52 protein-coding genes (2 of these 52 cut by a window edge) are annotated in these 57,521 nt (G+C 70.2%); 43 read left to right on the top strand and 9 right to left on the bottom strand.

Translation table 11 applies throughout. The features are described 5' to 3' along the window. On the top strand, window positions 1-442 hold the 3' portion of the coding sequence (locus tag ACQPYK_RS31895) for an HIT family protein (protein ID WP_433239032.1). The gene continues 110 nt to the left of window position 1, outside the view; 442 of the gene's 552 nt are visible here — the last part of the coding sequence; the start codon falls outside the window, past its left edge; its stop codon occupies window positions 440-442. Here ACQPYK_RS31895 and ACQPYK_RS31890 read toward each other — a convergent pair. The 3 genes from ACQPYK_RS31890 to ACQPYK_RS31880 form a co-directional block, all read right to left on the bottom strand. Continuing rightward, on the bottom strand, window positions 385-2,547 hold the full coding sequence (locus tag ACQPYK_RS31890) for a hypothetical protein (RefSeq protein ID WP_433239029.1): 2,163 nt from the start codon (window positions 2,545-2,547) through the stop codon (window positions 385-387). The genes ACQPYK_RS31895 and ACQPYK_RS31890 overlap by 58 nt on opposite strands. 190 nt (window positions 2,548-2,737) lie before the next feature. Continuing rightward, on the bottom strand, window positions 2,738-4,342 hold the full coding sequence (locus ACQPYK_RS31885) for a glycoside hydrolase family 10 protein (RefSeq protein ID WP_433239026.1): 1,605 nt from the start codon (window positions 4,340-4,342) through the stop codon (window positions 2,738-2,740). Between the two features lie 128 nt (window positions 4,343-4,470). Next, the gene (locus ACQPYK_RS31880) at window positions 4,471-6,603 is read right to left on the bottom strand and encodes an elongation factor G-like protein EF-G2 (protein WP_433239023.1); all 2,133 of its coding nucleotides are present in this window, start codon (window positions 6,601-6,603) and stop codon (window positions 4,471-4,473) included. Between the two features lie 196 nt (window positions 6,604-6,799). On the opposite strand from ACQPYK_RS31880, the gene pgsA reads away from it, so the two are divergent. The 21 genes from pgsA (at window position 6,800) to ACQPYK_RS31775 (ending at window position 27,794) form a co-directional block, all read left to right on the top strand. After that, a complete protein-coding gene (gene pgsA, locus ACQPYK_RS31875) occupies window positions 6,800-7,417 on the top strand; it encodes a phosphatidylinositol phosphate synthase (RefSeq protein ID WP_433239020.1) in 618 nt (205 codons plus the stop codon). A gap of 11 nt (window positions 7,418-7,428) precedes the next feature. Further along, window positions 7,429-8,343 (top strand): phosphatidylinositol mannoside acyltransferase, encoded by a 915-nt coding sequence (locus ACQPYK_RS31870; RefSeq protein WP_433239017.1) that lies wholly within the window; start codon window positions 7,429-7,431, stop codon window positions 8,341-8,343. Further along, window positions 8,340-9,467, top strand: a complete 1,128-nt coding sequence (locus ACQPYK_RS31865) for a glycosyltransferase family 4 protein (protein ID WP_433239014.1) — start codon at window positions 8,340-8,342, stop codon at window positions 9,465-9,467. Before ACQPYK_RS31870 ends, ACQPYK_RS31865 begins: the two co-directional genes overlap by 4 nt. Beyond that, complete coding sequence (locus ACQPYK_RS31860; RefSeq protein WP_433239011.1) at window positions 9,464-10,003, top strand: hypothetical protein; 540 nt, start codon at window positions 9,464-9,466, stop codon at window positions 10,001-10,003. Before ACQPYK_RS31865 ends, ACQPYK_RS31860 begins: the two co-directional genes overlap by 4 nt. A 167-nt stretch (window positions 10,004-10,170) precedes the next feature. After that, complete coding sequence (locus tag ACQPYK_RS31855) at window positions 10,171-11,184, top strand: DUF3048 domain-containing protein (protein ID WP_433239008.1); 1,014 nt, start codon at window positions 10,171-10,173, stop codon at window positions 11,182-11,184. Window positions 11,185-11,363: 179 nt separating this feature from the next. Further along, entirely contained in the window at window positions 11,364-12,278 is a 915-nt protein-coding gene (gene pdxS, locus ACQPYK_RS31850) for a pyridoxal 5'-phosphate synthase lyase subunit PdxS (RefSeq protein WP_433239005.1), read from the top strand. A 128-nt stretch (window positions 12,279-12,406) separates the two neighbouring features. Continuing rightward, on the top strand, window positions 12,407-14,110 hold the full coding sequence (locus ACQPYK_RS31845; RefSeq protein ID WP_433239002.1) for an alkaline phosphatase D family protein: 1,704 nt from the start codon (window positions 12,407-12,409) through the stop codon (window positions 14,108-14,110). Between the two features lie 81 nt (window positions 14,111-14,191). After that, window positions 14,192-14,608, top strand: coding sequence for a MarR family winged helix-turn-helix transcriptional regulator (locus ACQPYK_RS31840; RefSeq protein WP_433238999.1), 417 nt, complete (start codon window positions 14,192-14,194; stop codon window positions 14,606-14,608). Between the two features lie 104 nt (window positions 14,609-14,712). Then, window positions 14,713-14,844, top strand: a complete 132-nt coding sequence (locus tag ACQPYK_RS31835) for a hypothetical protein (RefSeq protein WP_433238996.1) — start codon at window positions 14,713-14,715, stop codon at window positions 14,842-14,844. 75 nt (window positions 14,845-14,919) lie between these two features. Continuing rightward, the gene (pdxT, locus tag ACQPYK_RS31830) at window positions 14,920-15,510 is read left to right on the top strand and encodes a pyridoxal 5'-phosphate synthase glutaminase subunit PdxT (protein ID WP_433238993.1); all 591 of its coding nucleotides are present in this window, start codon (window positions 14,920-14,922) and stop codon (window positions 15,508-15,510) included. A 3-nt stretch (window positions 15,511-15,513) separates the two neighbouring features. Then, window positions 15,514-16,266: a YebC/PmpR family DNA-binding transcriptional regulator gene (locus tag ACQPYK_RS31825; protein ID WP_093886796.1), complete on the top strand. Its 753-nt coding sequence runs from the start codon at window positions 15,514-15,516 to the stop codon at window positions 16,264-16,266. Between the two features lie 112 nt (window positions 16,267-16,378). Next, entirely contained in the window at window positions 16,379-17,653 is a 1,275-nt protein-coding gene (locus ACQPYK_RS31820) for a cation:proton antiporter (RefSeq protein ID WP_433238989.1), read from the top strand. Window positions 17,654-17,699: 46 nt separating this feature from the next. Then, window positions 17,700-18,857 (top strand): GNAT family N-acetyltransferase, encoded by a 1,158-nt coding sequence (locus ACQPYK_RS31815; protein WP_433238986.1) that lies wholly within the window; start codon window positions 17,700-17,702, stop codon window positions 18,855-18,857. A 101-nt stretch (window positions 18,858-18,958) separates the two neighbouring features. Next, entirely contained in the window at window positions 18,959-19,546 is a 588-nt protein-coding gene (gene ruvC / locus ACQPYK_RS31810; protein ID WP_433258969.1) for a crossover junction endodeoxyribonuclease RuvC, read from the top strand. After that, entirely contained in the window at window positions 19,543-20,163 is a 621-nt protein-coding gene (gene ruvA / locus ACQPYK_RS31805; protein ID WP_433238983.1) for a Holliday junction branch migration protein RuvA, read from the top strand. Before ruvC ends, ruvA begins: the two co-directional genes overlap by 4 nt. Before the next feature lie 91 nt (window positions 20,164-20,254). Further along, on the top strand, window positions 20,255-21,313 hold the full coding sequence (ruvB, locus tag ACQPYK_RS31800; RefSeq protein ID WP_433238980.1) for a Holliday junction branch migration DNA helicase RuvB: 1,059 nt from the start codon (window positions 20,255-20,257) through the stop codon (window positions 21,311-21,313). 226 nt (window positions 21,314-21,539) lie between these two features. After that, window positions 21,540-21,908, top strand: coding sequence for a preprotein translocase subunit YajC (yajC, locus tag ACQPYK_RS31795; RefSeq protein ID WP_433238977.1), 369 nt, complete (start codon window positions 21,540-21,542; stop codon window positions 21,906-21,908). 87 nt (window positions 21,909-21,995) lie between these two features. After that, on the top strand, window positions 21,996-23,732 hold the full coding sequence (gene secD / locus ACQPYK_RS31790) for a protein translocase subunit SecD (RefSeq protein WP_433238974.1): 1,737 nt from the start codon (window positions 21,996-21,998) through the stop codon (window positions 23,730-23,732). Continuing rightward, complete coding sequence (gene secF / locus ACQPYK_RS31785; RefSeq protein WP_433238971.1) at window positions 23,732-24,775, top strand: protein translocase subunit SecF; 1,044 nt, start codon at window positions 23,732-23,734, stop codon at window positions 24,773-24,775. The genes secD and secF overlap by 1 nt, the downstream gene beginning before the upstream one ends. Window positions 24,776-24,840: 65 nt before the next feature. Beyond that, window positions 24,841-25,359: an adenine phosphoribosyltransferase gene (locus ACQPYK_RS31780; protein ID WP_433238968.1), complete on the top strand. Its 519-nt coding sequence runs from the start codon at window positions 24,841-24,843 to the stop codon at window positions 25,357-25,359. 239 nt (window positions 25,360-25,598) lie between these two features. Next, window positions 25,599-27,794 carry a RelA/SpoT family protein gene (locus ACQPYK_RS31775; protein ID WP_433238965.1) on the top strand — a complete coding sequence of 732 codons (2,196 nt, stop codon included), beginning with the start codon at window positions 25,599-25,601 and terminating at the stop codon, window positions 27,792-27,794. 167 nt (window positions 27,795-27,961) lie between these two features. On the opposite strand, the gene ACQPYK_RS31770 is transcribed toward ACQPYK_RS31775, so the two are convergent. After that, window positions 27,962-29,191, bottom strand: coding sequence for a DUF349 domain-containing protein (locus ACQPYK_RS31770; protein ID WP_433238962.1), 1,230 nt, complete (start codon window positions 29,189-29,191; stop codon window positions 27,962-27,964). Between the two features lie 59 nt (window positions 29,192-29,250). Next, complete coding sequence (locus tag ACQPYK_RS31765) at window positions 29,251-30,111, bottom strand: peptidylprolyl isomerase (RefSeq protein WP_433238959.1); 861 nt, start codon at window positions 30,109-30,111, stop codon at window positions 29,251-29,253. 148 nt (window positions 30,112-30,259) lie between these two features. Here ACQPYK_RS31765 and ACQPYK_RS31760 point away from each other — a divergent pair, with 148 nt between their 5' ends. The 3 genes from ACQPYK_RS31760 to aspS are packed head-to-tail and all read left to right on the top strand — an operon-like array spanning window position 30,260 to window position 33,956. Further along, window positions 30,260-30,955 carry an MBL fold metallo-hydrolase gene (locus ACQPYK_RS31760; RefSeq protein WP_433238956.1) on the top strand — a complete coding sequence of 232 codons (696 nt, stop codon included), beginning with the start codon at window positions 30,260-30,262 and terminating at the stop codon, window positions 30,953-30,955. Between the two features lie 2 nt (window positions 30,956-30,957). Beyond that, a complete protein-coding gene (hisS, locus tag ACQPYK_RS31755) occupies window positions 30,958-32,223 on the top strand; it encodes a histidine--tRNA ligase (protein ID WP_433238953.1) in 1,266 nt (421 codons plus the stop codon). Beyond that, the gene (gene aspS, locus ACQPYK_RS31750) at window positions 32,220-33,956 is read left to right on the top strand and encodes an aspartate--tRNA ligase (protein WP_433238950.1); all 1,737 of its coding nucleotides are present in this window, start codon (window positions 32,220-32,222) and stop codon (window positions 33,954-33,956) included. Before hisS ends, aspS begins: the two co-directional genes overlap by 4 nt. A gap of 110 nt (window positions 33,957-34,066) precedes the next feature. Here the strand turns inward: aspS and ACQPYK_RS31745 are convergent, their stop codons facing one another. Both ACQPYK_RS31745 and ACQPYK_RS31740 read right to left on the bottom strand, forming a co-directional pair. Further along, the gene (locus tag ACQPYK_RS31745) at window positions 34,067-35,275 is read right to left on the bottom strand and encodes a cytochrome P450 family protein (RefSeq protein ID WP_433238947.1); all 1,209 of its coding nucleotides are present in this window, start codon (window positions 35,273-35,275) and stop codon (window positions 34,067-34,069) included. Window positions 35,276-35,449: 174 nt separating this feature from the next. After that, window positions 35,450-36,349 carry a peptidylprolyl isomerase gene (locus ACQPYK_RS31740; RefSeq protein ID WP_433238944.1) on the bottom strand — a complete coding sequence of 300 codons (900 nt, stop codon included), beginning with the start codon at window positions 36,347-36,349 and terminating at the stop codon, window positions 35,450-35,452. A gap of 197 nt (window positions 36,350-36,546) precedes the next feature. Between ACQPYK_RS31740 and ACQPYK_RS31735 the strand changes: the two genes are divergently transcribed. The 17 genes from ACQPYK_RS31735 (at window position 36,547) to ACQPYK_RS31655 (ending at window position 53,442) form a co-directional block, all read left to right on the top strand. Beyond that, window positions 36,547-37,008 (top strand): DUF2231 domain-containing protein, encoded by a 462-nt coding sequence (locus tag ACQPYK_RS31735; RefSeq protein WP_433238941.1) that lies wholly within the window; start codon window positions 36,547-36,549, stop codon window positions 37,006-37,008. 103 nt (window positions 37,009-37,111) lie between these two features. Next, window positions 37,112-38,422 carry a replication-associated recombination protein A gene (locus tag ACQPYK_RS31730; RefSeq protein ID WP_433238939.1) on the top strand — a complete coding sequence of 437 codons (1,311 nt, stop codon included), beginning with the start codon at window positions 37,112-37,114 and terminating at the stop codon, window positions 38,420-38,422. Window positions 38,423-38,524: 102 nt separating this feature from the next. Then, window positions 38,525-38,911: a DUF948 domain-containing protein gene (locus tag ACQPYK_RS31725; RefSeq protein WP_433238936.1), complete on the top strand. Its 387-nt coding sequence runs from the start codon at window positions 38,525-38,527 to the stop codon at window positions 38,909-38,911. After that, entirely contained in the window at window positions 38,908-39,162 is a 255-nt protein-coding gene (locus ACQPYK_RS31720; protein ID WP_433238933.1) for a hypothetical protein, read from the top strand. The genes ACQPYK_RS31725 and ACQPYK_RS31720 overlap by 4 nt, the downstream gene beginning before the upstream one ends. Before the next feature lies 1 nt (window position 39,163). Next, on the top strand, window positions 39,164-41,836 hold the full coding sequence (gene alaS, locus ACQPYK_RS31715) for an alanine--tRNA ligase (RefSeq protein WP_433258967.1): 2,673 nt from the start codon (window positions 39,164-39,166) through the stop codon (window positions 41,834-41,836). Window positions 41,837-41,882: 46 nt separating this feature from the next. Then, window positions 41,883-42,380 (top strand): Holliday junction resolvase RuvX, encoded by a 498-nt coding sequence (gene ruvX, locus ACQPYK_RS31710; protein WP_433238931.1) that lies wholly within the window; start codon window positions 41,883-41,885, stop codon window positions 42,378-42,380. Then, window positions 42,377-43,414, top strand: a complete 1,038-nt coding sequence (mltG, locus tag ACQPYK_RS31705) for an endolytic transglycosylase MltG (RefSeq protein WP_433238928.1) — start codon at window positions 42,377-42,379, stop codon at window positions 43,412-43,414. Before ruvX ends, mltG (ACQPYK_RS31705) begins: the two co-directional genes overlap by 4 nt. Window positions 43,415-43,577: 163 nt before the next feature. After that, entirely contained in the window at window positions 43,578-44,738 is a 1,161-nt protein-coding gene (gene mltG / locus ACQPYK_RS31700; RefSeq protein ID WP_433238925.1) for an endolytic transglycosylase MltG, read from the top strand. Then, entirely contained in the window at window positions 44,738-45,562 is an 825-nt protein-coding gene (locus ACQPYK_RS31695) for a shikimate dehydrogenase (protein WP_433238922.1), read from the top strand. Before mltG (ACQPYK_RS31700) ends, ACQPYK_RS31695 begins: the two co-directional genes overlap by 1 nt. 434 nt (window positions 45,563-45,996) lie before the next feature. Next, window positions 45,997-46,665: a translation initiation factor IF-3 gene (infC, locus tag ACQPYK_RS31690; RefSeq protein WP_433238919.1), complete on the top strand. Its 669-nt coding sequence runs from the start codon at window positions 45,997-45,999 to the stop codon at window positions 46,663-46,665. 130 nt (window positions 46,666-46,795) lie between these two features. Continuing rightward, the gene (gene rpmI, locus ACQPYK_RS31685) at window positions 46,796-46,990 is read left to right on the top strand and encodes a 50S ribosomal protein L35 (protein WP_012892553.1); all 195 of its coding nucleotides are present in this window, start codon (window positions 46,796-46,798) and stop codon (window positions 46,988-46,990) included. A gap of 24 nt (window positions 46,991-47,014) precedes the next feature. Further along, window positions 47,015-47,398, top strand: coding sequence for a 50S ribosomal protein L20 (gene rplT / locus ACQPYK_RS31680; protein WP_012892552.1), 384 nt, complete (start codon window positions 47,015-47,017; stop codon window positions 47,396-47,398). Window positions 47,399-47,471: 73 nt separating this feature from the next. After that, window positions 47,472-48,302, top strand: coding sequence for a TrmH family RNA methyltransferase (locus ACQPYK_RS31675; protein ID WP_433238914.1), 831 nt, complete (start codon window positions 47,472-47,474; stop codon window positions 48,300-48,302). A 51-nt stretch (window positions 48,303-48,353) separates the two neighbouring features. After that, a complete protein-coding gene (locus tag ACQPYK_RS31670; RefSeq protein WP_433238911.1) occupies window positions 48,354-49,436 on the top strand; it encodes an ATP-binding protein in 1,083 nt (360 codons plus the stop codon). 119 nt (window positions 49,437-49,555) lie between these two features. Then, on the top strand, window positions 49,556-50,605 hold the full coding sequence (pheS, locus tag ACQPYK_RS31665; RefSeq protein WP_433258966.1) for a phenylalanine--tRNA ligase subunit alpha: 1,050 nt from the start codon (window positions 49,556-49,558) through the stop codon (window positions 50,603-50,605). Next, window positions 50,605-53,121, top strand: coding sequence for a phenylalanine--tRNA ligase subunit beta (gene pheT, locus ACQPYK_RS31660; RefSeq protein ID WP_433238908.1), 2,517 nt, complete (start codon window positions 50,605-50,607; stop codon window positions 53,119-53,121). The genes pheS and pheT overlap by 1 nt, the downstream gene beginning before the upstream one ends. A gap of 75 nt (window positions 53,122-53,196) precedes the next feature. Then, complete coding sequence (locus ACQPYK_RS31655; RefSeq protein ID WP_433238905.1) at window positions 53,197-53,442, top strand: hypothetical protein; 246 nt, start codon at window positions 53,197-53,199, stop codon at window positions 53,440-53,442. A 31-nt stretch (window positions 53,443-53,473) separates the two neighbouring features. Here ACQPYK_RS31655 and ACQPYK_RS31650 read toward each other — a convergent pair whose 3' ends face one another. Together ACQPYK_RS31650 and ACQPYK_RS31645 are read right to left on the bottom strand one after the other, a co-directional pair. Continuing rightward, window positions 53,474-54,787 carry an MFS transporter gene (locus ACQPYK_RS31650; protein WP_433238902.1) on the bottom strand — a complete coding sequence of 438 codons (1,314 nt, stop codon included), beginning with the start codon at window positions 54,785-54,787 and terminating at the stop codon, window positions 53,474-53,476. Window positions 54,788-54,857: 70 nt separating this feature from the next. After that, window positions 54,858-56,519, bottom strand: coding sequence for a class I adenylate-forming enzyme family protein (locus tag ACQPYK_RS31645; protein ID WP_433238900.1), 1,662 nt, complete (start codon window positions 56,517-56,519; stop codon window positions 54,858-54,860). Between the two features lie 268 nt (window positions 56,520-56,787). Here ACQPYK_RS31645 and argC point away from each other — a divergent pair, with 268 nt between their 5' ends. Then, window positions 56,788-57,521, top strand: partial view of an N-acetyl-gamma-glutamyl-phosphate reductase gene (argC, locus tag ACQPYK_RS31640; protein WP_433238897.1) — the 5' portion only. The gene runs 289 nt beyond the window's last position; 734 of the gene's 1,023 nt are visible here — the first part of the coding sequence; it begins with the start codon at window positions 56,788-56,790; its stop codon lies off the right edge, out of view.

The following is a 57,521-nucleotide window of genomic DNA, read 5'->3' as shown; positions in this document are numbered from 1 at the left end:
CCCGGGCCCCGGTGACGGCTGCCCGTTCTGCGAGATTCCCAAGCTGAGCGACGAGGACGGGCTGATCGTCGCACGAGGCTCCTCGGTCTTCGCCGTGCTCAACCTCTACCCGTACAACTCGGGTCACCTGATGGTCTGTCCCTACCGGCACGTGGCCGACTACGCCGACCTGGACGACGGCGAGACCACCGAACTCGCCGACTTCACCAAGCGGGCGCTGGTCGCCCTGCGCAAGGCCAGCGGCGCGCAGGGCTTCAACGTGGGGATGAACCTCGGCGGCGTGGCGGGCGCGGGCATCGCCGCGCACCTGCACCAGCACGTGGTGCCCCGCTGGGGCGGGGACACCAACTTCATGCCGGTGGTCGGTCACACCAGGGTGTTGCCTCAACTGCTCCGCGACACCAGGGAACTGCTCGCCGACTCCTGGCCTGCCTCTCCGTAGCGCGCCGTTCCGTCCTGCAGGGCCCTGATGCCCACCGACAGCACGAGCGGCACGCCGAGGGCGAGCGCCATGGACAGCACCGCCGCGCCCGAGTCGTTGACCAGCATCCCGACCACCCCGCTGACCAGCGTGCCGATCAGACCGGCCCGCAGAGCGGGAGAGTGACCGAACGCGGCGGGCAGCACCCCGGCGCTCGCGGCTCCGGGCCGCAGCAGCGCGTAGACCAGGAACGCGACCGCGGTGATCACGATCGGCATGAGGTTGGGGCTGAGCAGCGTGCCCAGCATCGCACCGAGCTTGCGGCCTATCACCTCCGTCGCCTCGCCGGTGAACACCTGGCCGACGAAGCGGCCCAGATGCGTCTGGGCGTCGGGCGGGCGCCGGTAGTCGAGGTAGGCGATGGCCATCACGGTGACGCCACCCGCCACGCAGAACGCGCCCAGCTTGACGATCGAGACGCGCCTGCCCGCGATCAGCATGGCGGTCACCGCGATGCCCGGCACGAAGGCGATCACGCCGCCGAAGTCGCTTCCCACCCCCGGCCAGCCGCCCAGGATCATCGCCGAGCACCCCAGCACCGCCACCGCGGCGACCGCCGCGATCCGGCGCCCCCCGCCGGACAGCCGGTGCGCGATCGAGGTGGCCAGCAGCAGCACCGACGTGGCGAAGAGCGCGAACGGGATGTTGCCCAGGCCGTAGTAGCGGGCGCCGACCACGGCGGTGTATCCCATCACGCTGTTGAGCTGCAGGGTCGTCCCGGTCAGCAGGTCACCGGCGAGCACCGCCGCGGTGACCCCGGCCACGACGGTCAGCGGGCCGAGCGGGTCGCGCCGCCAGGGACCGGCCAGCGCCACTGCGGCCAGCAGGAGCGCGAACCCGGCTATCCCGCCTGCCAGGACCGGCAACGGCGCCCCGCTGTGATGCCAGGGGGTGAGGTTGACCAGATAGGTCGACACCGGCAGCGACGCCAGCGCCAGCGCGGCCACCCGGACACCGCCGAGCCCGCGCCTGCGGCGCATCAGCAGGAACGCGGTGACGTAGAAGACGACCTGGAGCACGGCGACGGAGGTGAAGAAGACCCCGCCCATGCTTCTGATCGTCTGACCGGCCACATCGGCGTTGGCCAGCTCGGCCCGCGTCGCCTCGGTGCCGCCGATACGGTCCCCGCCCGCCTGCCAGGGCACCCCGATCACCGTCGCCGGCGCGGGGACGCCCGCCAGCGAGAGCATCGTGGAGGTGATGTCCGGCAGGATCGTGATGTCCTCGCGGTGGGTGGAGGCCGCTCCCAGGAGCCGGCCCGAGGCCCCCGGAGCGCGCATCATGGCCACCCGCAGGTGCGGCACGCTTCCGTGGTCGGACAGACCCGCCAGCAGCACGGTGGCGTCTTCGGGCAGCGCGCCCAGCACCGTCCCGGCCTTGGCGTCGGCCAGCCGCAGTGCCGCCGCGCGCTGCTGTCCGGTGAGTCTCTCCTCCGCCTCGGGGAGGCGTCCCCCGGCCACGTAGGGTCTGACCAGGTCGTCCACGTCCGCGGCGATCACCCGGCATTCGGTGAGCGCGCCGGCGCCGATCTGCGCGGGGGAGGGGGCGTAGCGGTCCACCCTCCCGGCCCGGTCGGCCAGAGCCAGCGCCGCGCCCGGGCCGACCGCGGACGTGCACTGTCCTGCGGCGTGCAGGGCCTCGCCGAGCGTCCCCGCCCCCTTCTGCCGGGCGACCTCGTGCAGGTAGGCATAGTCGGGGATGACCGCACCGCCTGTGCCGCCCGGGCTCGGGACGGGCACGGGCGGAAGCCCGCAGCCGTAGCCGACCGCGGACCGGGCCCCCGCCGACACCGTCAGCCATCCGTCGTAGGGGCAGGTCACCCGGCCGACGGCACGGACGGACAGCGAGCCCGCCGCGCTCTGGCCGGCCAGCCGCCACAGGTTCGGGGTGTCTTCGGGGCTGAGATCACTCCACTGCAGTCCGGGAACGCCGATCAGTGCCACTCGCCCGCCCGCCGGGGCGGCGGCCTGCGCCGCCGCCGACTGGCGGCCCGGTGGCGCGGCGTGCGCCGCCGCCGGCCAGAGAACGCTCAGGACCAGCGCGAGCGCGGCAAGCGTTCGCCTCACCAGTGACCTCCCAGACCTCGCCCAAATGCTGGCACCGTAGGGGAACATTGTGCCGCCGTCCAGCGAATCCGGTGATCGGCGGGGGTGTCGGGGCGGACCGGCGGCCGGCGGACCCGGCGGCCGGGGCGGACGGCCTGATCAAGCGGCCTGATCAGACGGTCGTGCCGGATGCCCGGGGCCGGCGGGTGGGTCAGGCGGGCGCGGCCTTGGCGGGCGGGCTCTCGTTGTGCAGGCGGTCCAGGGCGGTGACGAGGTAGGCGCCGGCGCCCGCGGTGGCGAAGGTCTGCCGGTCGCCGCCCGCGGCGGGCACCACCGCGACCAGGTTGCGGGCGTCGGCGGTGGCGCACTCGCCGACCTTGCCCGAGGGGATGTGGTAGATCGCGTAGGAACGGGCGCCGGCGGAGGACTTCCAGCTGAGCGTGGTCCCCTGGGTCCGCACGTCGGCGGGCTGGGCCGGGGCCTGGCCGCCGAGGTCCCTCATCAGGGGGAGCAGCGCCGGATGGGAGTAGTGGCCCTTGACGATCCGGTCCAGCACGCCCAGCGGGTTGGTCAGCAGCTGCTTGCCGCTGAAGTAGACGTCGCCGCCGACCTGCTCGTGCTTGCGGTTCTGGGTGAGATGCGAGGGCAGTTCGCCGGGCCTGGTCCAGGCGGGGGTGTCGGTGGCGCCGACCCGGTAGAGGCCCTGACCGATGTAGAGGTGCACGCCGGTGTCCTTGACCTCCTTCGCCCACCATGGCATCAGCACGTCGTAGTCGGCGGCCTTGAAACCGCGCGGCCAGTACAGCTGCGGCATGACGTAGTCGACCGTGCCCTTGCGGATCCAGTGGCGCGCGTCGGCGTAGATGGCGTCGTAGGCGGACATCCCGCCGGTGGCCGAGCCGGTGGGGTCCTCGGACTTGTTGCGCCAGATCCCGAACGGGCTGACGCCGAACTTCACGTGCTGCTTCGTCTCGTGCACGGTCTTGTCCACCTGCGCGATCAGCTTGTCGACGTTGGCGCGGCGCCAGTCGGCCAGCTTCCGGCCCTTGCCGTACTTCTTGAAGGCGGCGTCGTCGGCGAACTTCGCGCCCCCGCCCGGATAGGGGTAGAAGTAGTCGTCGAAGTGGACCCCGTCGACGTCGTAGCGCGTCACCACGTCCTTGACGATCGAGGCGACGTGGTCGCGGACCTGGGGCAGGCCCGGGTTGTAGTAGATCAGGCCCTCGTGCTTGACGATCCAGTCGGGGTGGCGCCTGGCCGGGTGGCCGGCCGGAAGCTTGTTCACGTCGCCGTCGGAGGCGGCGCGGTAGGGGTTGAACCAGGCGTGGAACTCCAGCCCGCGCCTGTGGGCCTCGGCGACCAGGAAGGGCAGCGGATCCCAGCCGGGGTCCTTGCCGGCCGTGCCGGTCAGATACTGCGACCAGGGCTCCAGCGCCGACTTGTAGAAGGCGTCGGAGGCCGGACGGACCTGGAGGAAAACCGCGTTGAACCGGCGCTTGACCGCGTTGTCGAGGATCCTGACGTACTCGGCCTGCTGCCTGGCGACGGGCAGTCCGGTCCGCGAGGGCCAGTCGATGTTCTTGACCGTGGCGATCCAGACGCCGCGCAGCTGCCTCTTGGGATACCTGGCGTCGGTCGTGCACGACATGGCCTGGGTGGACTCGGTGGTCGAGGCCGTCTCGGCGGTCGTCGTGGCGGCCGTGCGCTTGTGGGTCGCGGGCTTGGCCGCCGGGGCGTCCGGGCCGAAGGCGTAGGCGGCGCCGGTGGTGGCGACGGCGAGGACGGCGGCGGCGAGCAAAGGGCGTCCGGTTCGCATGGTTCCTCAGTCTGGCACCGGGACCGGGATGCTTCGGCCGAAAAAAGAAACCTTTTCGTTATACCGCTGTTACGCGGGTAAATTTTTGGGAGGCGTGCGGCCGACCGGCCGCACGCCTCCCGGCGAGGTCAACCGGCGACCTTGTCCACCAGGTGGGCCGGAAGGGGCTCGTAGCGCAGGAAGGTGCGCTGGAACGTCCCCGTGCCGTGTGACATCGATCTCAGGTCGATGGCATAGCGGGTGATCTCCAGCTCGGGCACCTCGGCACGGACCAGGGTGCGCCCGACGCCGACCGGTTCGGTGCCCAGGACCCGGCCTCTGCGTGAGGACAGGTCGGACATCACCGAGCCCACGTGGTCGTCGGCGACCAGCACGGCCACCTCGTCGACCGGTTCGAGCAGCAGCGTCGGCACCTTGGCCGCGGCCTCCTTCAGCGCGAGCGCCCCGGCGATCTGGAAGGCCATGTCGGAGGAGTCGACGGAGTGGGCCTTGCCGTCGTAGAGCGTCACCCGGACGTCCACCATGGGATAGCCGGCGACCACGCCGCGCTGCATCTGGGTGCGCACCCCCTTCTCCACCGAGGGGATGAACTGACGGGGCACGACGCCACCGACGATCTTGTCCACGAACTCGAAGCCCCCGCCGGAGGGCAGCGGCTCGACCTCCAGGTGGCAGATGGCGAACTGCCCGTGACCGCCGGTCTGCTTGACGTTACGGCCCAGCGCCTGGCACTTGCCGCCGAAGGTCTCCCGGAGCGGCACTCGCAGCTCGACCTTCTCCACCTCCACGCCGTGCCGCTTGCTCAGCCGGTCCAGCAGGACGTCGGCATGCGCCTCGCCCATGCACCACAGTACGAGTTGCCGGGTCTCGGCGTTGTTCTCCAGGCGGAGCGTGGGGTCTTCGGCGACCAGCCGTTGCAACGCCTGGCTCAGTTTGTCGTCGTCCGCCTTGGACCTGGGCTGGATGGCCACCGGCAGCAGCGGCTCGGGCATCGTCCAGGGGGTCATCAGCAGCGGCTGTTCCTTGTCGGAGAGGGTGTCGCCCGTCTCCGCGCGTGACAGCTTGGCCACCGCGACGATGTCGCCGGCCACGCATTTGGCCGCCGCGCGCTGGAGCTTGCCCAGGGGCGACGACAGCGCGCCGATGCGCTCGTCGACGTCGTGGTCCTCATGTCCCCGGTCGGTCAGGCCGTGTCCCGAGACGTGCACGGTCATGTCCGGGCGCAGCGTCCCGGAGAACACCCGGACCAGGCTGATCCGGCCCACGTAGGGGTCACTGGTGGTCTTGACGACCTCGGCCACGAGCGGCCCGTCGGGGTCGCAGACGATGCCGGAGACCGGCCTGCCGTCGATCGAGGTGATCTCCGGCATCGGGTGCTCTATCGGAGAGGGGAACCCCTGCGTGATGAGTTCGAGGACCTCCTGCGCGCCCACGCCGGTTCCGGTGACGAGCACGGGGTAGAAGCCGCCGCGTGCGACCGCCTTCTCCAGGTCGTCGATGAGGACCTTGGTGTCGATCTCCTCCCCGGAGAGGTAACGGTCCATCAGGGACTCGTCCTCGCTCTCCTGGATGATCCCCTCGATCAGGGCGCCGCGGTATGCCTCGATCTGATCCTGGTAGGAGGGGCCGGGGTCGTTCTCGGTCCGGGTGCCGGTCGCGTAGTTGTAGAACTTCTGGCTCAGCAGGCCGATCAGGCCGTTCAGCCGGCCGTTGGTCACCACCGGCAGGTACAGCGGGGCCACACCTTCGCCGAAGACGTCCTGGCAGGCGGTGAGCACCTCTTCGAAGTCGGCCCGCTGGTGGTCGTTCTTGGTGATCACGACCGCCCGGGGCATCCCGACCGTCGCGCACTCCTCCCACAGCATGCGGGTCAGGCCGTCCACGCCCTCGGAGGCCGAGACCACGAACAGCGCCGCGTCGGCCGCGCGCAACCCGGCGCGCAGGTCGCCGACGAAGTCGGCGTAGCCCGGGGTGTCCAGCAGATTGATCTTGATTTCGTTGTGGAGCATCGGCGCCACGGCGAGGTTCACCGAGCGCTGCTGGCGCATCTCGACCTCGTCGAAGTCGCTGACCGTGGTGCCGTCCTCGACTCGGCCGGGCCGCTGGATGGTCCGCGTGGCGGCCAGCAGGGCCTCCACGAGGGTCGTCTTTCCCGCACCGGAATGGCCGACCAGCACGACATTCCTCACCATGTCCGGCCGGTCGGCCGTGGGAGCCCTCCCCGCGGCTCCCACTGCCCCGCCGGTTGCTTTCTCTGCCACGTCGCCTCCCGCGTCGTTGCCGGAGCGCGGCCAGGTGCGGCCACACCCACGGGTCCGCTGCCGCGTCCATACACCGCAAGGACGCGGTCTGTTCACCAAATACCCATGTGGCGAATATCACAAGAGGTCCCGGCCGATCCGGTTGCGGAGCGTTGGATGCGCGCCCACAGACCGTTTGGCCTACGATCGGAGCGCGATGCTGAAACTTCTGCGCCCCGCCGTCACCCGAGTCTTGACCCCCCTGGGCAGGGCGCTTGCCCGCCGGGGGATCAGCCCCAACGTGGTCACCACGGTCGGCACGCTCGGCACCGTCGCCGCGGCCCTCTTCTTCTACCCCCGAGGAGACTTGTTCCCCGGCACGCTGGTGATCACGTTTTTCGTGCTGGCCGATCTCCTGGACGGCGTCATGGCCAGGATGACGGGGCCCGGAAGCGTCTGGGGCGCCTTTCTCGACTCCACCCTCGACCGGGTGGGCGACGCCGGGATCTTCTCGGGGCTGGCGATCTGGCTCACGCTGAGCGGCCAGCCGGTGCTGGCCGGGGTCGCGCTGTTCTGCCTCGTGGCCGGGGCGCTGGTGTCATACATCAAGGCCAGGGCCGAAGGCCTGGGCATGACATGTGACGTGGGCCTCGCCGAGCGGCCCGAGCGCCTGGTGGTCGGTCTGGTCGCGGCCGGCCTCGGCGGCCTCGGCGTGCCCTACATCCTGGCCGCCGGGCTCTGGCTGCTCGCCGCGGCCAGCGCGGTCACCGTGGGACAGCGCCTGCTGCACGTCCGCCGGCAGGCCGTCTCCGTCCCGCCCAGACCCCTCCGCTGATCGGGAGAGCGATGACCGACAAGCCGTCCCTGCAGGACCGTCTCGTCGCCGCCGGTTTCGGCGCCGGCTGGACGGTCGTGCCCCGCCTTCCCGAACGCCTCACCGCGTGGGCCTTTCGCACGGCCGCCGACCGGCTGTGGAAGCGTCACGGCACGTCGGTGCGCCGGCTGGAGGCCAACCTCGCCCGCGTCAGGGGGACCTCGCCGGACGACCCGGCGATCCGGGAGCTGAGCCGTGACGGCATGCGCTCCTACTTCCGCTACTTCCACGAGGTGTTCCGGCTGCCCTCCATGCCCGCCGAGGAGATCCTCTCCCGCGTGCGGACCGTCGGCGCCGAGCAGGTCTACGACACCCTCGCCGGGGGCCGCGGAGTGATCCTCGCCCTGCCGCACATGGGCAACTGGGATCTGGCGGGCGCCTGGTTCGTGGCCAAGGGGCACCCGTTCACCACGGTCGCCGAGCGGCTCAAGCCCGAGTCGCTCTTCCACCGCTACACCGCCTTCCGCGAGGGGCTGGGCATGGAGGTGCTGCCGCTCACCGGCGGGGAGGGGCACACCTTCGGCGTCCTGTCGCAGCGGCTGCGGGCCGGTCGCCCCATCGCCCTGCCCGCCGAGCGCGACCTGACGGCCAAGGGCGTCGAGGTGCAGTTCTTCGGCTCGGCCACGCGCATGCCCGCCGGGCCCGGCCTGCTGGCGGTGCACACCGGAGCCGCCCTTATCCCGGCGATCCTCTCCTTCGAGGGGCGCGACTGGGGAATCCACTTCCACGAGGAGATCGTGGTCCCCGCCGAGGGCGCCCGGAAGGAGAAGGTGGCCGTCGTCATGCAGAGCCTGGCCACCGTCTTCGAGAAGGGCATCACCGAACACCCGCAGGACTGGCACATGCTCCAGCGGCTCTGGCTCGAGGATCTGGAGCCACGCCGATGAGGATCGGCATCGTCTGCCCCTACATGTGGGACGTGCCCGGTGGTGTCCAGGTGCACATCCGCGACCTGGCCGAGGCCCTCATGGAGGACGGCCACCAGGTTCAGGTGATCGCGCCGGCGGGCGACGACGCGACGCTGCCCGCCTACGTGACCTCGGTCGGCCGCGCCGTTCCGGTCCCCTTCAACGGGTCGGTGGCCAGGATGTCGTTCGGTTTCCTGTCGGCCAACCGGGTGCGCCGCTGGGTGCGTGAGGGCCGGTTCGACGTGCTGCACGTGCACGAGCCGTTCATCCCCTCGGTAGGCCTGCTGGCCTGCTGGGTGGCCAGGGGGCCGATCGTGGCCACCTTCCACGCCTCCTACGCGCGTTCCCGCGCGTTCTCGGTCGCCTCCCCGGTGATCACCAGCGCACTGGAGAAGATCACCGCCCGGATCGCGGTGTCGGACGCGGCCAGGAAGACCCTGGTCGAGTTCATCGGCGGGGACGCCGTGCTCATCCCCAACGGGGTGACGGTCGGCCGCTACAGCGAGGCCGAGCCGCTGCCCGGCTGGGACGAGGGGGAGGTGATCGGCTTCCTCGGGCGGATGGACGAGCCCCGCAAGGGGCTGCCGGTGCTGCTGGAGGCGTTCACCCTGCTGGCCGCCGAGCGGCCCGGCCTGCGCCTGCTCATCGCCGGGCCCGGCGACGCCGCGGAGGTGCTGGGGAAGGTCCCGGCCCGCTTCCACGACCGGGTCGGCCTGCTCGGCATGGTCAGCGAGGAGGACAAGATCCGCGCCTACCATTCGGTGGACGTGTTCTGCGCGCCCAACCTGGGCGGGGAGAGCTTCGGCATCGTGCTCACCGAGGCGATGTCGGCCGGTGCCGCGATCCTGGCCAGTGACATCCCGGCCTTCCGCAAGGTCCTCGACGACGGTCAGGCCGGGGCGCTGTTCGAGACCGGCGACCCCGGGTCGCTCGCCCGCGAGGCCGCCGCGCTGCTCGACGACCCCGACCGCCGGGCCAAGCTGTCGCAGGAGGCTCGCCAGGCCGTCCGCAAGTACGACTGGTCCACGGTCGCCCGCGACGTCGTGCGCGTGTACGAAACGGTGGCCGGCGCCGCCGGGGTCGAGGAGGACGACGCGCAGTGACCACCACGCTGATCCTGGTGGTGGGGGCCGTCGTGCTGCTCACCGCCGTCTACGTCTCCTGGCGGGCGGGGCGGCTGGACCGGCTGCACATCCGGCTGGAGCTGGCCCGCGAGTCCCTGGACGCCGCCCTGGTACGGCGGACCGCCGTCTGCCTCGAACTGGCCGCCTCCCGGGTCCTGGATCCCGCGACCAGCCTGGTGCTGGCCGCGGCCGCCCACGAGGCCCGTACGGCGGGTCCCGAGGAGCGCGAGCACGCCGAGAGCGATCTGTCGCGCACCCTGCGGGCGGTGGCCGACCAGGAGCGCTTCCGCGACCGGCTGGTGGCCACTCCGGCGGGTCCGGACCTGCTGGAGGAGCTCGGCGCCGCGGTGGCCAAGGTGCTCTACTCGCGCCGCTTCTACAACAACGCGGTCGGGGTGACCCGCGCCGCCCAGCGTCGCTGGCTGGCCCGCACGTTGCGATTGGCCGGGCACACCGAATACCCGGACTTCTTCGAGATCGACGACACGCCTCCGCACGCCCTCGCCGCCGAGTAGGGAGGGCGCGCTGAGCCGAGGTGCCCGCGGGTGAGGAGCCGAAGTGCCCGTCGGGTGAACGGGGCGCGTCCAAAGCGGTGAATGGGGCGTGCACAAAGCGGGGTATCCGGCAAGTCGGACAGAGGTAAGCTCTTGGGCGTTTCGTGGCCGATTTGAGGAGATGAGCCGTGCGGGTGCCCCGGATGATCGCCGTCACGCTGGCGGGAGTGGCCGTTCTCGCGCCGGCCGCCGCCTGTTCTTCGGACGAGCCCGCCGCCGGTAAGGCCCCTGAGTCGGCCGCCGATCCGTCCTCGGCCCCGTCCCCGACCCAGGAGCCGACCCACCCCTTCACCGGCCTTCCCGGCTCGGCCCGCAGGGCCGTGCTCGCGGCGAAGATCGAGAACACCTCGGCGGGCAAGCCGCAGCTCGGCCTCAAGAGCGCCGACATCGTCTACATCGAGCAGGTCGAGGCGGGTCTGACCCGGCTCATGGCGATCTTCTCCTCGAAGATCCCGCCCAAGATCGGCCCGGTCCGCAGCGCCCGGATCTCCGACATGCACATCGTTCCGCAGTTCGGAAAGCCCGCCTTCGCCTATTCGGGCGCGCAGACCAAGATGCTGCCCATCATCGCGCAGTCGTCGCTGTTCGACGTCTCCGACAGCAGGGCCCCGGGGGCCTACTTCCGCCAGCCCGGCCGCTACGCGCCCTACAACCTGTTCGCCAACACCCGGCAGTTGCTGGCCCAGGCGCCCAAAGCGAGCAGGGCCAAGGACATCGGCCTGACCTTCGGCGAGGCCCCCGAGGGCGGTGCGCCCAAGAAGACGTTCACGCTGAGATACCCGGGCGCCCGCTTCACCTTCGCCTGGTCGCAGGCCGCCGGCAAGTGGCTGATCTGGCAGGACGGCAAGAAGGACATGGCGGCCGAGGGGGGCCAGCTCGGCGCGCCCACGATCGTCGTGCAGTACACCAAGACCGAGCGCTCGGAGTTCCACGACAAGAACCAGAGTTACACGCCCCTGGTGCACAGCACCGGCAAGGGCAGCGCGATCGTGCTCCGCGACGGCCAGGCGTTCAAGGCCAGATGGTCACGCGAGAGCGAGCAGGACGGCACCGTCTTCACCACCGAGGACGGGGAGCCGATGAACTTCACCCCGGGCCAGGTGTGGATCGCCCTGGCCGCCCGCAAGCCCGTCATCCCCTGATCGGGCGCCCCGGCCCGCGTTCGGGCGGTCCCGGTCTTCCATGATGTCCAAGAAGATCGCCCAGGACCGACAAGATGGTGTGTAAGGGGACAGCTGGATCAGCACCTACCATGGAGGTGTGATGGCCGTCCCCGCGGACGGCCCACGATCCGCAACCAGCCGTCGTGAGGTAGAAGACCGTGTCCAGCAGCACGCCCGAAGTCACCGAGACCGCCGTCACCGGAACCGCCCGGGTGAAGCGCGGCATGGCAGAGATGCTCAAGGGCGGCGTCATCATGGACGTCGTCAACGCCGAGCAGGCGAAGATCGCCGAGGACGCCGGCGCGGTCGCCGTCATGGCCCTCGAGCGGGTCCCCGCCGACATCCGCGCCCAGGGCGGCGTCTCCCGGATGAGCGACCCCGACATGATCGACGGCATCATCGGCGCCGTCTCGATCCCCGTCATGGCCAAGGCCCGCATCGGCCACTTCGTCGAGGCCCAGGTGCTCCAGTCGCTCGGCGTCGACTACGTCGACGAGTCCGAGGTGCTGACCCCCGCCGACTTCGCCAACCACATCGACAAGTGGCAGTTCACGGTGCCCTTCGTCTGTGGCGCGACCAACCTGGGCGAGGCGCTGCGCCGCATCACCGAGGGTGCGGCGATGATCCGCTCCAAGGGCGAGGCCGGCACCGGTGACGTCTCCAACGCCACCACCCACATGCGCAAGATCCGGGGCGAGCTCAAGCGCCTGTCCTCGCTGCCCGAGGACGAGCTGTTCGTCGCGGCCAAGGAGCTGCAGGCGCCGTACGAACTGGTCGCCGAGGTCGCCAAGACCGGCAAGCTGCCCGTCGTGCTCTTCACCGCCGGCGGCATCGCCACTCCGGCCGACGCCGCGATGATGATGCAGCTCGGCGCCGAGGGCGTGTTCGTCGGCTCGGGCATCTTCAAGTCCGGCAACCCGGCCCAGCGTGCCGCCGCGATCGTCAAGGCCACCACGTTCTACGACGACCCGGACGTCATCGCCAAGGTCTCCCGCGGCCTGGGCGAGGCCATGGTCGGCATCAACGTCGACGACATCCCGGCCCCGCACCGCCTGGCGGAGCGCGGCTGGTAGAAAATTTCGGGGAAGGCGGCATCCGTGAAGGATGCCGCCTTTTTCATGACCGGAGAAGTTCACTCCGTTGTCATGATCCTCCGCGAGGCTGACGGGCGTTCGTGCCCGATCCTCCTGGGAGGCCCCCCATGTCCCGGCTCACCCGACGTTCCTTTCTCGTCACCGGTATCGCGGCGGGGGCGGTGGCGGGCGTTCCCGCCGTCGCGAACGCCGACCCCGATCCCGATCCCGAGCCCGTCCCGGAGAGCGCCGCGTCCCTGACCTCCCGAGGCCTGAGTGCCGATCCCTTCACGCTCGGCGTCGCCTCCGGGGATCCCGACTCCGACGGCTTCGTGATCTGGACCCGGCTGGCGCCCCAGCCTCTCGCCGAGGACGGCCTGGGCGGCATGCCCGGCCGCCCCTTCCCGGTCCAGTGGCAGGTCTACGGCGACCCGGCCGGCCGGCGGGTCCTGCGACGGGGCGTCGCCCTGGCCACCCCGGAGTGGGGCCACAGCGTCCACGTCGAGCTGGACGGGCTCTCCTCCGACCGGGAGTACTGGTACCGCTTCAAAGTCGGCCCCTACGTCTCGGCGATGGGCCGCGCCAGGACCGCCCCGCACCTGCTCTCCTACGGCTCCGGCCTGGCGATGGCCTTCGTCTCCTGCGCCCAGTACGAGCACGGCTACTTCACCGCCTACCGGCGCCTGGCCGAGGAGCACCCCGACCTGATCCTGCATCTGGGCGACTACCAGTACGAGTACCGGCGCGACACCTACACCATCCCCGGCGGCAACGTCCGCCACCACGAGGGCCCGGAGACCGAGACCCTGGCGAACTATCGCCAGCGGCACGCCCAGTACAAGGCCGACCCGGATCTGCAGGCGGCGCACGCCGCCGCGCCGTGGCTGGTCGTCTGGGACGACCACGAGCTGGACAACAACTGGGCCGACGAGGTGCCGGAGAAGCCGGAGATCCCCCAGCCGAACTTCCTCGCCCGGCGCGAGGCGGCCTTCCGCGCCTACTACGAGAACATGCCCCTGCGCCGCGGATCGATCCCGCGGGGCATCGACATGCAGCTCTACCGGCGCGTCCGGTGGGGCAGGCTGGCCACCTTCCACATGCTCGACACCCGGCAGTACCGCAGCGACCAGGGCTGCGGCGACGGCTACAGCGACTGCCCCGCCGCGGTCGACCCCGCGCGCTCGATCACCGGCGACGCGCAGGAACGCTGGCTGCTGGACGGCTTCCGTCACTCGCGGGCGCAGTGGGACATCCTGGGCCAGCAGGTCTTCTTCGCCCAGCGCGACAACAACGCCGGACCGGCCAAGATCACCAGCCAGGACGCCTGGGACGGCTACGTCGCCTCGCGGCAGCGGATCACCCGGGGTTGGGTGGACGCGGAGGTGCGCAACCCCGTCGTGCTCACCGGTGACGTGCACGCCCACTGGGCCGGCGACCTCAAGCTCGACTACGACGACCCCACCACGCGCACGGTCGGCTCGGAGCTGGTCGCCTCCTCCATCACCACGGGCGGCGACGGCCGCGACTCCGATCCGAAGACCCAGCCGTTCCTGACGATCAACCCGCACCTGAAGTTCTACAACAACCAGCGCGGTTACGTGCTCACCCGGGTCGAGCGCGAGCGGCTCACCGCGGACTTCAAGGTGCTGCCGCAGGTCACCCAGGCGGGCGCGGCGGCGTACACCAAGGCGACCTTCGTGATCGAGGACAGGGTCCCGGGCGTCCAGCAGACCTACCTGCGCCCGCTGGACCCGTCGGTCAGCAGGGCGCCGGAGCCATCGGCGGACCAGCGGATCCAGGAGACCGTGGACTGGGAGACCAGGCGTCCCTGACCGCCTGCGGGGCGGCGTCCCACGGGGCGCCGCCCTTCCTTCGGGCTAATACTTAGCCAGACTAAATTAGGCTGGCTAAGTGTGACGACGGACGATCTGGCGCAGAGCCTTTCGAGAGAGCTGCGGCACCTGGTGCTGCTGCTTCGTCGCGTGGCGGCCGGACAGCCGCTCACCGGTCAGCAGTACGCCGTGCTGGGCTCGCTGGAGAGCGGGCCCCGCCGGATGACCGAGCTGGCCGAGGAGCACGGCGTCCAGCTGCCCACCATGACCGTGCAGATCAACCGGCTGGAGGAGCCCGGCCTGGTGAGGCGCGGCGGCGACCCGGCCGACGCCCGGGTCCGTGCGGTCGAGCTCACCGAAGAGGGCCGCACCCGCCTGGCCGCCGTCCGCCGTGCCCGCGTCGCCTACCTGACCGAGCAGCTCCAGGCGCTGACGGCCGAGGAACGCGCCGCCGTCGGCGCCGCGCTCCCGGCTCTCGCCAAGCTCGGCGACGCCTGACCCGCGGCCGGTCGCCTCCGCCGGGTACGACTTCGTCCGCTGGATGGGCGGGGCGCTCGCGCCGTACGTCGTCACCAAGCCGGGGGGAGGAGGTCGCCCCCGCCGTGCCGTACTTCCTCGGCGCGTTCTGCTGCCTGGCGGGCATGGCCGCCCTGTACGGCAGCCGCCACCACATGAGGAGCCTGGAGCGGGTCGACGCCGACCACGCGTTCCCGGACGCCCCCGTCGCCGCCTGAACCGCCCGGTTTGGGACGTCGCGCGTAGTGGCCATACGCTGAGAGTGCATTCCGAGCCCCTCGAAAGGACCACTGGTGACCATCGCCCCGACGATCGGTGTGTTCGCCCTGCAGGGAGACGTGCGCGAGCACGCGCGTTCCCTGGAGGCGGCGGGCGCGAAGGCGGTAGCCGTACGGCGACCCGGCGAGCTGGAGGCGGTCGACGCCCTGGTCATCCCCGGCGGGGAGTCCACCACGATGTGGAAGCTCGCCGAGACCTTCGACCTGCTCGAACCGCTCCGGCTGAGGATCAAGAACGGCATGCCGGCCTATGGCTCCTGCGCCGGAATGATCATGCTGGCCGACCGGATCGAGGGCGGCGTCGACGGCCAGCAGACGATCGGCGGCATCGACATGGTGGTCCGCCGCAACGCCTTCGGCCGGCAGGTCGACTCCTTCGAGGACGACATCGACTTCGCCGGCCGCGGCGTGCTGCGCGCGGTTTTCATCCGTGCGCCGTGGGTGGAATCCATCGGTTCCGACGTCGAAGTGCTGGCTCGGGCCGATGCTGGGGATAGGATCGTCGCGGTCCGCCAAGGACCGCTGCTCGCCACGTCCTTCCACCCGGAACTTACCGGGGATGTCGGCGTGCATTCATACTTTGTTGAGATGCTGAGGGAGCTCTAGGCGATGTCCGGCCACTCCAAATGGGCGACGACGAAGCACAAGAAGGCCGCGCTCGACTCCAAGCGCGGCAAGCTGTTCGCCAAGCTCATCAAGAACATCGAGGTCGCGGCCCGGACCGGCGGCCCCGACCCGGACGGCAACCCGACGCTGTACGACGCCATCACCAAGGCGCGCAAGAGCTCGGTCCCGATCGACAACATCGAGCGCGCCCGCAAGCGCGGCGGCGGCCTGGAGGCCGGTGGCGCCGACTGGCAGACCATCATGTACGAGGGCTACGCCCCCGGCGGCGTGGCGGTGCTGATCGAATGTCTGACCGACAACCGCAACCGCGCGGCCTCCGAGGTGCGAGTCGCCCTGACCCGCAACGGCGGCTCCCTGGCCGACCCCGGCTCGGTGTCCTACATGTTCAACCGCAAGGGCGTCGTGCTCGTCCCCAAGGGTGAGCTGTCGGAGGACGACGTGCTGACCGCCGTCCTCGACGCGGGTGCCGAGGAGGTCAACGACCTGGGCGACCAGTTCGAGGTCGTCTCCGAGGCCACCGACCTCGTCCCGGTCCGCAAGGCCCTGCAGGACGCCGGGATCGACTACGACTCCGCCGAGTCCGGCTTCCTGCCGACGATGAACGTCCCGCTCGACGAGGACGGCGCCCGCAAGGTCTTCCGGCTGATCGACGCCCTGGAGGACAGCGACGACGTGCAGAACGTCTGGGCCAACTTCGACGTGTCCGACGAGGTCCTGGAGAAGCTCGACGCCTGACCGGCTCCGGAACGCCCGCCTCTTACCGGAGGCGGGCGTTTCGTCGTCTTATGAGGACTTCGCCCTGCCTGAAGGGGTTTCTTCCCTAGAAACGGGGCAGATCAGGCGGACGATGGGGAATCCTGATCTGATCTTCGCGGTGGCGGGCGCCGGCGCCCTCCTGGCCGCGGTCCTGCCCCGGCTGCTCAACCGCCGGCCCTTCTCGCTGCCGCTGGCCTGCCTGATCGGCGGGGCCCTGCTCTACCTCCTGCCGCTGGACCTGCCCAGGCCCGACCCCGTGGCCCACCGGGCGCTGGTCGAGCACATCACCGAGGTCTGCGTGCTGATCTCGCTCATGGGCGCCGGGCTCGCGATCAACCGTCCCTTCGGGGCGCGCGGCTGGGCCTCCACCTGGCGCCTGCTGGGGTGGACGCTTCCGTTGACCGTCGTGGCGGTGGCCGGCGTCGCCGGCGTCCTGCTGGGCTGGCCGCCGGCCGCGGCGCTGCTCCTGGGCGCGGTGCTCGCCCCGACCGATCCGGTGCTCGCCTCCGACGTGCAGGTCGGCGAGCCCGTCGACTCGGAGAAGGACGACGACGAGGTCCGTTTCACCCTCACCTCCGAGGCCGGGCTCAACGACGGCCTGGCCTTCCCCCTGGTATTCGCCGCCATCGCGATGGCGACCGCCGGAGGGTTCGGATGGGCCGGTGAGTGGGCGCTGGTGGATCTGCTCTACCGATGCGGAGCCGGCGTGCTCTGCGGCCTACTGGCCGGAAAGCTGCTGGGCCGGCTGTTCTTCCGCGCCCGGGTGTCCGACCTCCGGCTCGCCGAGCACCGGGACGGCTTCGTGGCGCTGGCCGCGACGCTCCTGGCGTACGGCCTCACCGAGCTGGCGCACGGATACGGCTTCATCGCGGTGTTCGTGACCGCGTGCACCATCAGGGCCGCCGAGCGCACCCACGGCTACAACGGCGTGCTGCACGGCTTCATCGAGCAGATCGAGCGTTTGTTCACCGCCTGGCTGATCCTGCTGCTGGGCGGCTTCGTGGCGACCGGCGGCCTGGCCGCGCTCACCTGGCGGGGCGCGGCCGTCGGCCTCGCGCTGTTGCTGGTGATCCGGCCGCTGACCGGGTGGATCGCCCAGCTCGGCGGCCCGGCGGGGCCGCGCGAGCGTGGTGTGACGGCCTTCTTCGGCATCCGCGGCATCGGCTCGCTGTTCTATCTCGCCTACGCCCTCGGCCAGGCCGACTTTGGCGTGCCCCCCGAGGAGCTTTGGGCGGTGGTCGCCTTCACCGTGCTGGTCTCCCTCATCCTGCACGGCGTCACGGCGACACCGATGATGGCGCGTCTCGACCACCTGCGCGCCAAGGTGGGGGACACCGGCATCGAGCCCGCCGCCCGGCATCTGTAGGGGCCGGTTCGCCCCTGCCCGAAGCCTCTGCCTAAGTTGGGACGTTGTGGAGCTACGCGAACTGACCGTCGACGACCTCGACGCGGTACTGGACAACCGCAGGCGCGCCTTCGGGCCCGTCCCCGCCCCGGAGGAGGAGAGGTGGCGGGCGATGACGGCCTCGGTGATGGCCGGGGGGAGATACCTCGGGGTCGTCGACGGCCCCCGGCTGGTCGCGACCAGCCGGATCCACGACTTCACGCAGTGGTGGCACGGCAGGCCGATCTCCATGGGCGGCGTCGCCTCGGTGACGGTCGCCCCCGAGGACCGCGGGCGCGGCGTCGGCCGGATCCTGATGCAGGCCACCATCGACCGCTGCGCGGCCCTGGGCCATCCGATCTCGGCGCTCTACCCGGCCACCACCCACATCTACCGGTCGCTGGGCTGGGAGCACGCCGGAGCCATGCACCGGGCCACCCTGTCCGCCGAGGCCCTGCGCACGATCAGGCCCACCGAACAGGTCAAGGTCCGCCGGATGGGGCCCGGCGACGCCTCCGAGGTGATCGCGATCCTCGGCCGCGTCCACGCCGCCACCCGCGCCTGCGGCCCCCTGGTCAGGGACGAGAGCGCCTGGCGCCTGTGCCTGGAGGAGAAGGACGACTTCCTCTACCTGGCCGACGACGGTTTCGTGGTCTACCACTGGGACGACGACGGCATCAGGGTCTCCAACCTCGTCGCGGGATCGGAGGCGACCGCCCGGGCGCTGTGGTCGCTGGTGGGCTCCTCCGCGTCGGTCGTCAAGTCGGTCCACGCGGTCGTCGCTCCCGACGACCCGGTCTTCTGGCTGATCGGCGACCGTCCCAGGGACGAGGTCGGGCAGACGCGCTGGATGTCGCGCATCGTCGACCTCGCCCCGGCCGTCGCCGCGCGCGGCTTCCCGGCGGGTGTCACCCTCGACACCGTGATCCGGATCGACGACCCCCAGCGTCCCGCCAACTCCGGCCCCTGGCGCCTGTCCGTCTCCGGTGGATCCGGTACGGCCGAGCCCGCCGGGACCCCTCCGGACGCCGGCCCCGTCTTCACAGCCGGTGCCTTCTCCGCCCTGTTCGCCGGTGTCCCGGCCGCCACTTTGCGCCGCTCGGGAATCCTCACCGGCCCGGCGGACGACGACGACGCCCTCGACACCGCCTTCCACGCCAAGCCGTACATGCTGGACTACTTCTGACGGCGATGCCGGGTGACCGTGCGAGAGGTGCTCCCACGCGGTAGAGTCGGGCACCGAACAGGTGTTCGGCGAGCGGAGGCGTGTCGGTGCGGTTGCCCGAGCTGCGGGTGATGGGGGTCGATCCGGGGCTGACCAGGTGCGGGCTCGGCGCGGTCGAGGGGCGGCCCGGAGCGCCGCTGAGACTCGTCAAGGTCGGGGTCGTCCGGACCCCGGCCGACGACGAGATCGGGGTCAGGCTGGTGGCGATCGAGGCGGGCATCGAGCGGTGGCTCGACGAGGTCCGGCCCGACGCGGTGGCCGTGGAGCGGGTCTTCGCCCAGCACAACCTGAGGACCGTGATGGGCACCGCGCAGGCGTCCGCCGTGGCGATCCTGTGCGCCTCCCGCCGGGGGTTGCCGGTGGCGTTGCACACGCCCTCCGAGGTCAAGGCCGCCATCACCGGCAGCGGCACGGCCGACAAGCGGCAGGTGGGCACGATGGTGACCAGGTTGCTGCGGCTGGAGGAGATGCCCAAGCCCGCCGACGCCGCCGACGCGCTCGCGCTCGCGATCTGCCACGTGTGGCGAGGCGGGGCGCAGAACCGGCTGGCCGAGGCCGTGGCCAAGACCAGGACCGAGCCGACGACGACCGCCGCCGCCTACTTCCGGGGGCGGGGCCGGGCCGGATATTCGAGAGGAACCACACAGTGATCGCCTCGGTGCGGGGACGGGTGGCCGCGGTCGCGCCCGACGGCGCGGTGGTCGAGGTCGGCGGGGTGGGCATGCTGGTGCACTGCACGCCGGGCACGCTGGCGACGCTCCGGGTGGGCGAGGAGGCCCGCCTGGCGACCTCGCTCGTGGTCCGGGAAGACTCGCTGACGCTGTTCGGCTTCGGTAGCGACGACGAGCGCGGCGTCTTCGAGATGCTGCAGACGGCCAACGGCGTCGGCCCCAAGGTCGCGCTGGCGATGCTGGCCGTCCACACCCCCAACGCGCTCCGGATGGCCGTGGCGAGCGCGGATGTGAAGGCGCTGACCCGGGTGCCCGGGGTGGGGCCCAAGGGGGCCCAGCGGATCATCGTCGATCTCAAGGACAAGCTCGGCACGCCCGAACAGGCCGTCAACGCCGCACTCAACGGCGGCGCGCCGGTGCCCGCCTGGCGAGACCAGGTGCATTCCGGCCTGGTCGGCCTCGGCTATTCGGCCAGGGACGCCGACGAGGCCGTCGCCGCGGTGGCCCCCCAGGCCGACGTCGAGGTGGCGGAGGGTCGTTCTCCGCAGGTCGCGGTGTTGCTCAAGGCCGCGCTTCGCGCGCTGAGCGTCCGATGAGAACAGGCGCCAGGATGCGGATCCCGCACGGAGAGAGTCGAGGCGGCCCCGGCGAGGCCGGTTCCGCCCGCGTGAGCGAAGGTGAACCGGCGTGAGCTTCGAGCGGGATCTGGTGTCGCCGGACGCCGAGGGCGACGAGCGGCTGATCGAGGCGGCCCTGCGGCCCAAACGGCTGGAGGAGTTCATCGGCCAGGCGCGGGTGCGCGAGCAGTTGTCGCTGGTGCTGCAGAGCGCGCTGCGCCGCAACCGGCCGCCCGACCACGTCCTGATGAGCGGCGGGCCCGGACTGGGTAAGACGACCCTCTCCATGATCATCGCGACAGAGCTGTCCGTGCCTCTTCGGATCACCTCCGGACCCGCGCTGGAGCGGGCCGGCGATCTCGCGGCGATCCTGTCGACCCTCTCGGAGGGGGAGGTCCTGTTCATCGACGAGATCCACCGGATGGCCCGTCCGGCGGAGGAGATGCTCTATCTGGCGATGGAGGACTTCCGCGTCGACATCGTGGTGGGCAAGGGGCCGGGGGCGACCGCGATCCCGCTGGAGGTCGCGCCATTCACCCTCGTCGGGGCCACCACCAGGGCCGGGCTGCTGCCCGCGCCGCTGCGTGACCGGTTCGGCTTCGTCGCGCACATGGACTTCTACGAGGTCGCCGAGCTGGAGCAGGTGCTGCACCGCTCCGCGCGCCTGCTCGGCCTGGAGCTTCCCGGCGACGCGGCCCGCGAGATCGCCGGACGGTCGAGGGGCACGCCCCGCATCGCCAACCGGCTGCTGCGCCGGGTCCGCGACTTCGCCGAGGTGCGGGCCGACGGTGTGATCACCAGGGACGTCGCCTCGGCGGCGCTGAACCTCTACGAGGTCGACGCCGAGGGGCTGGACCGGCTGGACCGGGCCGTGCTCGAAGCGCTGCTGCGCAAGTTCGGGGGCGGTCCGGTGGGGCTGTCCACGCTGGCGGTCGCGGTGGGGGAGGAACCGGAGACGGTCGAGGTGGTGGCCGAGCCGTTCCTGGTCCGTCAGGGCCTGCTGGCGCGCACTCCGCGGGGCCGGGTCGCGACCGCCGCGGCGTGGATCCACCTGGGGCTGACACCGCCGCCGGACGCGTTCGGAGCCTCGATGATCGTCGATCTTGAGGATGATCCGGGCCCCGTCTGACGTTGGGGTTTGATGGGGAAATCGTACAAAGTTGATCACAGATCGGTGACAACGGTATCGAAATGGGAACTTCCCTGCGTGCCTGTTCGTGACCTCGTTGCCGCGCTCCTAACAGCTCGCCTAAACTCCGTGGCTTGGCTGGCTGTGTAGGCTGACGTGCTGAGCGGCGTGGCCGTATACGACGTCCGGCGCAGGCCGGTCATTCTTAAGCGTAAGGAGCGGCCCCATGGGCGGCAACTACTCGAGCCTCATCATGATCGCTCTAATGGTCGTGGTGTTCTACTTCCTGCTCATCCGGCCGCAGCGCAAGCGGCAGCAGGAGCAGGCCCAGATGCAGAACTCCCTGTCGGCGGGGACCCGCATCATGACCACGACCGGGCTCTTCGCGACCGTGGTGGCGATCGACGCCGACGACGTGATCCTGGAGATCGCCCCCGGCGTCGAGACCCGTTGGATCAAGGCCGCGATCGGCCGTGTGCTGACCCCGGTCGACGACGTCGAGGATGGAGATGTCGAAAACGTCGATGTCGTGGACGACAATGTGGCGGAGACCGTGAAGCCGCACGCCGACGACCAGGACTCGCCGAAGAAGTGATGATCAGGCTTACCGACCATCCCCTATAGCCGAAAGAACTGACGACCAGTGGCCCGACCGACCAGCGGCCAGAACAGGCCGGGGCGCATGCTCCTGCTGCTTCTGGCGCTCATTCTCGCCATGGGCGGGGTGATGTTCCTGAACAAGGCATACACCCCGGAATATGGCCTCGACCTCGCCGGCGGCACGACAGTGACGCTGCAGCCCGTCACGCCGAACGGCACCCCTCCCACCGAGGAGAGCCTCAACCTCGCCGTGGGCATCATCCGCAACCGGGTGAACGGCAGCGGAATCTCCGACGCCGAGGTCGCCAAGTCCGGCGACAACATCGTCATCTCCGTTCCCGGAGCCGGACAGGAGGAAGTCGTCAAGCTGGTCGGCACCACCGCGGAGCTGAGATTCCGCCAGGTGATGGCGGTCACCGCCGGATCGCCGCCGCCTCCCGGTCAGATGTCCACCCCGGCGCCGACGCCGTCCGCCTCCCCGACGGCCACCGGTAAGCAGACCTCCAAGGCTCCCAAGCCGGCGCAGACGGCCACGCCGAGCCCGACCGGCTCGCCCGCCGGCCGCGCTCTGTCCTCGGCGCTCACCAACCCGAGCCCGGGCGCCACGCCCGCGCCTTCGGACAAGCCGGTCAGGAAGGGCAAGAGCCCCTCCCCGTCCGCCAAACCGAGCCAGAGCGCCGCCCCGTCGGCGCAGCCGACGGCACCGGCCGAAGACCCGATGGCGGGCGTCGACACGACCGGGATCGACCCGGCGGTGCTCAAGCAGTTCCAGGCGCTCGACTGCGCCAAGGACAAGGGCCAGGGCGCCCAGGACGACCCCGCCAAGCAGTTCGCCGCCTGCAGCCAGGACGGCAGCGCCAAATACGTGCTCGACAAGGCCGCCGTGACCGGCACCTCGATCGACACCGCGACCGCGGGCGTGGACTCCACCACCGGAGAGTGGCTCGTCCAGCTCTCCTTCAAGGGCGAGGGCCCGAACCAGTGGTCGAAGGTCACCACCACCGCCTTCAACTCGCAGCCGCCGCGCAACCAGGTCGCCATGGTCCTGGACGGCGTGGTGATCTCCGCGCCTGTCATCCAGGAGCCCATCACCGGTGGCCGGGCGCAGATCTCCGGCAGCTTCACCCAGGTGACGGCCGAGGAGCTGGCCGGCCAGCTCAAGTTCGGCGCGCTGCCGCTGAAGTTCAAGAAGGGCTCGATCGAGGAGGTCTCCTCCACCCTGGGCGCCGACCAGCTCCGCGGCGGCCTGATCGCCGGCGCGATCGGTCTCGGCCTGGTGCTCATCTACTCGATGCTCTACTACCGAGGACTGGGCATCGTCTCGGTGCTGAGCCTCGTGGTCGCCTCGGTCCTGACCTACCAGGCGGTGGTGCTGCTGGGTACGTTCGCGCACTTCCGCCTGTCGCTCTCGCACATCATCGGCCTCATCGTCTCGATCGGTATCACCGCGGACTCGTTCATCGTCTACTTCGAACGCATCCGTGACGAGATGAAGGAGGGGCGCCGCTCGCTGCGGACGGCCGTCGAGGTGGCCTGGACCCGCGCCCGGCGGACGATCCTGATCGCGGACGCCGTCATGTTCATCGCCGCCGTGGTCCTCTACTTCCTGGCCGTCGGCGGTGTGGCCGGATTCGCGTTCGCGATGGGCCTGACCACCCTGATCGACATCGTCGTGGTGTTCATGTTCACCAAGCCGTTCGTCGCCTTGCTCGCCAAGAGGAAGTTCTTCGCCAAGGGCCACAAGCTTTCCGGTCTCGACGCCGAGCGTATGAGCATCCAGACGGCCACCGGTTCCAAGCCCACCCCGCAGGAGGCCTGATGTCCGGCATCGCGCGCCGGCTGTACCGAGGCGAGGTCGACGTTGACTTCGTCGGGCGCAAGAAGCTCTGGTACGGCCTCTCCGCCGTTCTTTTGGTGATCTCCATCGCGGGTCTGATCTTCCACGGCCTGAACCTGGGCGTGGAGTTCAAGGGCGGGTCGGTCTTCTCCTTCAAGGCCCCGGCGGCCAACATCGAGCAGGTGCGGACGACCTTCGGTGACGCCGGCGCGCACCAGGTCATCGTGCAGACGACCAACAACGGCTGGCGGGTCACCACCGAGAGCCTTCCCGAGGAGGAGGTGACCACGGTCCAGAAGGCGGTCGCCGGCAAGTTCGGCCTCAAGCAGGACCAGGTCAACCTCCAGGTGATCGGCGCCTCGTGGGGTGGCCAGGTGGCCGACAAGGCGGTCGTCGGCCTCATCGTCTTCATGCTGGCGATCATCCTGTATCTGACGGTCGCCTTCGAATGGAAGATGGCGCTGGCCGCGGTCGTGGCGCTGCTCCACGACCTGGTGATCACCGCCGGCGTCTACGCCTGGTCCGGTTTCGAGGTCACCCCGGCCACGCTGCTGGGCTTCCTGACGATCCTGGGATACTCGCTGTACGACGCGGTCGTCGTGTTCGACATGATCAAGGAGGTCACCGCCAAGCTCGGCACGACCTCCAAGATGACCTACACGCAGGCCGCCAACAACGCGCTCAACCACACGCTGATCCGGTCGCTGAACACCACCCTGGTGGCGATCCTGCCGGTGGCGGCGATCCTGTTCATCGGCACCACGCTGTTCGGCGCCGGCACGCTCAAGGACCTGTCGCTGGCCCTGTTCGTCGGCATGATCGTCGGCACGTACTCCTCTCTGTGCGTGGCGACGCCGCTGCTGGTCACGCTCAAGGAGCGCGAGTCTCGCTACCAGGCCATCGCCCGCAGGCTCGCCGCCCACGGCAGCGGAAGCGCGGCCGCGGCCAAGAGCACCCGCCAGCCGGTCACGGCGGGAGCCGCCAACGGCTCCGCGCCCGACGCCGACAAGCGCAAGAAGAAGTAGTCGGTAACCAGTGCGCCTCCGCTCCCTCCGAGGGGGCGGAGGCGTTTTCCTTAAGGAACGCGACCATGAGTGACCTGCGTCAACTGATCCTGGACCGGATCCGCGACATCCCCGACTACCCCCAGCCGGGAGTGCTGTTCAAGGACATCACCCCGCTGCTCGCCGACCCGCAGGCGTTCGCCGCGGTGATCACCGAGCTCGCCGGGCTCCACCCGGCCGACAAGATCGTCGGAATCGAGGCCCGCGGCTTCATCCTGGCCGCCCCGGCCGCCTACGAAGCCGGCGCCGGCTTCGTCCCGGTACGAAAGAAAGGCAAACTGCCCTCCGAGACGCTGGAGGAGTCCTACGATCTGGAGTACGGCTCCGCCACCATCGAGGTCCACCGGGACGCCCTCGCCCCAGGAGATCGCGTCCTGATCGTCGACGACGTGCTCGCCACCGGAGGTACGGCGCGCGCGGCGGTGGAGCTGGTCCGCAGGGCGGGCGCCGAAGTCGTCGCCATCGCCGTGCTCATGGAATTGGCCTCCCTCAAGGGGAGAGAGCGGCTGGACGGGATCGAGCTGCACTCCCTCGTGATCGTCTGATTCCACCCCGCTGTGGGACGCATCTAAGCCGGTCTGGATACACTTGGGGGATCTGGACTCGAATGTGAGGAGTCTGTGTGCCCCGTGATGTGGTCGTCCCCGACGTGACCGCCGATGGTGGCGGCCCTGTGGCGGCCGTTCCGGCCGGCGATGCCGGTTCCGCCATGTCCGGAGCCACCGAAGAGAAGCCTGCGGTAAGGCGCAGACTCGCACGCTTTGGGGGGCAATGGGGTGGCGCCATGAACCCGGTGCTGGAGCCGCTGTTTCGGACGGTCCGCGCGACCCATCCGAAGGCAGACCTGCGCCTGATCGAGCGTGCCTACGACGTGGCCGCCTACCACCACCGCGATCAGAAGCGCAAAAGCGGCGACCCCTACATCACCCACCCCCTGGCGGTGGCGACGATTCTCGCCGAGCTCGGCACCGACGACGAGACGCTGTGCGCCGCGCTGCTGCACGACACCGTCGAGGACACCGCCTACGGCCTGGACGAGCTGCGCTCGGACTTCGGCGACAACATCGCGCTGCTGGTCGACGGCGTCACCAAGCTGGACAAGGTCAAGTTCGGTGACGCCGCGCAGGCCGAGACGGTGCGCAAGATGGTCGTGGCGATGTCCCGCGACATCCGGGTGCTGGTGATCAAGCTCGCCGACCGGCTGCACAACATGCGCACCATGCGCTACCTCCCCGAGCACAAGCGGCAGCAGAAGTCCCGCGAGACGCTGGAGATCTTCGCTCCGCTCGCCCACCGGCTGGGCATGAACACCATCAAGTGGGAGCTGGAGGACCTCGCGTTCGCCATGCTCTACCCCAAGCGCTACGACGAGATCGCCAGGATGGTCTCGGAGCGGGCCCCGCGCAGGGACCTGTTCCTTCAGGAGGTCATCGAGAAGGTCTCCGTCGACCTGCGTGAGGCCAAGATCCGCGCGGTGGTCAAGGGACGCCCCAAGCACTACTACTCGGTCTACCAGAAGATGATCGCCAGAGATGTCGCGTTCGACGACATCTACGACCTGGTCGGCATCCGGGTGCTGGTGGACACGGTCCGCGACTGCTACGCCGCCCTCGGGACGATCCACGCGCGATGGAATCCGGTGCCCGGCCGGTTCAAGGACTACATCGCGATGCCCAAGTTCAACATGTACCAGTCGCTGCACACGACGGTCATCGGCCCCGAGGGCAAGCCGGTGGAGCTGCAGATCCGCACCCACGGCATGCACCACAGGGCCGAGTACGGCGTGGCCTCGCACTGGAAGTACAAGGAGGAGATGACCACCTCCGGCTCTCCCGGGACGAAGCTGAAGCCGGCCAGCGACATGGCATGGCTGCGCCAGCTCCTGGACTGGCAGAAGGAGACCGCCGACCCCGGGGAGTTCCTGGAGTCGCTCAGGTTCGACCTGTCGGTCTCGGAGGTGTACGTCTTCACCCCGCGCGGCCAGGTGATAGCCCTTCCCGAGGGGGCGACCCCCGTCGACTTCGCCTACGCCGTGCACACCGAGGTCGGCCATCGCTGCATCGGCGCCCGGGTCAATGGCCGTCTGGTGCCGCTGGAGTCGCGGCTCGGCAACGGTGACACCGTCGAGATCTTCACCTCCAAGTCGCCCGACGCGGGCCCGTCGCGCGACTGGCTGAAGTTCGTCAAGTCCGGCCGGGCCCGTAACAAGATCCGTCAGTGGTTCTCCAAGGAGCGCCGCGAGACCGCGATCGAGGCGGGCAAGGAGGCCATCGGCCGGGCCATGCGCAAGCAGGGCCTGCCGCTGCAGCGCATGATGTCCGGAGAGACCCTCCTGGCCCTCGCCAGGGACCTGCGCTACCCCGACGTGTCGTCGCTGTACGCGGCCGTCGGCGAGGGGCACATCGCCGCCCAGGCGGTCGTGCAGAAGCTGGTGCACTCTCTCGGGGGAGTGGACGGCGCGGAGGAGGACATCGCCGAGGCCGCGGTGCCGACGAAGGTGCGCGGCCGTCCGCGGGGCAGCGGCGGCGCGGGCGTGGTGGTGGCCGGCGACTCGGATGTGTGGGTACGGCTGTCGCGCTGCTGCACCCCCGTGCCCGGCGACGAGATCATCGGGTTCGTCACCCGGGGGCACGGCGTATCGGTGCATCGCACCAACTGTCCCAACGTGGAGCAGCTGAGGTCGGAGCCGGACCGTCTGGTCGAGGTGGCCTGGTCGGCCGGAGACGACTCGGTGTTCCTGGTCGCCCTGCAGGTCGAGGCGCTCGACCGGCCGCGCCTGCTGTCGGATGTGACCCGGACCCTGTCGGACCAGCACGTCAACATCCTGTCGGCGTCGGTGACGACCTCCAGGGACCGGGTGGCGATCAGCAAGTTCACCTTCGAGATGGGCGACCCCAAGCATCTGGGACACGTCCTGAAGGCCGTCCGTAACATCCCGGGCGTGTACGACGTCTACCGGGTCAGCGGCGCCGGAGCCTGACCACCCGGCCCCGCCGATGGCGCCGTACGGACGGTTGCGCGGACGCCGGGGCCGTCCCGCGGGTTCGGCGGTGCCGTGGCGGGTGTGGAGAAACAGTGTGGAGAAACGGCGGAGGGCGCGCCCCCGTACAACGGGGACGCGCCCTCCGCGGGCCTACCGTGGACGCCTCAGGAGAACTCGGCGAGCGTCCGCTCGGCCTCCTCCAGCCAGGAACGGCGGGCGGTCAGAGCCTCCTGGGTGTCCTTCACGTCCTTGTCCTTGCCGGCCGCCTGGGCCTTGGCCAGACGGGCCTCCAACTGCTCGATCGACTTGTGAAGCTGGTCGACCGTGTTCTGGGCACGGGCCCGCGCCTCGGGGTTGGAGCGCTTCCACTCCGTCTCCTCCGCCTTGCGGACCGCCTCGTCGATCTTGCGCAGCCCGCCTTCGAGCCGGTCACGCTGCTCGCGCGGGACCGGGCCGGCCGCCTCCCACCGCTCCAGGATGCCGCGCAGGGCGGCTCTGGCGGAGCGGGCGTCGGAGACCGGGACGATCTTCTCGGCCTCGGTCAGCAGCTGTTCCTTGATCTCGGCGTTGGCCGCGAGCGAGGCGTCGCGCTCGGCGAAGACCGCCGAACGGGCCTGGAAGAACTGGTCCTGAGCGCCCTTGAAACGGGCCCAGAGCTCGTCCTCGACCTCCCGGGAGGCCCGGCCCGCCACCTTCCACTGCTGCATCAGCTCGCGGTAGGCGGAGGCCGTGGCGCCCCAGTCGGTGGAGGAGGCCAGGGCCTCGGCCTCGGCGACGATGCGCTCCTTGGAGGAGCGCACCCCCTCCCGCTGCTCGTCCAGCCCGGCGAAGTAGGCCTTACGGCGCTTCGCGAAGGCCGTGCGGGCGGCGGACAGCCGCTTCCAGAGCGCGGCCTCGGTGACGCGGTCGATGCGCTCGGCCGCCTTCCACTCCTCGACGAGCTGGCGAAGCCGCTCGCCGCCGGTCTTCCAGTGAGTGGTGTCGTCGGCGATGCGCTCGGCCTCGGCGACGATTCGCTCCTTGACGCCCTTGGCCTCCGCGCGGGCCACGTCACGAGCGGCCTTGACCTCCTCACGGCGCTGGGCGACCAGCTCCGTGAGAGCGGCCAGCCGGTTCAGCAGCGCGTCGAGATCGCCGACCGCGTGCGCGTCGGTGATCGCCTCGCGAAGCTTGACGATGGTCGCCTCGGCCTGGGCGGGTGGCAGGTCCGTCCCGCGGACCCGCTGCTCCAGCAGCGTCACCTGCCCGGCCAGCTCGTCGAATTTGCGATGGAAGTAGGCAAGTGCCTCCTCCGGTTCGCCTGCCTGCCAGGACCCGACGGCACGCTCTCCCTCAGCCGTACGTACGTAGACGGTGCCGTCGTCGTCTACCCGGCCCCACGGGTCGGTGCTCACCGTGTCCTCCCGCACTTTCATCAGCCTTTCGGGACTATCCGTCCCTTGCTTGTATTACGTCAGCTCTTGCTGGACATTGTCACGTCTTTGATTTCGACGGTTTCCTTCGGGGCTCCGGTCCCGTCGGGTCCCGGGGTGATGACACCGCCCTTGTTCACCTTGTCGATGATCTCCATCCCCTTGGTGACCGTACCGAACGGGGTGTAGTCCGGGCTCAGCGGGGCGTTGCCGTACACGATGAAGAACTGGCTGCCGTTGGTGTCGGGGCCGCTGTTGGCCATGGCCACGACGCCCCGGGTGTACTTCGCGCCCTTCAGATTCTCGTTGACGAAACGGTAGCCGGGGCCGCCCTGCCCGTCGGTCTGGCTCTTGCCGTCCGCCTTGGCCAGCGGGTCTCCGCACTGCAGCACCGGGAACTGGTCGGAGCCGAGGCGGTGACACTTGGAGCCGTTGAAGAACTTCTTCTGCGCCAGGAAGGCGAAGGAGTTGACCGTGCACGGCGTCTTGTCGGCGGACACCGCGATCACGATGTCGCCCTGGCTGGTCTTCAGGGTCATCGTCTTGGGCTTGGTGTCCACCTTGGCCGGCGGGAGACCCACGTTCTTGGCCGGGCTGCCGTCGGCGTCGGCGACGTAGCCGCAGGTGCCGCCTGCGGGGTCGAAGGCCGTCGGCTTGGCGGCGGTGCTCGTCTCCGATGGGCTCGCCGACGGCGCCGACGTCGCCGGGGTGGCCGTGGCGGGTGAGTCGTTGCCTCCGAGCAGGGTCGTCGCGGCGATCACACCACCTATGATCACCACGGCGGTCACGCTGGTGCCGATGATCGCATTGCGCTTGGCCCGGGCCTCGCGCTCGATGCGCCGCTGATTCTGCCGCTCGTAGTGCTCGCGCGCCAGCTGCTTCTGGCGGTCCTTGCCGCTCACCGCTTCGCCCTCCCGAGTGCCGGAGTATTACTTATTGAGGTGGGCGAATCGTATCGGCCAAAGGGTAATGGTTCGCAGCCCGCCGACCCGCACCGGTACCCTTCGGTTACATTCCCATCCGTATTCTTGACGAGATCAGCTGAGGCAGATGCTCATCGCCGGCTTTCCCGCAGGGTCGTTCCAGACCAACTGCTACGTCGTCGCGCCCGCCGCGGGCGAGGAGTGCGTCATCGTCGATCCGGGGCAGAACGCCGTCGGCGGCCTGGACGACGTGCTGCGCGAGCATCGGCTGAAGCCGGTCGCGGTGCTGGTCACCCACGGGCACCTCGACCACATGTGGTCGGTCGCACCGGTCTGCGGCGCGCGTGACGTTCCCGCGTGGATCCACCCGGAGGACCGTGCGATGCTCTCCGATCCGGGCAAGGGGATGTCGTCGGCGGCCGGGCGGCAGCTGTTCGGCGGGCTGACCTTCACCGAGCCCGACGACGTGCGCGAGCTCGCCGACGGTGAGGTGCTGCGGCTGGCGGGCATGGAGCTCACCGTCGACCACACCCCGGGCCATACCAGGGGGTCGGTGACGTTCAGGCTGCCCGGCACCGAGGAGATCCCCGACGTGCTGTTCTCGGGTGACCTGTTGTTCGCCGGCTCCATCGGCCGCACCGATCTCCCGGGCGGCGACTACCCGACCATCCTGCGCAGCCTGGCGACCAAGTGTCTGCCGCTGCCGGAGGACACGGTGGTCCTGCCCGGTCACGGACCACAGACCACGATCGGCCACGAGCGCGCGACCAATCCGTATCTCGCGGAAGCCGCCCCGTACGCCGGTCCCACCAGGGGACTATAAAGATGACTTTGCAGGCGCCCAAGGGCACCTTCGACTGGCTCCCGCCGCGTTCGGAGCAGGCGCTCGCCGTGCGGGAGGCGCTGACCGCCCCGGCCCGCCGCGCGGGCTACGGCTACATCGAGACGCCGGTCTTCGAGGACACCGCGTTGTTCGTCCGCGGCGTCGGCGAATCGACCGACATCGTCTCCAAGGAGATGTACACCTTCGAGGACAAGGGCGGGCGTTCCATCACGCTGCGCCCCGAGGGCACCGCGTCGGTCGTGCGGGCGGTCCTCCAGCACGGTCTGCACAACGGCCAGCTGCCCGTGAAGCTGTGGTACTCGGGCAGCCAGTTCCGCTACGAGCGCGCGCAGAAGGGCCGCTACCGCCACTTCTGGCAGGTGGGCGCCGAGGCCCTGGGGTCGGAGGACCCCGCGCTGGACGCCGAGCTCATCGTGCTGGCCGCCGACGGCTACGCCGGGCTGGGGCTCACCGGCGTCCGGCTGTTGCTCAACACGCTGGGCGACAGGGAGTGCCGCCCCGCCTACCGCGCCGCGCTGCAGGACTTCCTGCGCGGCCTCGATCTCGACGAGCCCACCCGGGCCCGAATCGAGATCAATCCGTTGCGCGTGCTCGACGACAAGCGCCCCGAGGTGCAGGCGCAGCTCGTCGGTGCCCCGCTGGTCGTCGACCACCTGTGCGAGGCGTGTAAGACCTACCACGAGGAGGTCCGCTCGCTGCTGACCGCCTCCGGCGTGGCCTACACCGACGACCCCAGGCTGGTGCGCGGCCTCGACTACTACACGCGCACCACCTTCGAGTTCGTCCACGACGGGCTGGGATCGCAGTCGGCGGTCGGCGGCGGCGGTCGCTACGACGGTCTGAGCGAGATGATCGGCGGCCCGGCCCTGCCCGGCGTCGGCTGGGCGCTCGGCGTCGACCGGACGGTCCTGGCCATGGAGGCCGAGGGCCTGTCCGGTGCCGAGACCACCGACGCTCGCGTCCAGGTGTACGGTGTGCCGCTGGGTGAGGAGGCGCGCCGCCGGATGTTCCTGCTCATCACCGAGCTGCGCCGGGCCGGCCTCGACGCCGACCTGTCCTTCGGCGGCAAGGGCGTCAAGGGTGCCATGAAGGGTGCCGACCGGTCGGGGGCGAGCTACGCCGTGATCCTCGGCGAGCGAGATATCGCCGCCGGGTCCGCGCAGGTCAAGGACCTGGTCAGCGGGGACCAGGCCGCCGTACCGCTCGCTGAGATCGTCACGACCTTGAAGGAGAGACTGAAGAAATGATCCGCACGCACGAAGCGGGATCACTGCGCAAGGAGCACGCCGGGCAGCAGGTGACGCTGGCCGGTTGGGTGGCGCGCCGCCGTGACCACGGCGGTGTGGTCTTCATCGACCTGCGTGACGCCTCCGGCTCCTCCCAGGTGGTCTTCCGCGAGGAGGACGACGCGCACGGCCTGCGCGCGGAATACTGCGTCAAGGTCGTCGGAGAGGTGCGGGTCCGTCCCGAGGGCAACGAGAACCCCGAGCTGCCGACCGGCGCGATCGAGGTCGTCGCCACCGAGGTCGAGGTGCTCAGCGAGTCCGCACCGCTGCCGTTCCCGATCGAGGGCAGCACCGGTGTGTCGGAGGAGGCCCGGCTCAAGTACCGCTACCTCGACATCCGGCGCCAGCAGGTCGCGCAGGCCATGCGAATCCGCTCCAGGGCGACCTACCTGGCCCACGAGGTGATGAACGAGCACGGGTTCAACTACATCGAGACCCCGACGCTGACCCGTTCCACCCCCGAGGGCGCCCGCGACTTCCTGGTCCCGGTCCGTCTCCAGCCCGGCAGCTGGTACGCGCTGCCGCAGTCGCCGCAGCTGTTCAAGCAGCTGCTCATGGTCGCCGGGATGGAGCGCTACTACCAGCTCGCCCGCTGCTTCCGCGACGAGGACCTGCGCGCCGACCGGCAGCCGGAGTTCACCCAGATCGACGTCGAGATGTCCTTCGTGGACCAGGACGACGTCATCGCCCTGGGCGAGGCCCTGATCGGCCGCATCTGGAAGGAGACGATCGGCTACGAGCTGCCGACACCGCTGCCCCGGATGACCTACTGGGACGCCATGTCCCGCTACGGCTCCGACAAGCCCGACCTGCGCTTCGGTCAAGAGCTCGTCGAGATGACCGAATACTTCGCCGACACCACCTTCCGCGTCTTCCAGGCGCCGTACGTGGGCGCCGTGGTCATGCCGGGGGGTGCTTCCCAGAGCCGCAAGGAGCTGGACGGCTGGCAGGACTGGGCCAAGTCGCGCGGCGCCAGGGGCCTGGCCTACGTGCTCGTCGGCGAGGACGGCACGCTCGGCGGCCCGGTCGCCAAGAACCTCTCGGAGAGCGAGGCCACGGGCCTGGCCGCCAAGACGGGCGCCCGGCCCGGGGACGCGATCTTCTTCGCCGCCGGTACGGCCGCCGCCTCGCGGGACCTGCTCGGCGCGGCCCGCCTGGAGATCGGCCGGCGCTGCGGCCTGATCGACGAGTCGGAGTGGAACTTCCTCTGGATCGTCGACGCCCCCATGTTCGAGGAGGACGGCGAGGGCGGCTGGACCGCGGTCCACCACCCGTTCACCGGGCCCAAGCCCGAGTGGGCCGACAACTTCCAGGACCACCCCGGCGAGGCCCTGGCCTACGCCTACGACATGGTCTGCAACGGCATGGAGATCGGCGGCGGCTCGATCCGTATCCACCGGGCCGAGATGCAGCAGCGCGTCTTCGACGTGCTCGGCATCTCCAAGGAGGAGGCGGAGAACAAGTTCGGCTTCCTGCTGGAGGCGTTCAAGTACGGCCCGCCGCCGCACGGCGGCATCGCCTACGGCTGGGACCGGATCTGCATGCTCCTGGCGGGCGGCGACTCGATCCGCGACGTCATCGCCTTCCCCAAGACGGCCTCCGGCTTCGACCCGCTGACCGGCGCGCCCACCCCGATCACGGGTGCGCAGCGCAAGGAGGCCGGCGTCGACGCCAAGCCGAAGGCCGAGGCCTGAGGACCCCGGCACGGCCAGTACGGCGAAGGCCCCCCGGAACGTGTCCCGTCCGGGGGGCCTTCGCCGTGTCCGCGGCCTTCGCCGTGCGAGAACGAGGTCTTCGCGAGGGTCTAGAAGCGGACGGGCAGTGCCCGCAGCCCGCGGATCAGCGAGCCGCCCTGGCGCCAGGCGATCTCGTCGGGCGCGCAGCCGAGCGCGATGTCCGGCAGGCGGCGCAGGAGCGTCTCGAAGGCGATCTGGGCCTCCAGACGGGCCAGCGGCGCGCCCAGGCAGAAGTGGATGCCGTGGCCGAAGGCCACGTGGCGGTTGTCGGCCCGGGTGATGTCGAGGGTGTCCGGCTCGTCGAACACCCCGGGATCGTGGTCGGCCGCGCCGAGTGAGACGTGGACCAGGCTGCCCTTGGGGATGGGGACGCCCGCGATCTCCAGGTCTTGGGTGGAGAAGCGGAAGGTGGCCCGCTCCACGGGACTCTCGTAGCGCAGGAACTCCTCGATCGCCGACGGCAGCAGTTCGGGCCGCTCCCGCAGCAGCTTGAGCTGGCCGGGGTGGACCAGCAGGGCCAGCATGCCGTTGCCGATCAGGTTGACCGTGGTCTCGTGCCCGGCGATGAGCAGCAGCGTGAGTGTGGACAGCAGTTCCTGCTCGCTGAGCAGCTCGTCCTCGTCGCGGGCGGCGACCAGCGCGCTGATCATGTCGTCGTGGGGTTCGGTCCGGCGCTCGGCGATGGCCCGGGTGAAGTAGGCGCGCATGGCGTCGTTCGCCTCGGTGCGGCGCCGGACCTGGTCCTCGTCGAGCGGCGGGGTGATCAGGGCGGTCGACCAGTCGCGGAAGTCGTCACGGTCCTCGACCGGAACGCCCAGCAGCTCGCAGATCACCGTGATCGGCAGGGGGAAGGCGAAGTCATCGAGCAGGTCGGCGTGGTCCTTGGCGGTCATCGCGTCGATGAGCGCGTCGGTGATCTCCTGGACCCGGGGACGCAGATCCTCGGTCCGCCGGGGGGTGAAGGCCTTGGAGACCAGGCGGCGCAGCCTGGTGTGGTCGGGCGGGTCGCTGTTGAGCATGTTGTGCGCGAGCACCGGATTGCCCTGTCCCAGCAGCCCGCGAAACAGGTCCGGCCCATGGGCCGGGCTCTTGCTCAGCCGGGGGTCGTTGAGGGCCTTGCGGCCGTGCTCGTGGTCGACCACCAGGAAGGCGTCCATGCCCGGCGGGAAGTCGATCGGGTGGACCGGCCCCTTGGCCCGGAGCGCGGCGTAGGCGGCGTAGGGGTCTTTGCCGAACTCGGGACTCAACACGAACTCGGCGGGTAGCTTTTCCGGCATTCGGTGCCCCTCGGTGAGATGGATCACACAGGCTCTGACCCAAGTCTGACTCCGGGGCGCCGGAGATCGCCCGATTGTGATCGGGATCACAAAGCCGTGCGGCCGCGGGTTCCGCCGGAAGACGGAACGCCCCGGTGGTCGGCCGACCGCCGGGGCGTTCCGCTCGAAGACCCGCTAGGAGATCTTCACGTCCTTGATGACGACCGGGATCTTGGGGGCGTTGGAACCGCCGTCGCCGCTGATGTCGTCGGGGTTGGTGATCCAGCCGCCCTTGGCGACCTCGTCGAGGATGTCCATGCCCTTGGTGACGAAGCCGAAGGGCGTGTAGTCCGGCGTCAGCTGCGCGGTCTCCTCGCCGAGCGAGATCCAGAACTGGCTGCTGTTCTGGTTGACCGCGTCGGCCGGCTGGGCCAGCGAGACCACGCCCTTGCTGTACTTCACGCCCTGCGGGATCTCGTCGTTGAAGACGTAGCCCGCGCTGCCCTGGCCGTCGGTGGGGTTCTTGCCGTCGGCCTTGGCCTGCGGGTCACCGCACTGCAGCAGGGAAAGGCCCGCGTTCTCCACCGTGGCCAGCCGGTGGCACTTGGTGTTGTCGTAGAAGTTCTTCTTCGCCAGGAAGGCCAGGGAGTTCACCGCGCACGGAGCGGTCTGCGTCATCAGGTCGATCACGATGTCGCCGTGGTTGGTGGTGACCGTCATGGTCTTCAGCTTCAGGTCGGGCTTGCTCGGCGGCATGCCCACCTTCTTGGCCGGGCTGCCGCTGGTGTCCTTGCGGTAGGAGCAGCTCACCTTGGCCGGGTCGACCGGGACGCTGGGCGTCGCCACCGGCTCGGGGGACTCGGAGGGCTCGGCGCTCTTCGAGGGGGCCGGCGAGCTCGCGGCGGCGGTCTTGCCGTCGCCGTTGCCTCCGAGCAGGGTCGTCGCGGCGATCAGGCCTCCGACGACGACGACGATCGCGGCGCCGGCCCCGATGAAGGTGTTCCGCTTCGACTTGGTCGTCTGCTCAGCAGCCCGCTGTGCCTGGCGCTCTTTGTGCTCTCGCGCCAGTTGGCTCTGGCGGTCCTCGCCGCTCACCGCTATGTCCTCCAGGATTGCCGTTACATGACTATCAACTGGCCGAAAGCGTACCGGCCTTGGAGTGTGCTGGACGTAAGTGACGGAATTCGCCCGGTGTGATGCGAGGGAACCGCGGACACCCCGGTGCGTTCCAGAACCTTTCATGGTGAGATTCCGTATCCGCTGATGAGAGCCACGTACCACCGGAGTCACCCATGTTCGACGAGATTCTGGGCCTGCCCGCCCACCCCCTGATCGTCCACGCCGCCGTGGTCCTGACGCCGCTCCTGGTGGTGCTGGCCATCGTCTACGCGCTGGCGCGCCGCACGCGCGCCGTACTGAACTGGGCGGTGACGGCGCTGGCGGTGGCCGTCCCGGTGGCCGTTCTGGCGGCCAGGCAGAGCGGTGGGGCGTTGCGGGACAGGCGTTTCTCCCCGGTCGACGGGCAGCTCGGCCGGCGCATCGCCGAGCACGAGGAATTCGCCACCCCGTTGCTGCTGGCCGCCCTCGTCCTCGGCGTGGTCTCGCTGGGCCTCGTCTACGTCTCGCAGGCGGAGCGGTTCGGCCGCCCGGCGGAGGTGACCGTCGTGGTGCTCACCGTCGCCATGGCCGCGGTGACGGGGTACTACGTGCTGCGCGCCGGGCACAGCGGGGCGGTCGCGGTCTGGGGAGGCTGACGATCCGGCGGGCGATCGTCTCCGGCGCAGGATCCCCGGCCCGCCGGGCGGCCGGCTCGGCGGTGTGGATCCGGAACGGATGTCCTGACGGTACTGTCGGAGCGTGGACAGCCTGTTCGACTCGGCGGCGGAGGAGGCCCACCGCGGCCATGAGCCCCTGGCGGTGCGGATGCGCCCGCGCGGCCTGGACGAGGTGATCGGCCAGCGCCACCTGCTGGGCCCCGGCACGCCGCTGCGCCGGCTCGTCGAGGCCGAGGCGCCGATGTCGCTGTTCCTGTGGGGCCCGCCCGGCACCGGCAAGACCACCCTGGCCTACGTGGTCGCGGGCGTCACCGAGCGCCGCTTCGTCGAGGTCTCCGCCGTGTCGGCGGGCGTCAAGGAGGTTCGCGCGGCCATCGAGCAGGCTCGGCGCGAGCTGGGCATGTCCGGCCGCCAGACCGTGCTGTTCGTGGACGAGGTGCACCGCTTCAACAAGGCCCAGCAGGATGCCCTGCTGCCGGCGGTGGAGAACCGCTGGGTCACCTTCATCGGCGCCACCACCGAAAACCCGTTCTTCTCCGTCATCTCGCCGCTGCTGTCCCGCTCCCTGCTGCTGACTCTGGAGTCACTGTCGGAAGACGACGTCAGGGCGGTGCTGGAGCGCGCCGTCACCGACCCGCGCGGTCTGGACGGGAAGGTGAAACTGGCGCCCGAGGCCGCCGAGCATCTGGTGCGCCTGGCCGGCGGAGACGCCCGCAGGTCGCTCACCTACCTGGAGGCCGCCTCGCTGATCTCCGACGGTGAGATCACCGTCGAGGTGGTGGAGCGCGCCGTGGACAAGGCCGCCGTCCGCTACGACCGCCAGGGCGACCAGCACTACGACGTGATCAGCGGTTTCATCAAGAGCATGCGCGGCTCCGACGCCGACGCCGCGCTGCACTACCTCGCCCGCATGCTCGAGGCGGGCGAGGACCCCAGGTTCATCGCGCGCAGAATCGTCATCTTCGCCTCCGAGGACGTCGGCATGGCCGATCCCACGTGCCTGCAGGTCGCGGTGGCCGCCGCTCAGGCGGTGGAGTTCATCGGCCTGCCCGAAGGGCGGCTCAACCTGGCCCAGGCCGTCATCCACTGCGCGCTCGCCCCCAAGTCCAACGCGGTGATCAACGCCGTCAACGCCGCCTCGGACGACGTACGGCGCGGCAGCATCGGCCATGTGCCCGGCCATCTGCGCGACGCCCACTACGGCGGGGCCAAGAAGCTCGGCCACGGCAAGGGCTACAAATATCCCCACGACTTCGAGCACGGCCTGGTCCGCCAGGACTACGCCCCCGAGGAGCTGCGGGAGCGCCGCTACTACCGGCCCACCCGCCACGGCGCCGAGGCGGGCTTCGCCGATCGGTGGTCCAGGATCCGCGCCTTCCTGCGCGGTGAGTAGTCGCCTCGGGGAAGGCCCGCGACGAAGCGGCATGCCGGGGGAGTGGGGCGGGACACGATAGGGTTTTGCCGTTCCAGCCGGGTGAAGTGAGGAGATCGGCGCATGCTGAGCGCAGGAGAGGTCGCCGGACTGATCGTGGCCATGGCGTGGGCGATCCTGGTCAGTTTTCTGGCCGTCGTCCTGGTGCGGCTGGCCCGGCTGCTCACCGAGACCACCAAGATGGTCTCCGAGCTGGGCGAGCGCGTGGTGCCGCTGTTGGAAGACGTCACGGCGACCGTCGGCGAGACCAACCGCCAGCTGGTCGCCGTCGAGGCCATCGCCGCCGACGTCAAGCGGGTCAGCGGGCATGCCGCCAAGGTCAGCGACGTCACCCAGACACTGGTCACCGGGCCGCTGATCAAGCTTGCCGCGCTGAGCCACGGCGTCCGGCACGCCCTGCGCGCCCGCGGCAGATCGAACGCTCGGATGCTGGAGAGGCGGCGGCGATGATCCGGCGACTGTTCTACATGTCCCTGGGCGCGTTCGGCGCGGTGTGGGTCATGCGTAAGCTGCAAGCACTGCACCCGAACCACCTGGCCCGGCGCGCCGTGCGCAGCGCCGGCGGGGCCCTGGAGCAGATGAGGGAGTTCGCCGGTGACACCCTGGAGGGTGCGGCCAGGCGGGAAACCGAGTTGCGTTCCCGGTTCGGGCTCGACACTGTTGAAAACACCTATCACTACGACGTAAAGGATGGCCGCTGACATGGAGTCGGCAGAGATCGCCCGCCGCTTCCTGCGCTTCTTCGAGGAGCGTGGGCACACCGTCGTGCCCTCGGCCAGCCTGATCGCCGAGGACCCGACGCTGCTTCTGGTCCCCGCGGGCATGGTGCCGTTCAAGCCCTACTTCCTGGGGCAGCAGAAGCCGCCTTTCAAGCGGGCCACCAGCGCCCAGAAGTGCGTGCGCACCCCCGACATCGACGAGGTCGGCAAGACGACCCGTCACGCCACGTTCTTCCAGATGCTCGGCAACTTCTCCTTCGGCGACTACTTCAAGGAGCAGGCGATCCCGCTCGCCTGGGAGCTGCTGACCAAGCCCGAGTCCGAGGGCGGGTTCGGCTTCCCCGAGGACCGGCTCTGGGTCACCGTCTACCTCGACGACGACGAGGCCTACGGCATCTGGCACGACAAGGTCGGCGTCCCCGCCGAGCGCATCCAGCGCCGCGGCATGGCCGACAACTACTGGTCGATGGGCGTGCCCGGCCCCTGTGGTCCGTGCAGCGAGATCTACTACGACCGCGGCCCCGAGTACGGCAAGGACGGCGGACCCGTCGCCGACGAGAACCGCTACCTCGAGGTGTGGAACAACGTCTTCATGCAGTTCGAGCGCGGCGCGGGCGGGGACAAGGACGACTTCCCGATCCTCGGTGAGCTGCCCGCCAAGAGCGTCGACACCGGCATGGGGCTGGAGCGCATGGCGGCGATCCTGCAGGGCGTCGACAACATCTACGAGATCGACACCACCTACAAGATCCTCGACCGGGCCGCCGAGCTCACCAAGACGCGTTACGGCCGCGACGAGCGCGCCGACGTCTCGTTGCGGGTCATCGCCGACCACGTCCGCACCGGCGTGATGCTCGTCGCCGACGGGGTGCTGCCCTCCAACGAGGGCCGGGGTTACGTGCTGCGCCGCATCCTGCGCCGCGCCATCCGCAACCTGCGCCTGCTGGGCGCGGGCGAGGAGCGCTACATGCACGAGCTCACCGCGGTGACCATCGACGTCATGGGCGAGCAGTACTCCGAGCTCAAGGCCGACGCCCCGCAGATCCACGGCGTCATCGACGCCGAGGAGGCCTCCTTCCTGGGCACGCTCCGCACCGGCACCGCGATCTTCGACGTGGCCGTGGAGGAGACCAGGCGCAGGGGACAGGGCACGCTCGCCGGGGAGCAGGCCTTCCAACTGCACGACACCTACGGCTTCCCGATCGATCTGACCCTGGAGATGGCCTCCGAACAGGGCCTCAGGGTCGACGAAGAGGGTTTCCGCCGGTTGATGAAGGAGCAGCGCGACCGGGCCAAGGCCGACGCCGCCGCCAAGAAGACCGGCAACGCCGACATCTCGGTGTTCGGCCAGATCCTCGAGAAGACCGGCAAGGTCGAGTTCCTCGGCTATGACCAGGTCACCGCCGAGTCCCAGGTCATCGGCCTGCTCGTCGGCGGGGCCTCGGTCCCGGCCGCGGGCGCCGGAACCGAGGTCGAGGTCGTGCTGGGCCGCACCCCGTTCTACGCCGAGGGCGGCGGCCAGCTCGCCGACCAGGGTCTCATCCGCACCGACGGGGCCGAAGTGGAGATCGTGGACGTGCAGTCCCCGGTCGCCGGCGTCGTCGTGCACCGCGGGAAGGTCCGCACCGGTGAGATCCGGGTGGGCGACCAGGCCCAGGCCGAGATCGACGTCGAGCGGCGCCGCGCCATCTCCCGCAGCCACACCGCCACCCACCTGGTGCACCGCGGTTTCCGCAACGCGCTGGGCGAGACGGCGGCGCAGGCCGGATCGGAGAACTCGCCCGGTCGTTTCCGTTTCGACTTCACCGCCGCCGGCGCCGTGGCGCCCAGCATGCTGCGTGACGTCGAGGACGAGGTCAACGCCGTGCTGATCAACGACCTCAAGGTCAACGCCTTCCACACCTCCCAGGCCGAGGCCCGGGCGATGGGCGCGCTGGCCCTGTTCGGCGAGAAGTACGGTGAGACCGTCCGTATCGTCGAGGTCGGCGAATACTCCCGTGAGCTGTGCGGCGGCACCCACGTCTCCAGCTCCGGCCAGCTCGGTCTGGTCAAGGTGCTGGGTGAGGCCTCGATCGGCGCCGGCGTGCGCCGGGTGGAGGCCCTGGTCGGCCTGGACGCCTTCCGCTTCCTGGCACGCGAGAGCGTGCTCGTGGCCCAGCTGTCCGAACAGCTCAAGGCCCGCCGCGAGGAGCTGCCCGAACGGATCGAGGGCATCGTCACCCGGCTGCGCACCGCCGAGAAGGAGCTGGACAAGCTCCGCTCGGCCCAGGTGCTGGCGATGGCGGGCGAGATGGCCGCCGGAGCCCGCGACCTGCACGGGGTCTCCGTCGTGACGCACCGCGCGCCTGATGGAACCTCCCCCGACGACCTGCGTAAGCTCGCCCTTGACGTGCGCGGCCGGTTCCCGGGTGAGCGGGCCGCGGTCGTCGTCGTCGCCGGCGTGCCCAACGACCGGCCCGTCGTCGTCGCCGTGGTCAACGAGCCGGGGCGCGAGCGGGGCCTGAAGGCGGGCCGGCTCGTCGGCGTCGCCGCCAAGGCGCTCGGAGGCGGCGGCGGTGGTAAGGATGACGTCGCCCAGGGCGGTGGAGTCCGTCCTGAGGCGATTCGCGACGCGCTCGACGCCGTCGAGCAGGCGATCGCACAGACCCTCGCCTGACGACGGACGTCTGCGAGTCGGAGGCGGCTCGGAGGCGGAGATGGTGATGAGAAACGGTATTCGGCTGGGCGTCGACGTCGGCTCGGTCCGTATCGGCGTGGCCCGCAGTGACCCTTCGGGGCTGTTGGCCACGCCGGTGGAGACCGTACGGCGCGGCAAGGGCGACCTGGACCGGCTCGCGGAGATCGCGGCCGAGTACGAGGTCGTCGAGATCGTGGTCGGCCTGCCGACCTCCCTGTCCGGTCGTGAGGGTCAGGCGGCCGAGGCCGCCCGCGACTTCGCACACCGGATCTCGCTGCGGCTGTCGCCGATCCCGGTCCGGCTGTTCGACGAGCGGCTGACCACGGTCACCGCCCAGCAGGGCCTGCGGGCCAGCGGGGTGAAGGCCAAGAACCAGCGTGGCGTGGTGGACCAGGCGGCGGCCATCGTGCTGCTGCAGGCCGCCCTCGACGCCGAGCGTGCCACCGGCATGCCGCCGGGCAGAGCGCTCGGTCCGCCGGGCGGGCGCCCCGGCGGGGAATCGAGTGGTGGGGCCGTTCGGTGAGCCGTCTGCGGCCGATATGGCTGCTGGCGGGAGGCACGGCCGTCGTCGCGATGACGGTGGGCGTCGGTGGATACGTGCTGGTCAAGCCGTACCTGGCGCCGGCCGACTTCGAAGGGGCCGGCTCGGGAGCGGTCACCGTGAAGATCGAGCAGGGCGCGACCGCGGGTGAGATCGCCTCGATCCTGGCGAACGCCGGAGTGGTGGCGAGCGCCAGGTCGTTCATCCGGGTGACCGAGGAGCAGGCCAAGGGCAACAGCCTGCGGCCCGGCCATTTCCGTCTCCGCAAGGGCATGTCGGCCGCCGAGGCGCTCAAGCTGCTCACCGCCCCCGGATCCCGGCTGGTACGGCGGGTGACCGTTCCGGAGGGACTGCGGCTGTCGGAGCTGTTCGACAGGCTCGCCGCGGGCACCGGCCTGCGCCGGGACGACTTCGTCAAGGCCGCCCAGGACCGGCAGGAGCTCGATCTGCCCGCCTACGCCAAGGGGCCCGAGGGCTTCCTGTTCCCCGCCACCTACGAGGTGGAGCCCGACGCGACCCCGGCGGGCGTGCTCGCGTCCATGGTGGAACGTTACAAAGACGCGGCGGTCGAGCTCGATCTGGAGGCGAAGGCCGCCGAGCGCCATCTGACACCCCTGGAGGCCGTCACGGTGGCGAGCCTGCTGCAGGCCGAGGGCGGGCGCGACTCGGACTACCCGAAGATCGCTAGAGTGATCTACAACAGGATCAAGGCGCGGGTGCCGCTTCAGATCGACTCCACGGTGCTCTACGCGCAAAGGCGTAGGAGCATGAAGGTGACGGTGAAGGACACCAAAGTGAAGTCGCCGTACAACACCTACCTGCACCCCGGTCTGCCGCCGGGACCCATTGCGAGTCCGGGAGAGAAGGCGTTGAGAGCGGCTCTCCACCCAGATCAAGGCGATTGGTTCTGGTTTGTCACAACCGATCCGGAGCATAGAATCACGAAATTCACTGACAAAGAGAGTGAGTTCGTGAGATACCGGGAAGAGCTGAACAGATACCTCAGGACGCGGTGATGTACGGCGGAACATCATCCGTTCCGCCGCACGCGGCGACCCGCACCGAGAGGCCACGAGAAGATGCCCGGCGAGCCGGGACGGTTGGCCCGGTGTCCCCCCTCGGTTTGGCATACCCGCTTGACGCCAGGCCGCCCCTACCGGGAGATTGGCCGGCGAACCTATGAGCGATCTCGATATGGACTTCCTGGTCGGCGCCGACGACGATGGCTCGCGGCGCAGGTCACGTGCATCCTCTGGCCCCGGCCGGCGGGGGCGCCGGCGTAAGCGCCGCCGCAACCGGGGCGGTTTCCTCGCACCGATGCTCGCGGTCATCGTCCTGCTGGGCGGCATCGGCGCCGGAGGCTTCTACGGCTACACCTGGGTGCGCGACGTGATGACTCCCGACGACTACACCGGGCAGGGCACCGGTGAGGTGGTCGTGGAGATCAAGGACGGTCAGACCGCCTCTCAGGTCGCCGAGACCCTGGAGAAGCAGGGCGTGGTCAAGAGCGCCAAGGCGTTCGTCAACGCCGTCGCCGACGCCGGCAAGAGCTCCTCCCTCCAGCCGGGCGAATACACCATGCGCAAGCAGATGTCCGCGGCCGTCGCGGTCGGCCTGCTGGACCCGTCCAAGCGGCTGCGGGAGAGGGTGACCCTCAAGGAGGGGCTACGTCTGTCCGACACCCTGGTCAAGCTCGCCGAGCAGACCGGTAAGCCGCTGAAGGACTTCCAGCGGGCCGCCAGGGACGCCAAGGCACTCGGCCTGCCCCCCTACGCCAAGGGCAGGCTGGAGGGATACGCCTTCCCGGCCACCTACGAGATCTCCCCCAAGATGGGGCCCGCCGACATCCTGTCCGCGATGGTGGACCGCTTCCACCAGACCGCCGACAGGGACGGCCTGGCGAGGAAGGCGAAGGTCCTCGGCCGCACCCCGCACGAGATCATGACGATCGCCAGCATCGTCCAGGCCGAGTCCGGCAACGTCCAGGACATGGGCAAGGTGGCCCGCGTCATCTACAACCGCCTCGACGGCGACCCGGTGCGCAAGCTGGAGATGGACAGCACCGTGATGTACGGGCTGAACAAGTACGGTGTCGCGGCGACCAACGCCGACCTCGAAAGCGACTCGCCCTACAACACCTACAATCGGCTCGGTCTGCCTCCGGGACCGATCGCCAACCCCGGTGACCACGCCATCCAGGCCGCGCTCAACCCGACGAAGGGCGACTGGGTCTGGTTCGTGACCACCGACACCAAGCGGGGCATCACCAAGTTCGCCTCGACAGAGGCCGAATTCCTCCAGCTCAAGGCGGAGTTCGAGAAGAACAGGAACGGAGGGTGATGAAGGCCGCGGTCCTCGGATCCCCCATCGCCCACTCGCTGTCGCCATACCTGCACCGCGCCGCCTACGAGGGTCTCGGTCTGCACGACTGGCGTTATGAGGCGATCGAGTGCGACGAGGCCGGGCTGCCCGGCCTGATGGCCGGCCTGGGGCGCGAGTGGGCGGGACTGTCGCTGACCATGCCGCTCAAGCGGGCCGTGCTGCCGCTGCTCGACACGGTCTCCGACCTCGCGGTGGAGGTGGGCGGCGCCAACACGGTGATCTTCTCGGACGGTGCCCGCCACGGGGACAACACCGACGTCCACGGCATCGTCCAGGCGCTGGCCGAAGCGGGTGTGCCGCCACCCCGGGCGGCGACGATCCTCGGCGGGGGAGCGACCGCGGCCTCCGCGCTGGCCGCCCTGCGCGAGCTGGGTCTGCACGAGGCGACCCTGGTGGTCCGCGACCCGGCCAGGGCCGGGGAGACCGCCGAGGTGGCGGAGCGGCTCGGCACGGCGCTGACCGTGCAGACCTTCGACAAGCTCGACACCGCCCTGCACGTGGACCTGGTCGTCTCGACCCTGCCGGCCGGGGCGGCAGACGGGTTCGCCGGCCTGCTGGCCGGGGTGCCCGCGCTCTTCGACGTGGTCTACGCGCCCTGGCCCACCCGCCTGGCCGCGGCCGTGGCGGAGCGGGGCGGCGTCGTCGTCGGGGGTTTCCCCATGCTCCTGCACCAGGCGGTCCGGCAGGTCGAGATGATGACCGGCCGGACCGACGTCCCGGTGGAGGCCATGCGCGCGGCGGGCAAGGCGGAGATCGTCAGACGAGCCGCTCCGGAAGGCTGACCGTCCCGCTGCCGCAGGGTGTGAAGCCGCGTCGGGCGGTGCCGCGTCGGGCGGTGACGAAGAGCCAGGCGAGGGCCGCCGGCCGGCTCCGGCCGGCAGTACCCCGATCATCTCCTCCTCGTGCCGGGCTTCGTGCTCACGGGGGCAGCAGGCCCCGATGGGCGTCGAGGGATGATTCTGCGAACGTGGCTGGTTGTGGTAATGTAACTACTCGATCGGTCCGGCGTGCCTGCTGGACGCGCAAGCGGAGGGTCACCTCCCACCTGGTCGACCGCGAGGTCGGCAGGTCAAGGATCACACCGGGTAACTCCGGAGGACTTACGGCGTCAAAGCTGATGAGTTCATGTGGCCCCGCATGCGCGACGTGCGGGGCATTTCGTGTATCCAGGCCTGAACAAAGGCCTGCGTTCCGCGACCTCCCGGCACGATCGAGCATGTGGCAGCCGCCCCCAAAGACGGCGGCGGATCGCAACCTAGGAGGCCCCATCAGCGCCGAGCCCCGCATCAACGACCGTATTCGCGTCCCCGAGGTCCGCCTCGTCGGCCCGAACGGCGAACAGGTTGGCATCGTCTCCATCGGTGATGCTCTGAAGCTGGCTCAGGAGTCCGACCTCGACCTCGTCGAGGTCGCGGCTACGGCTCGCCCGCCCGTGTGCAAGCTCATGGACTACGGCAAGTTCAAGTACGAGTCCGCGATGAAGGCACGTGAGGCGCGGCGCAACCAGGCGTACACGATCATCAAGGAGATCAAGCTCCGACCGAAGATCGACCCGCACGACTACGAGACCAAGAAGGGTCACGTGGTGCGGTTCCTCAAGGCCGGGGACAAGGTCAAGGTCACGATCATGTTCCGCGGGCGGGAGCAGTCCCGGCCCGAGCTGGGCTTCCGGCTCCTGCAGCGCCTGGCGGAGGACGTCACGGAGCTCGGCTTCGTGGAGTCCCAGCCCAAGCAGGACGGCCGAAACATGATCATGGTGATCGGCCCGCACAAGAAGAAGGCCGAGGCCAAGGCTGAGAAGGCAGCGGCCAAGGCGCGGCGTGACGAGGACTCCCCGGAGGAGCAGGCACCCGTCGGCGACGAGGTGGCCGCTCCGCAGGAGTGACTCGCATAGCCTGGACCGTCAGGTAGTCGCGAGATTAAGCCGAGACCGGGTCCGGTCTCGCAGTCAGGCATGCCCTTGACTCGGGTTACCGGCCCGGGACATCGGCACGATCGAGGGAGAGACGGCTGAGATGCCGAAGATGAAGACGCACAGCGGTGCGAAGAAGCGATTCCGGCTCACCGGCACCGGCAAGATCAAGCGCCGCCGTGCCAACCGCGCGCACTACAACGAGTGGAAGTCCTCCACCTTGACGCGTCGTCTCAAGTCCGAGGTCGTGCTCTCCGATGCCGACGCCAAGAAGATCAAGAAGCTGCTCGCTAAGTAACGGCCCCCGGGGAGATAGATACACATGGCACGCGTGAAGCGGGCGATCAACGCCAAGAAGAAGCGCAAGGTCGTTCTTGAGCGGGCGAAGGGCTACCGGGGCCAGCGGTCCAGGCTGTACCGCAAGGCCAAGGAGCAGATGCTCCACTCGATGACCTACGCCTACCGCGACCGCAAGGATCGCAAGGGCACCTTCCGCCGTCTCTGGATCCAGCGCATCAACGCCGCTGCCCGCCAGAACGGCATCACCTACAACCGGCTCATCCAGGGTCTGCGCCTGGCCTCCATCGAGGTCGACCGCAAGATCCTCGCCGACCTCGCGGTCAACGACGCCGCCACGTTCGCGACGCTGGTCGAGGCCGCCAAGAAGGCGCTCCCGGCCGACGTGAACGCGCCGGTCGCCGGCTGAATCCGGCACTGACGACCATGCGGCCCACAGCGATCACGCTGTGGGCCGCATTCGCATTCTTGGGGGACGAGGCATGGCGGGATCTGAGCTGACCAACATCAAGTCGCCGAGGGTCAAGGCCGTGCGGCGGCTGACCAAGCGGGCCTTCAGGGACCGTGACCGCTCCTTCCTCGCCGAAGGACCGCAGGCGGTCCGCGAGGCGCTCGCGCTGGACGGCGTCGTGGTGGAGCTGTTCGCCACGGCCGAGGCCGAGTCGCGGCACGCCGACATCGTCGCCGCCGCCACCGCCGCGGGGGTGCCCCTGCATCGCGCCAGCGGCGAGGTCATGGCCGAGCTCGCCCAGACCATCACCCCGCAGGGTCTGCTGGCCGTGTGCCGGTTCGTGCACGTGTCCCTGGACCGCGCCGTCACCGCCGACGCCAGACTGGTGGCCGTGCTCGCTCACGTCCGCGACCCGGGAAACGCCGGGACCGTGCTGCGTACCGCCGACGCGGCGGGCGCCGACGCGGTCGTCTTCACCGACGCCTCGGTGGACCCCTACAACGGCAAGTGCGTCCGGGCCAGCGCGGGCAGCCTGTTCCACCTCCCGGTCACCACGGGGGCTCCGGTGGCGCAGGCCGTGCAGAAGCTGAAGGACGCCGGGCTGCGGGTGCTGGCCGCCGACGGCGCGGGCGAGCAGACACTGGACGACGTGGACCTGTCCGGCCCGACCGCCTGGGTGTTCGGCAACGAGGCGTGGGGACTGCCGGAGGAGATCTTGCGGCTGACCGACGAAGTGGTCCGGGTGCCGATCTACGGACGGGCCGAGAGCCTCAACCTCGCCACCGCCGCCGCGGTGTGTCTGTACGCATCTGCCCGGTCTCAGCGGGCCGGTTCCCGCACCCCCGCTCCGAGGCTGCCGTAGAACGCGGGAAACCCGCTATTGTCGGCGTTGTAGCGTCGAGGAGGCGGGGTCGTGCACGGCGAACACACCGACGAGCGGAGCGCTGATTCCGCCTGTGTGATCGACGTGAACGATCTTCCCGACGGTCTCGTCGTGACCGACCGGGACGGCCACGTGCTGATCGTCAACCGGGCCGCGACCCGCCTCACCGGGGTCACCCGCGACCAGGCCGTCGGACGGCACCTGCGAGATGTGTTCTCCTTCCGCGACCACGACGGACGCGACTGGTGGAAGTGGCTCGACACCTACGGCGGGCTGCCCACCCGCACCCGCCAGCCCGAGCTTCCGCTGCGCACCCCGGGTGGCCAGGAGATGCTCGTGGCCGCCCGTCTGGTGCGCAGGCCCGAGCGGGGCGGCGAGGTCGTCCGGGTGGTGATCACGATGCGTGACGCCGGAGCCCGCGCCCGCCTGGAGCGCAGCCGCGCCGACCTGGTCTCCACCGTCGCCCACGAGCTCCGCTCCCCGCTGACCAGCGTCAAGGGGTTCACCGCGACCCTGCTGGCCAAATGGACCCGGTTCACCGACAACCAGAAGCTGGTCATGCTGGAGACGGTCAACGCCGATGCCGACCGGGTGACCCGGCTGATCACCGAGCTGCTCGACGTGTCCCGCATCGAGTCGGGGAGGCTGGAGATCCACCGCCAGGTGGTCGACATCCCGGCCAGGGCCCGCAAGGTCATCGCCGGCCGGGTCGCGGCGGGGGAGCCGGAGGACCGCTTCCGGCTGGAGGTGTGGGGCGAGCTGCCCGAGACCTGGCTCGACCAGGACAAGATCGACCAGGTGCTGGCCAACCTGCTGGAAAACGCGGTGCGCCACGGGCGCGGTACGGTGACAATAACCATCGAGCCGAACGAGTGGGGAGTGACCGTGTCCGTCCGTGACCAGGGTGAGGGCATCCCGCCCGAGCTGGCCACGCGCGTGTTCCGGCAGTTCTGGCGGGGCAACGCCCGCCGCCGCGGCGGCACCGGGCTCGGTCTGTTCATCGTCAAGGGGCTGATCGAGGCTCACGGCGGCACCATCTCCGTGCAGCGGGGGCCCGAAGGCGGGGCCGAGTTCCGATTTATGGTGCCCACCGGCACCCCTGAGTTCGCCTGAGCGCGGATGCAGGCCCGGTGGGCTTCCCCGACTAGACTCGTTGCCGCTTAAGCCCTGGATTCGGAGCTCTCTTGTCTAACTACGACCCGGTTGAGGTGACCCCGCTGCACGCCGATGAGATGGCGCGCATGCAGGCTGACGCGCTCGACGCCATCAAGGCGGCGCGCGACCTCGACGAACTCAAGCAGGTACGGCTCGCGCACGCCGGTGACCGCTCGCCGATCGCCCTGGCCAACCGCGAGATCGGCGCGCTGCCCCCGGCGGCGCGCGCCGAGGCGGGCAAGCGCATCGGCGGCGCGCGCAAGGCCGTCGCCGACGCCCTCGCCGAGCGTCAGGCCCAGTTGGAGGCCGAGCGCGACGAGCGGGTCCTCGTCGAGGAGACCGTCGACGTCACGCTGCCCGCCGACCGCGCCCCACGCGGTGCCCGGCACCCCCTGACCACCCTGCAGGAGCGCATCGCGGACGCGTTCGTCGCGATGGGCTACGAGGTGGCCGAGGGACCCGAGCTGGAAGGCGAGTGGTTCAACTTCGACGCGCTGAACATCTCGCCCGACCACCCGGCGCGTTCGGAGCACGACACCTTCTTCGTGGAGTCCGTCGAGTCCGGCAAGGTGCTGCGCACGCAGACCTCACCGGTGCAGATCCGGGCACTGCTCAGCCGCAGGCTCCCGGTCTACGTGATCTCGCCGGGCAAGGTGTTCCGCACCGACGAGCTCGATGCCACCCACACTCCGGTCTTCCACCAGGTCGAGGGGCTGGCGATCGACGAAGGCCTCACCATGGCCCACCTCAAGGGCACCCTGGACCGTTTCGCCGAGGTCATGTTCGGCGAGGGGATCACCACCAGGTTCCGGCCGAACTACTTCCCGTTCACCGAGCCGTCCGCCGAGATGGACCTGAAGTGCTTCGTGTGCCGCGGCGCCTCCGCGGTGCCGGGCAATCCGCCCTGCCGCACCTGCAAGTCCGAGGGCTGGATCGAGTGGGGCGGCTGCGGCATGGTCAACCCCCGGGTGCTCATCGCCTGCGGCGTCGACCCGGGCCGCTACAGCGGCTTCGCCTTCGGCATGGGCATCGAGCGCACGCTGATGTTCCGCCACAACGCCGAGGACATGCGCGACATGGTCGAGGGCGACGTCCGCTTCACTCTCCCGTTCGGAATGGAGGTCTGATGAAGGTCCCGCTTTCATGGCTGCGGGAGTACGTCGATCTCCCCGCCGTCACCGCTCACGAGATCGCCGACAAGCTCACCGCCGCCGGGCTCAAGCTGGAGGCCGTCACCTCCTACGGCCACGACGTCAAGAACGTGGTCGTCGGCGAGGTGCTCGCCATCGAGGAGCTGCAGGGCTTCAAGAAGCCGATCCGGCACTGCCAGGTCGAGGTGGGGGAGGCCGCGCCGCGTGAGATCGTCTGCGGCGCGACCAACTTCGCCGTCGGCGACCGGGTGCCGGTCGTGCTGCCCGGCGGCGTGCTGCCCGGTGGGTTCGAGGTCGGCGCCCGCAAGACCTACGGGCGGATGTCGGAGGGCATGATCTGCTCCGAGCGCGAGCTCGGGCTGAGCGACGAGCACGACGGCATCATGGTGCTGTCGGAGGGCACTCCGATCGGGGCCGACGTGGTCGAGCTCCTCGGTCTGCGCGACGACGTGATCGAGCTTGAGATCACCCCGGACATCGGCTACGCGCTGTCGATCCGCGGCGTGGCCCGCGAGGCCGCCACCGCCTTCGGCGCGGCGTTCCTCGACCCGGCCGACGTCTCTCCGCCCGCCGCCGCCGACCCGGCCTACCCGGCCTCCATCGCCGACCCGAGCGCGTGCGACCGCTTCGTGCTGCGCGAGGTCCACGGCTTCGACCCGGCGGCGAAGAGCCCGTTGTGGATGCGCGTACGACTCACGCGTGCCGGCATGCGTCCGGTCTCGCTGGCCGTCGACGTCACCAACTACGTGATGCTGGAGCTCGGGCAGCCCCTGCACGCCTTCGACGCCGCCAAGCTGAGCGGCGAGATCGTCGTGCGCCGGGCCGAGCCCGGCGAGACGTTGGAGACGCTGGACCACCTCGTCCGTAAGCTCAGCCCGGAAGACGTCCTGATCACCGACGGGTCGGGCGCGATCTCGATGGCCGGGACCATGGGCGGCCTGCACACCGAGATCTCCGACGCCTCCACCGACATCGTGATCGAGGCCGCGCACTTCTCCGCCAGCGGTGTCGCACGGATGTCCCGCCGCCACAATCTGGTCAGCGAGGCCTCCAAGCGCTTCGAGCGGGGCGTGGACCGGGAGCTTCCGCTGTACGCCTCCTGGCGGGCGGCCCAGCTCCTGGCCGAGCTCGGCGGCGGCACGATCCAGCCGGGCGTCACCCACGCCGAGGTCGAGGTCAAGCCGGTCCGCATCTCCATCCCGAGCGGCCACCCGGGCAAGGTCGCCGGGACCCACTACGACCGCGAGGTCGTGATCCACCGTCTGGAGCAGGTCGGCTGCACGGTCGTCGCCGGCGCGGTCGCCCCCGCCGACGAGATCGCCGCCAAGCTCGCGGTCACCGGTGACGACATGCTGACGGTTACCCCGCCCTCGTGGCGGCCGGACCTGACCGACCCGAACGACCTCGCCGAGGAGGTCATCCGGCTCGAAGGCTACGAGAACCTGCCCTCGATCCTGCCGGCCGCCCCGGCGGGCGCCGGTCTCAGCGAGAGCCAGCGGCTGCGCCGCCGGGTGGGCCGGGCGCTGGCCGCCTCCGGCTATGTCGAGACCCTGTCCTACCCGTTCAACGGGGAGCGTGACTTCGACAACCTGCAGCTGTCCGCCGGTGACGCGCGTCGCCGGGCCGTACGGCTGGCCAACCCGCTCAGCGAGGACGAGCCGCTGATGCGGACCACGCTGCTGCCGGGCCTGCTCAAGACGCTGGTCCGCAACGTGGGCCGCGGCTTCGGCGATGTGGCGCTGTTCGAGACGGGCCTGGTCTATCGGCCGTCGCAGGACGCGCCGGTGACGGCACCGGTCCTCGGCGTCGACCGCAGGCCGACCGAGGAGGAGCTCGCGTCGATCGAGTCCGCGCTGCCGGCCCAGCCGTTGCGGGTCGCGGTCGTGCTGGCCGGGGAGTTCGAGCGGTCCGGCTGGTGGGGCAAGGGCCGCGCGGCCGGCTGGGCGGACGCCGTCGAGGCGGCCCGCACGGTGGCCCGCGAGGCCGGGGTCGCCCTTGAGGTCCGCGCCGACCGGCATGAACCCTGGCACCCGGGCCGGTGCGCCGCGCTGTACGTCGGGGACGTGCTCGTCGGTCATGCCGGCGAGCTGCACCCGCGTGTCGTCGAGGCCTACGGCCTGCCGCCGCGCACCGGCGCGATGGAGCTGGAGCTGACCCGGCTGGAGCCGTTGATGACCGGTCCGGCGCAGGCTCCCGCCATCTCCGCCTACCCGGTCGCCACGCAGGACGTGGCGCTCATCGTCGACGCCGCCGTCCCGGTGGCCGAGGTGGAGGCGGCGCTGCGCGAGGGAGCGGGCGACCTGCTGGAGTCGATCCGGCTGTTCGACGTCTACACCGGGGCCCAGGTGGGCGAGGGCCGCAAGTCCCTCGCCTACTCCCTGCGGTTCCGGGCGCCGGACCGGACGCTGACCGCGGAGGAGACCACGGTGGTCCGTGACGCGGCCGTGGCGCTGGCCGGCGAGCGCACCGGAGCCCGGCTCCGCGGCGTCTGATCCACAGCGGACAAGGCCCCGGCGGCGGTGCCGCCGGGGCCTTGTCCTTCGGCGATGGCGATTTCGGGAGGGACGATGAGACATCTGCTGGTGTTCGCCGAGCGTGACGACGCCGAAGAGGTCGCCGAGAACGTGGCCGAGGAGTTCCCGCGGATCGGCGTGCCCGCCGTCGTGAGGGAGGCCCTCGCGGGAGAGGACGACGCCGAGGACGCCCAGTGGCTCGTGGTCGTCGAGGATCCCGGCGGCGTGCTCGGGGCGGATCACCTGGCGCGGTTGGAGGCGCTGGCGGAGGAGCGCGACGGCTGGCGCGAGGCCGGATGAGCCCATTCCGCGGGAGCGGCCGGAACGCTCGTCAGGCCTCGTTGTCCCCGAGGGCCTCGCGGCGGGCGTGCTCCTTGACCGCGTGCTCGTCGGTGCGGGCGTCGTAGTCGCGGAACCCGGGCAGCCGCCCGGCCATCGCCACCACCGCGCCGAGGCACAGCAGGCCGCCCGCGCCCAGGGAGAAGCGGGCACCGCCGAGCTGGGCCATCAGACCGGCTCTGGCGTTGCCGAGCATCGGGCCGCTGGTGTAGGAGAGCAGCTCGATGCCGGCCAGCCGGCCGCGGAACTCGTCGGGGATGGTCTGGTTCCAGATGGTGGACCGGAAGACGCCACTGATCATGTCGGCCGCTCCGGCCAGGGCCAGGCAGGCGAAGACACCCCAGACGGTCGGCATGACGGCCGCCACCGCCACCGCGGCGCCCCAGACGATCGCCGCCACGATGACGCCCAGACCATGGCGGTGGATGTGGCCGGTCCAGCCGGAGGTGACCGAGGCGATCAGTGAGCCGATGGCGGCGGCGGAGAAGAACAGGCCCTGTGCCTCGGGGACGCCGAGCTCGTCGGCGAGGAAGGGATACAGCGCGGTGGAGAAGGCGAAGACCATCGCGGCGACGTCCACCAGGTAGGTGCCCATCAGGTCCGGCCGGCTCATGGCGTAGCGGACGCCCTCGACCAGTGCCCTCATCGACGCCGGGGGAGCGTCCTCAGCTCGCGGCGGGGCCTTGACCAGCCAGAGCAGGGCCAGAGAGACCAGGAACGTCACCACGTTGACGCCGTAGGCCGCGGCGAAGCCGAACCAGACGACGATCAGGCCGCTGAGACCGGGCGCCACGATGGCGCCGAGGTTCCAGCGGAAGCCGGTCAGCGCGGCGGCCGCGGCGAGCTGGTCGTGCCTGACGACGCGCGGCATCAGCGACTCCAGGCTGGGCCGCTGCAGGCTGCCGAGACCCGCCGACAGCGCGCCGACCACGTAGAGAACCCAGATCTGCGGGCTGGGCAGCGTCGCGTTGACCATCAGGATCACCACCGTGACGCAGAGTCCCGCCTCGGTGCTCAGAATGATCTTGCGCCGGTCCAGCGCGTCCGCGATCGCCCCGCCCCACAGGCCGCACACGACCATCGGCACGAACTCGGCCGCGCTGACCAGGCCGACCGCCACGTAGGAGCCGCCGGTCAGCTCCTTCATCTGCAGCGGGACCGCGACCAGCGTGAGGAAGGCGCCGAACATCGTGACCGCTCCCGAGCCGAAGAGCAGCCGGAAGTCGCGGGAGTCGCGCAGCGGGCCCAGGTCCATTTTCAGCCGACGGAGCAGCGTTCTGAGCGATCGATCGGGATTTTCGGACACGAACGGTCAGTTTCGGCGGTGACCTGGGTGGAATCAACCGGTTTTCCCGCCGGCCACCGCCGATCGCGCGTCAGGAGCCCAGGATCTCCTTGCGGAGATGGGTCTTGAGGATCTTGCCTCCGGGGTTGCGGGGCAGCTCGGTCTCGCGGACCCAGAACCGGACCGGAACCTTGAACGCCGCGATCCGCTCGCGCAGGAAGACCTGCAGTTCCTCGGCGCTCGCCGGGGACACCAGCCGTACCACCGCGCCGACCTCCTCGCCCAGCTCGTCGTGGGGGATGCCGATCACCGCGACGTCGTCCACCGCCGGGTGCTCGAACAGCGCGGCCTCGACCTCGGCACAGTAGACGTTCTCGCCGCCGCGGATGACCATGTCCTTGGCCCGGTCCACGATGAACACGAACCCCTCCTCATCGACCCGCGCCAGGTCGCCGGTGTGCAGCCAGCCGCCGATGAAGGTCTCGGCGGTGGCCTCGGGGCGGTTCCAGTAACCGAGGATCACGTTCGGGCCGCGCAGGCACAGCTCGCCCACCTGACCGACCGGCAGCTCCGCGCCGAGGGGGTCGGCGATCTTCACCTCCACCACGGGCACGGGCAGGCCGATGCTGTCGGGCTTGGCCAGGTAGTCCACGCCGCCGTTGTTGATGACGAGCGCGGTGGTCTCGGTCATGCCGTAGCCGTTGGAGGGGGAACGGCTGGGCAGCAGCTCGGTGATGCGCTCCAGCAGCTTCGGCGGGGCCGGGGCGCCGCCGTAGCCGAGCGAGGTGAGGCTGGAGATGTCGTGCTTGTCCAGGTCGGGGTGGGACAGGAGCTGCCACACGCTGGTGGGTACGCCGCTGAACGTGGTGACCTGCTCGCGCTCGATCAGCTCCAGAGCCCGTCCGGCGTCCCACCTGTACATCAGCACCAGGCCGCTGCCGCTGAACATGGTGGTGGTCATCACCGCGAAGCAGCCGGTGACGTGGAAGAGCGGCACGGTGAGCAGGGTGACACGGGGCTTGCCGGCCGCCTCGGCGGGATCCTGGCCCGCCCGGGCCACGCTGCGCATCAGGCCGTAGGCCACGGTCATGGGGGACTGGCCGAGGTTGCGGTGGCTGCCGAGGGCTCCCTTGGGGCGGCCGGTGGTGCCCGAGGTGTAGAAGATCGTGGCCGGGTCCTCGGGGGAGAGCTCGACCGCCGGCAGCGTCACGTCGGCCTCGACCGGGCCGAGCACGTCCTGGAAGGATCGGGCGCCTTCGGGCGCCTCGCCGCGGACCACGATGAGGGCCTGCGTCAGGCCGGCGAGCTTGGCGGCGCGTTCGCCGTCGGCGACCAGCACCTTGGCACCGGAATCCGACAGCCCGTACTCCATCTCCTGCGCGGTCCACCAGGCGTTGAGCGGTACGGCCACCGCCCCGGCGGCCAGTACCGCGGAGAAGGTGATCACCCATTCCGGGTAGTTGCGCATGGCGATGGCGACCCGGTCGCCCTTGGCCACGCCGTACTCCTCCACCAGGCGCCGCGCCAGCGTCGCCGCCCGACGGAAGTGCTCCTCGTAGGTGATGTGTTCGTCTTCGTACGCCAGGAAGACCTTGTCGCCGTGGAACCTGCTTATTTCGAGGAGCGCGCGGAAGTGGCCGGGAGCGTGTTTCCAGGTCCTGACCGTGCCGCCGTGACCGGCGACCTCTTCCATCTCGAAAAGCTGTCCCGGGCTGGTGAGCTGGGCCTGGACCTCGTCATGGGTGGCAGTCATGCGTTCGTACTCCCGGGTGCGAAGGGACCGGAAACGTCACGATACCGACCGGTAGGTACGTGCAACAGTGTCGAAACATCAACGGTGAACCCGAGCGCATGGTCATACATGGAGAAATCTAGCTACATGCCCCCTTTATAGAAAGATGGCCGATTTTGGTCCTCCCGGGTCGCGACCACCGCACTTGCATGACAATCCTCGGGGATGCATAATCTCTCTAGTAAGAGCATAAGTAGAACCGCATGAATATGCAGACCTGGGGGGACGGATGAAGGCGGCGATCGCCGGTGCCAGTGGCTATGCCGGAGGCGAGTTGCTGCGCCTGTTGCTTTCCCACCCCGAGATCGAGATCGGCGCGTTGACCGCGGGCTCCAACGCCGGCGCCGCCCTCGGCGCCCACCAGCCCCATCTGGGTTCGCTGGCCGACCGGATCCTGCTGGACACCACGGCCGACACCCTCGGCGGCCACGACCTGGTCTTCCTCGCTCTCCCGCACGGCCAGTCCGCGGCCGTCGCCGAGCAGCTCGGCGACGGCACCCTCGTCGTCGACTGCGGCGCCGACTTCCGGCTCACCGACCCCGCCGCCTGGGAGCACTTCTACGGAGGCGTCCACGCCGGCGCCTGGCCGTACGGGCTGCCCGAGCTTCCCGGCCAGCGTGACAGGCTGCGCGCCACCCGCAGGATCGCCGTTCCCGGGTGCTACCCGACGGCCGTCACCCTGGCGCTGTTCCCCGCCTTCGCCGCCGGCCTCGTCGAGCCCGACGTGGTCGTGGTCGCCGCCACCGGCACCAGCGGGGCGGGCAAGTCGCTCAAGCCCCACCTGCTGGGCAGCGAGGTGATGGGCTCGGTCGGCGCCTACGGCGTGGGCGGCGTCCACCGGCACACCCCCGAGATGGAGCAGAACCTCTCCCCGCTGGCGGGTGAGCCGGTGAAGATCTCCTTCACCCCCATGCTCGCCCCGATGAGCCGCGGCATCCTCGCCACCTGCACCGCGCCGGCCAG

This window comes from Streptosporangium sp. CA-135522 (genome assembly GCF_050949235.1).
In the GTDB taxonomy this organism is placed as follows: domain Bacteria; phylum Actinomycetota; class Actinomycetes; order Streptosporangiales; family Streptosporangiaceae; genus Streptosporangium.
The sequence above is the reverse complement of the archived record's forward strand: the minus strand, read 5'-3'. Positions and strand labels throughout refer to the sequence as shown.

What these genes read in the sequence shown, in the direction of transcription:
- secD (WP_433238974.1), top strand. Translation starts at nt 21,996, where the DNA reads ATGCTCCTGCTGCTTCTGGCGCTCATTCTCGCCATGGGCGGGGTGATG.
- aspS (WP_433238950.1), top strand. Translation starts at nt 32,220, where the DNA reads ATGATCCGCACGCACGAAGCGGGATCACTGCGCAAGGAGCACGCCGGG.
- ACQPYK_RS31745 (WP_433238947.1), bottom strand. Translation starts at nt 35,275, where the DNA reads ATGCCGGAAAAGCTACCCGCCGAGTTCGTGTTGAGTCCCGAGTTCGGC.
- mltG (WP_433238925.1), top strand. Translation starts at nt 43,578, where the DNA reads ATGAGCGATCTCGATATGGACTTCCTGGTCGGCGCCGACGACGATGGC.
- hisS (WP_433238953.1), top strand. Translation starts at nt 30,958, where the DNA reads ATGACTTTGCAGGCGCCCAAGGGCACCTTCGACTGGCTCCCGCCGCGT.
- infC (WP_433238919.1), top strand. Translation starts at nt 45,997, where the DNA reads ATGTGGCAGCCGCCCCCAAAGACGGCGGCGGATCGCAACCTAGGAGGC.
- ACQPYK_RS31775 (WP_433238965.1), top strand. Translation starts at nt 25,599, where the DNA reads ATGAACCCGGTGCTGGAGCCGCTGTTTCGGACGGTCCGCGCGACCCAT.
- ACQPYK_RS31870 (WP_433239017.1), top strand. Translation starts at nt 7,429, where the DNA reads ATGACCGACAAGCCGTCCCTGCAGGACCGTCTCGTCGCCGCCGGTTTC.
- ACQPYK_RS31720 (WP_433238933.1), top strand. Translation starts at nt 38,908, where the DNA reads ATGATCCGGCGACTGTTCTACATGTCCCTGGGCGCGTTCGGCGCGGTG.
- ACQPYK_RS31760 (WP_433238956.1), top strand. Translation starts at nt 30,260, where the DNA reads ATGCTCATCGCCGGCTTTCCCGCAGGGTCGTTCCAGACCAACTGCTAC.
- pheT (WP_433238908.1), top strand. Translation starts at nt 50,605, where the DNA reads ATGAAGGTCCCGCTTTCATGGCTGCGGGAGTACGTCGATCTCCCCGCC.
- ACQPYK_RS31735 (WP_433238941.1), top strand. Translation starts at nt 36,547, where the DNA reads ATGTTCGACGAGATTCTGGGCCTGCCCGCCCACCCCCTGATCGTCCAC.
- ACQPYK_RS31825 (WP_093886796.1), top strand. Translation starts at nt 15,514, where the DNA reads ATGTCCGGCCACTCCAAATGGGCGACGACGAAGCACAAGAAGGCCGCG.
- ACQPYK_RS31695 (WP_433238922.1), top strand. Translation starts at nt 44,738, where the DNA reads ATGAAGGCCGCGGTCCTCGGATCCCCCATCGCCCACTCGCTGTCGCCA.
- ACQPYK_RS31845 (WP_433239002.1), top strand. Translation starts at nt 12,407, where the DNA reads ATGTCCCGGCTCACCCGACGTTCCTTTCTCGTCACCGGTATCGCGGCG.
- ACQPYK_RS31655 (WP_433238905.1), top strand. Translation starts at nt 53,197, where the DNA reads ATGAGACATCTGCTGGTGTTCGCCGAGCGTGACGACGCCGAAGAGGTC.
- secF (WP_433238971.1), top strand. Translation starts at nt 23,732, where the DNA reads ATGTCCGGCATCGCGCGCCGGCTGTACCGAGGCGAGGTCGACGTTGAC.
- ACQPYK_RS31725 (WP_433238936.1), top strand. Translation starts at nt 38,525, where the DNA reads ATGCTGAGCGCAGGAGAGGTCGCCGGACTGATCGTGGCCATGGCGTGG.
- ACQPYK_RS31675 (WP_433238914.1), top strand. Translation starts at nt 47,472, where the DNA reads ATGGCGGGATCTGAGCTGACCAACATCAAGTCGCCGAGGGTCAAGGCC.
- ACQPYK_RS31885 (WP_433239026.1), bottom strand. Translation starts at nt 4,342, where the DNA reads ATGCGAACCGGACGCCCTTTGCTCGCCGCCGCCGTCCTCGCCGTCGCC.
- ACQPYK_RS31780 (WP_433238968.1), top strand. Translation starts at nt 24,841, where the DNA reads ATGAGTGACCTGCGTCAACTGATCCTGGACCGGATCCGCGACATCCCC.
- ACQPYK_RS31820 (WP_433238989.1), top strand. Translation starts at nt 16,379, where the DNA reads ATGGGGAATCCTGATCTGATCTTCGCGGTGGCGGGCGCCGGCGCCCTC.
- rplT (WP_012892552.1), top strand. Translation starts at nt 47,015, where the DNA reads ATGGCACGCGTGAAGCGGGCGATCAACGCCAAGAAGAAGCGCAAGGTC.
- ruvX (WP_433238931.1), top strand. Translation starts at nt 41,883, where the DNA reads ATGAGAAACGGTATTCGGCTGGGCGTCGACGTCGGCTCGGTCCGTATC.
- ACQPYK_RS31865 (WP_433239014.1), top strand. Translation starts at nt 8,340, where the DNA reads ATGAGGATCGGCATCGTCTGCCCCTACATGTGGGACGTGCCCGGTGGT.
- pheS (WP_433258966.1), top strand. Translation starts at nt 49,556, where the DNA reads ATGGCGCGCATGCAGGCTGACGCGCTCGACGCCATCAAGGCGGCGCGC.
- rpmI (WP_012892553.1), top strand. Translation starts at nt 46,796, where the DNA reads ATGCCGAAGATGAAGACGCACAGCGGTGCGAAGAAGCGATTCCGGCTC.
- ACQPYK_RS31645 (WP_433238900.1), bottom strand. Translation starts at nt 56,519, where the DNA reads ATGACTGCCACCCATGACGAGGTCCAGGCCCAGCTCACCAGCCCGGGA.
- pgsA (WP_433239020.1), top strand. Translation starts at nt 6,800, where the DNA reads ATGCTGAAACTTCTGCGCCCCGCCGTCACCCGAGTCTTGACCCCCCTG.
- yajC (WP_433238977.1), top strand. Translation starts at nt 21,540, where the DNA reads ATGGGCGGCAACTACTCGAGCCTCATCATGATCGCTCTAATGGTCGTG.
- alaS (WP_433258967.1), top strand. Translation starts at nt 39,164, where the DNA reads ATGGAGTCGGCAGAGATCGCCCGCCGCTTCCTGCGCTTCTTCGAGGAG.